Origin of the sequence: Saccharothrix sabaoui, assembly GCF_051756985.1 — a bacterium.
GTDB lineage: Bacteria > Actinomycetota > Actinomycetes > Mycobacteriales > Pseudonocardiaceae > Actinosynnema.
The window spans coordinates 1-49,334 of the sequence record NZ_JBPKJK010000060.1 but is presented as its reverse complement, the minus strand read 5'-3'; the positions used below and the strand labels follow the sequence as shown (position 1 = coordinate 49,334).

The 49,334-nt window shown below is 73.7% G+C and carries 41 protein-coding genes; 28 read left to right on the top strand and 13 right to left on the bottom strand.

Going from position 1 to position 49,334, the window contains the following annotated elements:
* Both ACR807_RS20220 and ACR807_RS20215 read right to left on the bottom strand, forming a co-directional pair.
* Positions 1–304 (bottom strand): ferredoxin family protein (locus tag ACR807_RS20220; RefSeq protein ID WP_438922913.1); only part of this gene is annotated, 304 nt, incomplete at its 3' end.
* Positions 305–321: 17 nt separating this feature from the next.
* Entirely contained in the window at positions 322–1,308 is a 987-nt protein-coding gene (locus ACR807_RS20215; RefSeq protein ID WP_438922912.1) for an NAD(P)/FAD-dependent oxidoreductase, read from the bottom strand.
* Positions 1,309–1,532: 224 nt separating this feature from the next.
* Between ACR807_RS20215 and ACR807_RS20210 the strand changes: the two genes are divergently transcribed.
* The 8 genes from ACR807_RS20210 (at position 1,533) to ACR807_RS20175 (ending at position 10,316) form a co-directional block, all read left to right on the top strand.
* Positions 1,533–2,756 (top strand): aromatic ring-hydroxylating oxygenase subunit alpha, encoded by a 1,224-nt coding sequence (locus ACR807_RS20210; protein ID WP_438922911.1) that lies wholly within the window; start codon positions 1,533–1,535, stop codon positions 2,754–2,756.
* Positions 2,756–3,688: a DODA-type extradiol aromatic ring-opening family dioxygenase gene (locus ACR807_RS20205; RefSeq protein ID WP_438922910.1), complete on the top strand. Its 933-nt coding sequence runs from the start codon at positions 2,756–2,758 to the stop codon at positions 3,686–3,688. The genes ACR807_RS20210 and ACR807_RS20205 overlap by 1 nt, the downstream gene beginning before the upstream one ends.
* Entirely contained in the window at positions 3,685–4,956 is a 1,272-nt protein-coding gene (locus ACR807_RS20200; RefSeq protein WP_438922909.1) for a M20 family metallopeptidase, read from the top strand. The genes ACR807_RS20205 and ACR807_RS20200 overlap by 4 nt, the downstream gene beginning before the upstream one ends.
* The gene (locus ACR807_RS20195; RefSeq protein ID WP_438922908.1) at positions 4,953–5,819 is read left to right on the top strand and encodes an alpha/beta fold hydrolase; all 867 of its coding nucleotides are present in this window, start codon (positions 4,953–4,955) and stop codon (positions 5,817–5,819) included. Before ACR807_RS20200 ends, ACR807_RS20195 begins: the two co-directional genes overlap by 4 nt.
* 106 nt (positions 5,820–5,925) lie before the next feature.
* Entirely contained in the window at positions 5,926–6,783 is an 858-nt protein-coding gene (locus ACR807_RS20190; protein WP_438922907.1) for an alpha/beta fold hydrolase, read from the top strand.
* A complete protein-coding gene (locus tag ACR807_RS20185) occupies positions 6,780–7,733 on the top strand; it encodes a quinone oxidoreductase family protein (RefSeq protein ID WP_438922906.1) in 954 nt (317 codons plus the stop codon). Before ACR807_RS20190 ends, ACR807_RS20185 begins: the two co-directional genes overlap by 4 nt.
* An 86-nt stretch (positions 7,734–7,819) precedes the next feature.
* Complete coding sequence (locus ACR807_RS20180; RefSeq protein WP_438922905.1) at positions 7,820–8,578, top strand: IclR family transcriptional regulator; 759 nt, start codon at positions 7,820–7,822, stop codon at positions 8,576–8,578.
* Between the two features lie 151 nt (positions 8,579–8,729).
* On the top strand, positions 8,730–10,316 hold the full coding sequence (locus ACR807_RS20175; RefSeq protein WP_438922904.1) for a carboxylesterase/lipase family protein: 1,587 nt from the start codon (positions 8,730–8,732) through the stop codon (positions 10,314–10,316).
* A gap of 135 nt (positions 10,317–10,451) precedes the next feature.
* Here the strand turns inward: ACR807_RS20175 and ACR807_RS20170 are convergent, their stop codons facing one another.
* The 3 genes from ACR807_RS20170 to ACR807_RS20160 are packed head-to-tail and all read right to left on the bottom strand — an operon-like array spanning position 10,452 to position 11,912.
* Positions 10,452–11,021, bottom strand: coding sequence for an IS3 family transposase (locus tag ACR807_RS20170; RefSeq protein ID WP_438922903.1), 570 nt, complete (start codon positions 11,019–11,021; stop codon positions 10,452–10,454).
* 4 nt (positions 11,022–11,025) lie between these two features.
* Positions 11,026–11,448 carry a MaoC/PaaZ C-terminal domain-containing protein gene (locus ACR807_RS20165; protein WP_438922902.1) on the bottom strand — a complete coding sequence of 141 codons (423 nt, stop codon included), beginning with the start codon at positions 11,446–11,448 and terminating at the stop codon, positions 11,026–11,028.
* Entirely contained in the window at positions 11,445–11,912 is a 468-nt protein-coding gene (locus ACR807_RS20160) for a MaoC family dehydratase N-terminal domain-containing protein (protein ID WP_438922901.1), read from the bottom strand. Before ACR807_RS20160 ends, ACR807_RS20165 begins: the two co-directional genes overlap by 4 nt.
* A 451-nt stretch (positions 11,913–12,363) precedes the next feature.
* On the opposite strand from ACR807_RS20160, the gene fabI reads away from it, so the two are divergent.
* The 12 genes from fabI (at position 12,364) to ACR807_RS20100 (ending at position 22,216) form a co-directional block, all read left to right on the top strand.
* Entirely contained in the window at positions 12,364–13,146 is a 783-nt protein-coding gene (fabI, locus tag ACR807_RS20155) for an enoyl-ACP reductase FabI (protein ID WP_438922900.1), read from the top strand.
* A gap of 41 nt (positions 13,147–13,187) precedes the next feature.
* Positions 13,188–13,472 (top strand): phosphopantetheine-binding protein, encoded by a 285-nt coding sequence (locus ACR807_RS20150; RefSeq protein ID WP_438922899.1) that lies wholly within the window; start codon positions 13,188–13,190, stop codon positions 13,470–13,472.
* 4 nt (positions 13,473–13,476) lie between these two features.
* On the top strand, positions 13,477–13,722 hold the full coding sequence (locus ACR807_RS20145; RefSeq protein WP_438922898.1) for a hypothetical protein: 246 nt from the start codon (positions 13,477–13,479) through the stop codon (positions 13,720–13,722).
* Between the two features lie 9 nt (positions 13,723–13,731).
* Positions 13,732–14,928 (top strand): beta-ketoacyl-[acyl-carrier-protein] synthase family protein, encoded by a 1,197-nt coding sequence (locus tag ACR807_RS20140; protein ID WP_438922897.1) that lies wholly within the window; start codon positions 13,732–13,734, stop codon positions 14,926–14,928.
* Complete coding sequence (locus tag ACR807_RS20135; protein ID WP_438922896.1) at positions 14,925–15,713, top strand: ketosynthase; 789 nt, start codon at positions 14,925–14,927, stop codon at positions 15,711–15,713. Before ACR807_RS20140 ends, ACR807_RS20135 begins: the two co-directional genes overlap by 4 nt.
* 61 nt (positions 15,714–15,774) lie before the next feature.
* Positions 15,775–17,334: an amino acid adenylation domain-containing protein gene (locus ACR807_RS20130; protein WP_438922895.1), complete on the top strand. Its 1,560-nt coding sequence runs from the start codon at positions 15,775–15,777 to the stop codon at positions 17,332–17,334.
* Positions 17,321–18,508: an acyl-CoA dehydrogenase family protein gene (locus tag ACR807_RS20125; protein WP_438922894.1), complete on the top strand. Its 1,188-nt coding sequence runs from the start codon at positions 17,321–17,323 to the stop codon at positions 18,506–18,508. Before ACR807_RS20130 ends, ACR807_RS20125 begins: the two co-directional genes overlap by 14 nt.
* Before the next feature lie 22 nt (positions 18,509–18,530).
* The gene (locus tag ACR807_RS20120; RefSeq protein ID WP_438922893.1) at positions 18,531–18,971 is read left to right on the top strand and encodes an acyl-CoA thioesterase; all 441 of its coding nucleotides are present in this window, start codon (positions 18,531–18,533) and stop codon (positions 18,969–18,971) included.
* Positions 18,972–19,022: 51 nt separating this feature from the next.
* Entirely contained in the window at positions 19,023–19,265 is a 243-nt protein-coding gene (locus ACR807_RS20115; RefSeq protein ID WP_438922892.1) for an acyl carrier protein, read from the top strand.
* Positions 19,262–20,485 carry a beta-ketoacyl-[acyl-carrier-protein] synthase family protein gene (locus ACR807_RS20110; protein WP_438922891.1) on the top strand — a complete coding sequence of 408 codons (1,224 nt, stop codon included), beginning with the start codon at positions 19,262–19,264 and terminating at the stop codon, positions 20,483–20,485. Before ACR807_RS20115 ends, ACR807_RS20110 begins: the two co-directional genes overlap by 4 nt.
* Entirely contained in the window at positions 20,482–21,468 is a 987-nt protein-coding gene (locus tag ACR807_RS20105; protein ID WP_438922890.1) for a beta-ketoacyl synthase N-terminal-like domain-containing protein, read from the top strand. Before ACR807_RS20110 ends, ACR807_RS20105 begins: the two co-directional genes overlap by 4 nt.
* 7 nt (positions 21,469–21,475) lie before the next feature.
* Positions 21,476–22,216, top strand: coding sequence for an alpha/beta fold hydrolase (locus tag ACR807_RS20100; protein WP_438922889.1), 741 nt, complete (start codon positions 21,476–21,478; stop codon positions 22,214–22,216).
* Positions 22,217–22,244: 28 nt separating this feature from the next.
* Here ACR807_RS20100 and ACR807_RS20095 read toward each other — a convergent pair whose 3' ends face one another.
* The 4 genes from ACR807_RS20095 to ACR807_RS20080 are packed head-to-tail and all read right to left on the bottom strand — an operon-like array spanning position 22,245 to position 25,467.
* Positions 22,245–23,087, bottom strand: coding sequence for a 3-hydroxyacyl-CoA dehydrogenase family protein (locus tag ACR807_RS20095; protein WP_438922888.1), 843 nt, complete (start codon positions 23,085–23,087; stop codon positions 22,245–22,247).
* Entirely contained in the window at positions 23,084–24,115 is a 1,032-nt protein-coding gene (locus tag ACR807_RS20090; RefSeq protein ID WP_438922887.1) for an HAD-IIIC family phosphatase, read from the bottom strand. The genes ACR807_RS20095 and ACR807_RS20090 overlap by 4 nt, the downstream gene beginning before the upstream one ends.
* Positions 24,112–25,188: an acyl-CoA dehydrogenase family protein gene (locus ACR807_RS20085; RefSeq protein ID WP_438922886.1), complete on the bottom strand. Its 1,077-nt coding sequence runs from the start codon at positions 25,186–25,188 to the stop codon at positions 24,112–24,114. The genes ACR807_RS20090 and ACR807_RS20085 overlap by 4 nt, the downstream gene beginning before the upstream one ends.
* A 3-nt stretch (positions 25,189–25,191) precedes the next feature.
* Positions 25,192–25,467, bottom strand: a complete 276-nt coding sequence (locus ACR807_RS20080; protein WP_366203051.1) for an acyl carrier protein — start codon at positions 25,465–25,467, stop codon at positions 25,192–25,194.
* Between the two features lie 222 nt (positions 25,468–25,689).
* Here ACR807_RS20080 and ACR807_RS20075 point away from each other — a divergent pair, with 222 nt between their 5' ends.
* From ACR807_RS20075 to ACR807_RS20065, 3 genes are read left to right on the top strand one after another with little or no spacing between them, the layout of a single operon-like run.
* The gene (locus tag ACR807_RS20075) at positions 25,690–33,333 is read left to right on the top strand and encodes a non-ribosomal peptide synthetase (protein WP_438922885.1); all 7,644 of its coding nucleotides are present in this window, start codon (positions 25,690–25,692) and stop codon (positions 33,331–33,333) included.
* Complete coding sequence (locus ACR807_RS20070) at positions 33,330–38,705, top strand: condensation domain-containing protein (protein ID WP_438922884.1); 5,376 nt, start codon at positions 33,330–33,332, stop codon at positions 38,703–38,705. Before ACR807_RS20075 ends, ACR807_RS20070 begins: the two co-directional genes overlap by 4 nt.
* Positions 38,702–39,682 (top strand): 3-oxoacyl-ACP synthase, encoded by a 981-nt coding sequence (locus ACR807_RS20065; protein ID WP_438922883.1) that lies wholly within the window; start codon positions 38,702–38,704, stop codon positions 39,680–39,682. Before ACR807_RS20070 ends, ACR807_RS20065 begins: the two co-directional genes overlap by 4 nt.
* Positions 39,683–39,857: 175 nt before the next feature.
* On the opposite strand, the gene ACR807_RS20060 is transcribed toward ACR807_RS20065, so the two are convergent.
* Positions 39,858–40,220, bottom strand: a complete 363-nt coding sequence (locus tag ACR807_RS20060; RefSeq protein ID WP_438922882.1) for a hypothetical protein — start codon at positions 40,218–40,220, stop codon at positions 39,858–39,860.
* 126 nt (positions 40,221–40,346) lie between these two features.
* Here ACR807_RS20060 and ACR807_RS20055 point away from each other — a divergent pair, with 126 nt between their 5' ends.
* Complete coding sequence (locus tag ACR807_RS20055; RefSeq protein ID WP_438922881.1) at positions 40,347–41,120, top strand: hypothetical protein; 774 nt, start codon at positions 40,347–40,349, stop codon at positions 41,118–41,120.
* Between the two features lie 626 nt (positions 41,121–41,746).
* Here the strand turns inward: ACR807_RS20055 and ACR807_RS20050 are convergent.
* Positions 41,747–42,385, bottom strand: a complete 639-nt coding sequence (locus ACR807_RS20050; RefSeq protein ID WP_438922880.1) for a TetR/AcrR family transcriptional regulator — start codon at positions 42,383–42,385, stop codon at positions 41,747–41,749.
* A gap of 57 nt (positions 42,386–42,442) precedes the next feature.
* Here ACR807_RS20050 and ACR807_RS20045 point away from each other — a divergent pair, with 57 nt between their 5' ends.
* The 4 genes from ACR807_RS20045 to ACR807_RS20030 all read left to right on the top strand — a co-directional run bounded on the left by ACR807_RS20045 (position 42,443) and on the right by ACR807_RS20030 (position 45,789).
* Complete coding sequence (locus ACR807_RS20045; RefSeq protein ID WP_438922914.1) at positions 42,443–43,321, top strand: SDR family oxidoreductase; 879 nt, start codon at positions 42,443–42,445, stop codon at positions 43,319–43,321.
* Between the two features lie 389 nt (positions 43,322–43,710).
* Positions 43,711–44,244: a CgnE/CgnB domain-containing protein gene (locus ACR807_RS20040; RefSeq protein WP_438922879.1), complete on the top strand. Its 534-nt coding sequence runs from the start codon at positions 43,711–43,713 to the stop codon at positions 44,242–44,244.
* A 58-nt stretch (positions 44,245–44,302) separates the two neighbouring features.
* Positions 44,303–44,533, top strand: a complete 231-nt coding sequence (locus ACR807_RS20035; protein ID WP_438922878.1) for a hypothetical protein — start codon at positions 44,303–44,305, stop codon at positions 44,531–44,533.
* Positions 44,512–45,789: an MFS transporter gene (locus ACR807_RS20030; protein WP_438922877.1), complete on the top strand. Its 1,278-nt coding sequence runs from the start codon at positions 44,512–44,514 to the stop codon at positions 45,787–45,789. Before ACR807_RS20035 ends, ACR807_RS20030 begins: the two co-directional genes overlap by 22 nt.
* A gap of 111 nt (positions 45,790–45,900) precedes the next feature.
* Here ACR807_RS20030 and ACR807_RS20025 read toward each other — a convergent pair whose 3' ends face one another.
* A complete protein-coding gene (locus ACR807_RS20025) occupies positions 45,901–46,530 on the bottom strand; it encodes a hypothetical protein (RefSeq protein ID WP_438922876.1) in 630 nt (209 codons plus the stop codon).
* A 7-nt stretch (positions 46,531–46,537) separates the two neighbouring features.
* Positions 46,538–49,334: ALF repeat-containing protein (locus ACR807_RS20020; protein WP_438922875.1), on the bottom strand; the 2,797-nt coding region annotated here is incomplete at its 5' end.

Sequence of the window (49,334 nt, the reverse complement as noted above, 5' to 3'; positions counted from 1 at the left end):
CGATGTCGCCGACCTTGCCCGCGCCGCCGGGGTCGCCCAGCGGCGCGTCCCGGCCGGGCAGGGTCTGGGTGAAGAAGGCGATCGAGTCGGTCACGAACACCGCCTTGCCCTCGTCACCACGTGCCTTGCGGTCCACGAAGATGGCGTCCACCGGGCACTCCGGTTCACAGGCGCCGCACTCGATGCACTCGGTGGTGTTGATGTAGCTCTTGCGCTCGCCGACGTAGATGCAGTCGACGGGGCAGACGTCCAGGCAGGCGCGGTCGGTGACGTCGATGCAGTTCGCGCCGATGACGTAGGCCATGGTTTTCCCTCCGGGGGTCAGGAGTTCTCGGTCGAGTGGCCGGGGAACAGGGACAGCTCCGGGTCCAGGGCGACCGCGGCGTTGTTCACCGCCGTCGCGACCTCGCCGAAGCCGACGGACATCAGGCGCACCTTGCCGTCGTGCTCCGCCACGTCCCCGGCGGCGTAGACGCGGTCCAGGCTGGTGCGCATCCGCGAGTCGACCAGGATCGAACGGCCCCGCAGCCGCATACCCCAGTCGGCGAGGGGGCCGAGGTCGCTGATGAACCCGAGGGCCGCGACGACGCTGTCCACCTCGAACACCCGCGGCGCGTCCTCGCCGCGGACGCGGACGTGCGCCAGCCGCACGGTGTCCTCGCCGACGAGCGCTTCCACCTCGGCGTCGGTGACGACCCGCGTCCCGCCCTCGGTGACGGCCGTGACGTTGGCGGCGTGCGCGCGGAAGGTCGAACGGCGGTGCACGAGGGTGACCGACTTCGCGATCGGTCCCAGTGCCAGCGCCCAGTCCACCGCGCTGTCGCCCCCGCCCACGACGAGCACGTCCTGACCGCTGTGCGCGGCGGGGTCGGTGACGAAGTAGCTCAGGCCCCGGCCGAGGTACTCCTCCCCGGCGGGCAGCTTGCGCGGCGTGAAGGTGCCGATGCCGGCCGTGACGATCACCGCGCCGGCGCGGACGAGCCGGCCGTCGGACAGCGTCACCTCGGGCCGGCCCTCGTCGTCGCGGCCCAGTGCCACGGCCTGGCGGCCCAGCAGGTACTCCGGGCCGTACCGGTCGGCCTGGTCGAGCAGTGCGGCCACGAGGTCGCGGCCCCGCACGCGCGGCAGTCCGGCGACGTCGAGGACCTCCTTCTCCGGGTACAGGGCGGAGATCTGCCCACCGGCCTGGGGTAGCCCGTCGACCACGACGGTGCGCAGCCCGCGGAACCCCGCGCAGTAGGCGCCGTAGAGCCCGGTCGGTCCGGCGCCGACCAGGAGGATGTCGGTGTCGAGCGGTGCAGGGGGCATGGGCCGGCCTCCGTCGGTGCGGTGGTGTCGGGAGTGGACGGACGACGTCCGCGGATCACCGGACCCTAGGGCGGTGTCGCGGTACGAGCGCGGGTCGCGGACCGCTGAGCGGACCGCGGCCCGGATTTCGGATCCGGTCCGGTGAGCGGACCGGAGGCGTTGGCCTGCGGGCACCCGGGTGGTGGACTCGCCGTCAGCTTCGGCACAACGAACTTGGAGCGGCCATGAGCACGCAGAACGGGGAGAAGACCGGCACCCCGCCTCGGCGGACCCGGCGACCGGCGATCCTCCCGGGCCGGCAGGACTGGTCGAGCTGGCCGCACTACCAGGCCGCGGCGGCGGGCTTCCGCGGCTACTGGTACCCGGTCGGCTATTCGTCGCGGTTCACCGGCACGCCGCGGCAGGTCACCCTGCTGGGCCAGAAGATCGTGCTCGTCCGCGACGGCGGCGAGGTCTACGCGCTCAAGGACCGGTGCCCGCACCGCGGCGTGCCGCTGTCCGAGGGCAACCAGCAGTTCCCCGGCACCATTTCCTGCCCGTACCACGGCTGGACGTTCGACCTGAAGACCGGCGACCTCAAGGCCGCGATCACCGACGGCCCCGCCTCACCGATCTGCGGCAAGGTCACCCAGCCCACGTACGCGGTCGAGGAGCGCCTGGGCATGGTGTGGGTCTTCGTCGGCGACGGCGAGCAGGCCCCGCCGATCGACGAGCAGCTGCCCGAGGAACTGGTGGGCAACGCCGCGGTCGTCGGGTCGCGGATCCAGCCGCGCGAGGGCAACTGGCGCTTCGCCTGCGAGAACGGCTACGACGAGGGCCACGCGAAGTACCTGCACCGCACCGCCCTGTGGCGGTTGTTCAAGGCCATGCCGGTGTGGAACGAGACCCGGATCGTCCAGCGCGGCCGGTGGATCTACCGCGTCCAGGACGAGCAGTACTGGACGGCGGACTTCCCCGGCCTGGGCAAGTGGGACAACCAGGCGTGGTTCAAGCTGAGGCCGCCGAAGAAGGTCGGCAACATCGGCAACACCGGCTCGCACCGGCAGGTCAACCCGGTGATCGCGGCGCAGGAGTTCCCCGGCTTCGCCTCGGTGAGCATGCCCGGTGTGCTGCGCATCGTCTACCCGACGTTCATCCACTACGAGTTCTACGTGCCGGTCGACGCCGACAACCACCTCTACGTCGGCGTGATGGCCGATTTCCGGCGCGGGTGGAAGGCGTTGCCCTTCTACGCCAAGTACCTCGGTTTCGTGCGGTGGCTGTTCCACGGCCAGTTCTCCGCGCAGGACAAGTGGATGGTGGAGGTGACCGACGCGCCGCCGGAGAAGCTCTACCGGCCCGACGACTCGCTGCTCAAGTGGCGCAAGCTCGCCGAGGACACCTGCGAGGAACGCGTCGAGCGGCTGGGCGCGCAGGGCGTCGCCGTCCCGGTTCCCGAGGCGGACTGATGGCGCGCGTGGTGCTCGGCGTCGGCGCGTCCCACTCGACGCTGATGAACACCCACTGGGACCAGGTCGTGCACACCGACCGCGCGGAGCGGTTCCGCGACGCGCTGCGCGAAGCGCGGAACGAGATCGCCGCGGCGAAGCCCGACGTCGCGATCATCGTGGGGTCCAACCACTTCCGCGGGTTCTGGCTGGACATGATCCCGTCGTTCACCCTCGGCGTCGGCGAGGTGATCGGCTCGGGTGAGGCGAAGACGCCGTCCGGGCCGCAGAAGACCGCGCCGGGGTTCGCGCAGCGGCTCGCGGAGGAGCTGGTCGAACGGGGCACCGAGGTGGCGATCTCGGCCCGCCTGCAGATCGACCACGGCCAGACCCACGCGATCCAGTACCTCCTCGACGGCGTCGACGTGCCGGTGGTGCCGCTGGTCGTGAACGTCTTCGCCGCCCCGCTCCCCCGCACCGACCGCTGCGCCGAGCTGGGGCGCAACCTGACCGCCGCGGTCGAAGCGCTGCCCGAGGACCTGAAGGTGGTCGTGATCGCCTCCGGCGGCCTGTCGCACCAGCTGCCCTGGCCCGACGACTGGCGCGCCCCCGACGGCGAGGACGAGGAGTTCCTGGTGGAGGCGTGGCTCAACGGCCGCGGCGACTGGGAGCGCTACGACGGCCGCCGCCGCGAGATCATCACCGGTGCCCGGCCGGTGCTGTTCCCCGACTTCGACGAAGCGTTCCTGGCCGACCTCGAACGCGGCGAGCTGGAGAAGTACACCGCACTGACGACCCGGGAGATCGGCGAGGTCGCCGGCAACGGCGGTCAGGAGCTGCGCACCTGGCTCGTCATGGCCGCCGCGCTGGGCTTCGCGCCCGGCCGCGCGCTGGCGTACTCCCCCATGCCGGAGTGGCTGACCGGGATGGGCGTCGCGGTGATCAGGCCGTGACCGCCCTCGACGCGGTGCTGGGGCACATCACCGAGGACCGGCTCCGCGCGGCGGCACGCGCGGTCACGGCCATCCCGAGCCCCACCGGCCGCGAGGCGCCGTTGGCGCGGATGCTCGCCGCCCGGCTGTCGGCCGCGGGTTTCGCCGCGCAGGCGCAGCACCTGGACGAGTTCCAGGCCAACGCCGTGGGCCGGCTGCGCGGGACGGGCGGCGGCGAGGACCTCATGCTCTACGCACCGATCGACACCCTCACCACCGGGCAGCCCGAGCTGGACGTCCCGTGGATCGGGCCGGAGCTGCGCCCGGACATGCTCGCGCAGGCGCGTGACGAGGGGCCGTTCGTCTTCGGTCTGGGCGCGAGCAACCCCAAGGGCCACGCCGCCTGCGTCCTCGTGCTGGCCGAAGCGCTGGGCGCGGCCCGGCCCGACCTGGCCGGTGACGTGGTCGTCGCCTTCGGCGCGGGCGGGATGCCCACCAACGCCGTCGAGGCGCCGGGCTACCCCGCCCGCGCCAACACCGGTCACGGCGTCGGCTGCTCGTTCCTGCTGGAGCGCGGCTGGCACGCCGACCACGCGGTGATCGCCAAGCCGGGTGACTTCATCGCCCACGACGAGGTCGGGCTGTGCTGGTTCGAGATCACCGTGCCCGGCACCCACACCTACGTGGGCAGCCGTCACCGGCTCCCCTACCGCAACCCGATCGTCACCGCCGCCGAGGTGGTGACGCGCCTGGAGCGGTGGCTGGCCGACTACCCGGCCAGGCACCGCACCGCCACCGCCGCACCGCAGGGGGTGATCGGGTCGATCGCCGGCGGCTGGGAGCGGGTGCTCGCGGTCACCCCGGCGGTCTGCCGGATCCGCCTGGACCTGCGGATCGCGCCGGGGGTGACGCCGATGGCCGTCAAACGGGAGCTGGCCGCGTTCCTGGCCGGGTTCGACGACGACCTCGGGCTGGAGATGGTGCTGTCGATCCCCGGCACCCGCACCCCGCCGGACGCGCCGATCGTGCGCACCGCGATCGAGGCGTGGGAAAGCACCCGCGGTCGGCCGCACGAACCCGTGCCGGACAACAGCGGCGCCACGGACGCGAACATCCTGCGCGCCCGCGGCATCCCGACCGTCCGGACCGGCATGCCCAAGGTCACCTCGACCGACTTCGACGTCGACTTCAGCCGCGGCATGAACACCGTCGACGTGCGCGCGATGCGCCGCCTGTGCGAAGTGCTGGCGCGCACCACCCTGTCCATCACCCAGAAGGAAGCAGCATGAGCCCACCACCCGAGAGCCACTACGCCGACGGCGGCGGCGTCACCTACCACTACCACGACCTCGGCTCGGGCCCGGACACCGTGTTCCTGCACGGCGGCGGTCCCGGCTGCACCGGGTGGAGCGACTTCGGTCCGGTGGCGCCGCTGTTCGCCACCGACCGGCGGTGCCTGCTGGTGGACATCCACCAGTACGGCCGCTCCTCGAAGACCCAGATCACCGGGCCGATGTGGGACCACCACGCGGCCAAGACCGTCGCCCTGCTCGACACCCTGGGCGTCGAGCGCGCCGACTTCGTCTGCAACTCCTGGGGCGGCACCATCGCGCTCAACCTCGCCGCCAAGTACCCGGACCGGGTGCGGTCGCTGGTCGTCACGGGCAGCATGCCGGTGTTCCACGGCCCGCTCGCCCCGCTACCCGAAGGTGGCCGCCGCGGTCGCAACGCCCGCGACGCCTACTACGGCGGCGAAGGCCCGACGCGCGAGAAGATGCGCCGCCTGATCACCACCCTGGAGTGGTACGACGGGGACCGGCTGCCCGAGGAGACGCTCGACCTGCGCTACGAGCAGAGCCTCGACCCCGGCGAGCGGGAACTGGCCGCGATGTCGGACTCGCCACGGGGGGAATGGCAGGACCTCACCGCCGAGCTCGGCCTCATCCAGGCCCCGGTGCTGTTCATCTGGGGCATGCAGGACGCGTTCCTCACGCCCGACTACCCGCTGATGCTGGCCCGCATGGTGCCCCGAGGCAACCTGCACGTCATGGACCACGTCTCCCACCACCTGCAGGAAGAGCGCCCCCACGCCTACCACGCGGTGGTCGACGGGTTCTTCCGCTCCTTCGTCCCGGAAGGGGTCGCCGCGTGAAGGCCCTGTTCGCCCTGGCCGCCGCGGCGGCGGCCATCGCCGCCCTGCGCAAGCTCGCGGCCCACAGCAACACCCAAGTGCACCGCATCAACACCGAGGAATCCTCATGAGCATCTGGACCGACCTGAGCCCGATCGCCCACCGCGTCGAGTACGTCGACGCGGCCGGTGTGCCCACCCGAGCGCTGCGCGCGGGCAACCCCGATGCCGACGCCGTGGTCTTCCTGCACGGCACCAGCGGGCACCTGGAGGCGTTCAGCCGCAACATCGCGGCGCACGGCGAGTTCGACGTGCACGCCATCGACATGCTGGGCCACGGCTACACCGGCAAGCCCGCCCGGCCCTACGAGATCGCCGACTACGTCCAGCACCTGCTGGACTACTTCGACGCCGTGGGCATCCGCGCCGCGCACATCGTCGGCGAGTCCCTGGGCGGCTGGGTCGGGGCGCGCGCCGCGATCGACAGCCCGGAGCGGGTGCTGAGCCTGCAACTGCTGTGCGCCGGCGGGACCGTGGCCAACCTCCAGGTCATGGACCGCATCCGCACCAGCACGAAGGCCGCCGTCACCACCGACGACGTCGAGCTGACCCGCAAGCGCCTGCGGCTGCTCATGGCCAGCGCCGAGAACGCCACCGAGGAGCTGGTGGAGGTCCGGCACGCGATCTACCACACGCCGGAATTCGTGGCCAACGTGGACAACCTGCTGTCCTTGCAGGACATGGAGCGGCGCCAGCGCAACCTGCTGCGCCCGGAGCACCTGGCGCGCATCACCCAACCGACGCTGATCGTGTGGGGACGCCAGAACCCGTTCGGCGAGGTCCCGGAAGCCGCCAAGATGCACGAGAACATCCCCGGGTCGCAGCTGGAGCTGTTCGAGGAGTGCGGGCACTGGCCGCAGCACGAGCAGGCCGCCCGCTACAACCCGCTCAGCGTGGAGTTCCTGCGCAAGGCCGCCGCGGCATGAGGGCGGTGCGGTTCCACGCGTGGGGCTCGGCTCCCGTCGTGGACGACGTGCCGGAGCCGGTGCGCGGCGAGGGCGAGGTGCTCGTCGACGTCCAGGCGGCGGCGGTGGCGCACCTGGACACCACCGTCGCGAGCGGGACGTTCGACCTGAAGCCGCCCCTGCCCTACACCGGCGGGGTCGAGGGCGCGGGGGTCGTGGCCGAGTGCGACGCGGACTCCGGCCTCGAACCGGGCTGCCGGGTGATGCTGCGCGGCGCGGGTCTGGGCCTGCTGCGCGGAGGCACCTGGACCGAGCGGGTGAGCGTCCCGGCCAAGGCCGTGACCCGGCTGGACGCCCCGCTGGCCCCGGCGATCGCGGCGACCTTCTTCGTCCCGGCGACGACCGCGTTCGCGGCCCTGCACGACGTGGCCCGGCTCGGCGAGGACGAAGAGGTGATCGTGGTCGGCGCCGCCGGCGCGGTCGGCTCGATGGTCGCGCAGCAGGCACGGCTCGCCGGCGCGAAGGTGACCGGCGTCGTCGGACGCGCGGACCAACTGGCCGACGTGCCCGACGGGGTCACCGGCGTGTGCCTGGACTCGGCCGAGGACGTCGAGCGGCTCGCCGCGGACCGCCCGGCGTCCCTGCTGGTCGACACGCTCGGCGGCGACGGGCTGGTGGCCCGCACCCGTTGGGTCCGACCGGGCGGGCGCGCGGTGGTCATCGGCTACGTGACCGGCGCGGAGGTCCGCGTCGACCTGCCGTCCTGGCTGCTCGACGACGTCGCGCTGCTGCCGGTCAACATGATCCGCCGGGAACGCCGGGCCCGCGAGGTCGCCGGCGACCTGGTGAAGCGGCTGGCCGCGGGTGAACTCCGGGTGGGCGTGCAGGAGTACGCGTTCGCCGACGCGGCGTCGGCCGTCGAGGACCTGAAGGCCGGCCGGGTGCGCGGCCGAGCGGTCCTGATCCCGTAGTCCAGGTCCGGTCGGCGGACCGGTCGCGCCGTGCGAACCGGTTCCGCTGACCGAACCGGCCCGATGTCCGGACTGGCGGTGCTTCCATGACGGCGAACAGCGTCCTCGGCAAGGTCCAGCTCATCCTGGAGGCGTTCGGCCCCGACGACGAGCACCTGAGCCTCACCGAGCTGTCCCGGCGGTCCGGGGTGGCGAAGGCGTCGGTCCACCGCCTGGCGCAGGAACTGCTGGCCTGGGGCGTCCTGGAACGGCGCGGCAGCGACTACTGGCTCGGCATCCGCCTGTTCGAGATCGGCCAGCGGGTACCTCGCCAGCGCATCCTCCGCAACGCCGCCCGCCCGTACATGGAGGACCTCTACCACGCCACGAACGAGACCGTCCACCTCGCCGTCCCCGACGGTCGCGAAGTCCTCTACCTGGAGAAGGTGTCGGGCCACGGCCAGGTGACCAGGCCGTCGCGGGTGGCGGGCCGCATGCCCATGCACTGCACCGCGACCGGCAAGGTCCTGCTCGCCTTCGGTCCCCGGGCACTGGTCGACGAGGTGATCGCCGATCCGCTCGAACGCCTCACACCCCACACGGTGAGCGCGCCGGGACTCCTGTTGAACGAGCTGGCCCAGGCGCGGGCGAACGGCTACGCGGTCGAGTACGAGCAGACCCGCGTCGGGTACGTCAGCGTGGCCATCCCCCTGACCGGCCCGACCGGCCTGACCACCGGCGCGCTGTCCATCACCGCGCCGTTGTTCCGGGCCGACGTCGCCAAGTACACGGGATTGCTGACGATGGTCGGCCACCGGATCACCAGGACGATCAGCGCCCTGCAGTCGCAGTCCTCCGAGCCGTGAGCCGCGGGGGTGATTCCCGATCCGCGGGTCCGGTGACCGAACCGCCTCGTTGTCCCGTGCCCAGCGCCACAACAAGCTGACCGAAAGCAGCTCGCCCTCGGGAGGAACGTTGCGGAGAAAACTCAGATGGCTCGGTGTCGCGGTCACAGCGGTGGTGGCCGTGACGTCCATCGCCACCGGTGGCACGGCCACCGCGGACAGCTCGCGCCTGGACACGCGCTCGCTCCAGGTCCGCACGGAATCCGGTGAGCTCATCGGGAAGACCGACGGCGTGGTGGACTCCTTCCTCGGAATCCCCTACGCCGCTCCCCCCGTGGGAGGTCTCCGGTGGCAACCACCGCAACCGCCGCGGGGGTGGGCGGGAGTACGGCCCGCGACCAACCACGGGCCCACCTGTCCCCAGGCGTACCAACCGCTGGTGACCGAGGACTGCCTCTACGTGAACGTGCACCGCCCGTCGAGGCCGGCCGGCGAACGCCTCCCGGTGCTGTTCTGGATCCACGGTGGCGGGTTCTCGGCCGGCTCCGGCAACGTGGACGCCTCCCTGGTGGCCCGGACCAACAACATCATCGTCGTGTCGATCAACTACCGGCTGGGCGCCTTCGGCTTCCTGAGCCTGCCGGGCCTGAGCCAGGGCGGCGCCGGGAACTACGGCCTCCTCGACCAGGCCGCCGCGCTCCGCTGGGCCAACCGGAACATCGACCGGTTCGGCGGCGACAGCAGGCGCGTGACGATCGCCGGCCACTCCGCCGGCGGCCACTCCGTGTGCTCCCTGCTCGCTTCACCCCTGATCCACGGCTTGATCAACGGGGCGGTCATCGAGAGCGGGGGGTGCCCGAGCCGCACCGTCACCGAGTCCCAGGCGGCCGGCCGGCGCTTCTCCACCGACGCCGGGTGCGGCACGACGAACAACCCCGTGGCCTGCCTGCGCGGGAAGTCCGCGGCCGAGATCCTCAACTCCAGTGCGGGCTTCCGAGGCGGTGTCCTCTCCGGAGCGCTCCCCACGGCGGGCGTCGCCGAACTGCCGGTCGCACCGCTGACCGCCTTGCAGACCGGCAGGTTCGAACGGGTCCCGCTGCTGATCGGCAGCACCCGTGACGAAGTGCGGCCCTGGGCCCTGCCGTTCGCCTACGCGACTCCCGCGCAGTACGAGAAGAGCCTCCAGTACCTGTTCGGCGACCGGGCGGCCGACGTCCTGGAGCAGTACCCGTTGAGCGACTTCCCCTCCCACGAGACGGCGACCTACGCCCTGGGCTCGGTGTGGCTGGACTCCAGTGCCTTCTACGGGCTCGGCGGGTGCGGATACGCACAACTCGCGAAGCAGGTCTCGAAGTACCAACCGAAGACGTACCTGTACAGGTTCGACGCACGGAGCCCCGGTTCCGGGCCGGAGAACCCGAACGCCTTCGACCCCGGTTCCTACCACGGGGTGGACCAGCCCTACCTCTGGCCGACGCCCGACAGCCTCCACGACCGCGACGAGCTCCGCCTCTCGTCCGAGATGGTCCGGTACTGGGGCGCCTTCGTCCGGCGGGGTACGCCGGACACGACGGGCCAGGCCCCGTGGCCGGGCATCTCGAACGACCGCGTGATGATCCTGAAGACCGGTGGCAGCGCGACCGTGTCCTCGGCGGAGTTCTCCGCCACCCACCACTGCGACCTCTGGAACAGCACCAACCACAAGTGGCTCGACCTGGCTCCCGACAAGCTCGCCCGACAGGTCGGGGTTGGGCGGTAGTCACTTCCCGACGGCGCCGGCCGACGAAGTCCCAGGACGCGTCGGCCGGCGATCCGCCGGAGCCACCGACTTCGGTGACCGCACCTCCCGCGGAGAGCGGGAACCTGAGGTTCCCCCGACAACCCGAGGCGGTTGTTACCCGGATCGGATCGGTGATGCCGGGATGGCAGTCGGTTCGGTCTGGGCGGCGTGCCAGGCGGCTTCGTACTCGTCGGGACTGAGCCGGCCGAGGTCCTTCTGGATGCGTTCGGTGTTGTGGAACCCGTCGATACAACGGAACAGTTCGTTCTCGGCCTCGTCGCGGGTGCGCCAGGAGCGGCGGTAGACCAGCTCGATCTTGAGCGTGGAGAAGAAGTTCTCCATCAGGGCGTTGTCGCAGGAGTCGCAGACCGACCCCATCGAGGGCAGGATTCCGTTGTCCACCAACCGTTCCGCGGAGCGGAAGGCCGTGTAGGTCGAGCCGCGGTCGCTGTGGTGGATCAACTGCCCGTCGCGCACGTCGCGGGACCAGATCGCGTACTCCAGGGCGCCGAGCACGAGGTCGGTGTCGCAGCGGTCGCTGGTCTTCCGGCCCACGATCCGGTTGGAGAACGCGTCGCGCACGGCCGCGAGCCAGAAGGCACCCTCGCCGGTGCGGATCCGGGTCGCGTCGCCCCCCACACACAACAACCGGTCCGGCGCGGAGGCGCTGAAGTCCCGGTTCACCCGGTCAGGCCAGTCGCACGACGGCGTGGACCTTGCAGACGGCGGCGTGGGCGACCGTGGCGACGACGGCCACGCGCACGGTGCTGTCGTCGTACTTGTCGCGCACCTTGCCGGACAGCTCGACGGCCGCTCCCGCGTCGTCGTCCGGAACGGCGACCGGGCGGATGAAGCGGCTGGTGAACTCGACGATCGCGCCCGCGTCGCCCGCCCAGTCGGTGATCGCGGTGCCGGTCAGGGCCATGGCGAGCATGCCGTGCGCGATGACGTCGGGCAGGCCGGCCCCGACTGCCACGCGCTCGTTCCAGTGGATCGGGTTGAAGTCCAGCGAGGCCCCGGCGTAGCGGACCAGGTCGGCGCGCCGCAGCCGCACCTGGCGGGCAGGCAGCGCGTCCCCGACCGAGACCGACTCGTGGGTCCTGGCGCTCATGCCCCTCCTCCTGTCGATCCGCCCCCCGGCCGCACGACGAGCAGCGCGGTCGCGGTCAGCACGGGCTCGCCCTCGGTGGTGGTGATCTCGTGGCGCAGGGTCAGGAACCCGCTGCCGAGCCGGGTGGTGATGTCGGTGACCGAGACGGTGTCGTTGACCAGGTCGCCGGCGACCAGGGGCCTGCGGTAGTGGAAGGTCTGCTCACCGTGCACCATGCGGGCGTGGTCGAAGCCGAGGGCGGGGTCGGCGACGAGCGACTCGAAGGCGCCCCGGGTGATGGCGGCCGCGAAGGTGGGCGGCGCGATCACGTCCGCGTACCCCGCGGCCCGGGCGGCGTGCGGGTCCCGGTACACGGGATTCGGGTCGCCGATCGCCCCGGCGAACTCCCGGATCTTCTCCCGGCTGACCAGATAGGGCCGGGTCCGCGGGTAGCTGCGCCCGATGAACGAAGGGTCCAGAGCCATGGCGCCACCCTAGTACGGAGACCCGGCGCGGACGATAATTGAAAAACCAACTTCCCGTTTACCGGTCGCCCGTCCGGGCAGGCGTTTCCCGATTCGGTACGAAAAAGTTTCGAATCGAGCGGCGAGACTATCCCGCAACGGGCGCCCGCGGTCAATCCGAAGGTTCGGACAAGGGACACGAAGGCACTGTGACGATGATCACACTTTTATGAAAAACCGACCGTAATCGCTTGGGCAGTGGCAGGTTCGGCGCCCTGGGGCTATCGGCACGTGCACCGGCGACCCACGTGCACCGGTGATCATTGACGGAAACGGCTGGCGCGCATTAATCACGCGAAGCGCGCCGGAGTTTCCGTGCCGAACTCCCGGGGAGCCGGTCGTACCGGCTTCGAAGCTGGGCAACGGGAGCCGGTGACGGCTCCGAACAGGCTCGGAGATCTGGGGACTCGTCATGGGAATTCTTGACGGAAAACGCGTCCTGGTGACGGGGGTGTTGACCGACACGTCCATCGCCTTCCACATCGCGAAGATCGCGCAGCAGGAGGGCGCGCAGGTCCTGCTGACCGCGTACCCGCGGCCCGGGCTGACCGCGCGCATCGCCAGGCGGCTGCCGTCCGGACCGGACAACGTCCCGCCGGTGCTGGAGCTGGACGTCACCGACGCCGCGCAGCTCCAGTCGCTGGAGGGCCGGCTCCGCGAGCACGTGGACGGCCTGGACGGCGTGGTGCACGCGATCGGGTCCGCGCCACCGGGGGCGCTGGGCGGCAATTTCCTGAGCACTCCCTGGGAGGACGTCGCCGCGGCCGTGCACGCCTCGACGTACTCCCTGAAGTCGCTGACCACGGCGTGTCTGCCACTGCTCGGACCAGGCGGTTCGGTGGTGGGACTGGACTTCGACGCGTCCCGCGCGTGGCCGGCCTACGACTGGATGGGGGTGGCCAAGGCAGGGTTGGAGTCGTGCGCGCGGTACCTGTGCCACTACCTGGGCCCCAAGGCCATCCGGGTCAACCTGGTCGCGGCCGGGCCGCTGGAGACCGTCGCGGCCACCAGCATCCCGGGCTTCCACGAGATCTCCGCCCCGTGGGCCGAGCACGCGCCGCTCGGGTGGGACATCACCGACCCGGTGCCGGCGGCGCGGGCCTGCGTGGCGCTGCTGTCCGACTGGTTCCCGAGCACCACCGGGGAGATCGTCCACGTGGACGGCGGCGTGCACGCCGTGGGCGGCGGGCACTGACCGGACCGGGCACGCGCACACCGAACTGGGAAGAAGAAGACATGCCCCCAAGCAGGGAAGAAATCGCCGACTTCGTCACGTCCGTTCTCGCGAACTTCCTCGAAGGGGAGTTCGACGAGGGGATCGACTGGGCCGCGCCGATCGGCGCAGACGGACTGGGGGTCGAATCCATCGGCATCCTGGAGGTCGTGGTCAACGTCGAACAGGAATACGACTTGAGCATTCCCGACGAGGTCATCGAGAGAATGGCTTCCGGCACGTTCGGCGCGTTGGTGGACGAGGTGGCCGCACTGCACCCGGCGACCGCGGAAGCGAAAGGAGCGTGACCCGGTGATCACCACGGCTGACATCCGCACGATTCTCGTCGAGGGAAGAACGCTGGCCGGCGTCGACGAGCTGGAGGACGACACCGAACTGGTGGTCGACTCCTTCTCACTGGCCTGGTTGCAGCACAGCCTGCGCACCGAGCACGACATCGAACTGGATCTTCGCGAGGTCCGCGCGGAGCACTTCTCGTCGCTCACCCGGATACGGGACTACGTCAACGAACTGGCCGCTTCGACCAGGCAGGGCTGAGGAATCGCGATGACAGCCGACACCGACGTCGTCATCACCGGGATCGGGGTGTTCACCGCGTTCGGCTTCGGCGAGCAGGCGCTCCTCGACGGTGTCTTCACCGGGACGCACGCGTTCGGCCCGGTGCGCCGCTTCGACACCGGGCGGTTCCGCTGCGGTGCGGCGGCCACCTACACCGGCAGCGGTCCCGGCTACCCCGGCATGCCCGACGACGCCACCGCGCCGCTGCGGCAGCGCGACGTCCTGGTGGCCTGCTCGTCGGCCGCGATCGGGATGTCCGGGCTCGCCCCCTCGGCGATCGCCGGCACTCTCGTCGGGAGCCAGGGCGACTACACGCCCATCACCTCCTTCTGGCGCTCCGGCGACGACGGCGACGCGCCGGTCCCCGTCGCGGACAGCCTGCCGAGCCACCTGTCGCACGCCCTGGCGGACGAACTGGGGCTCGGCGGGCTCCGGTCGACGTTCATCAACGCGTGCGTGGCCTCGGCGGACGCCGTCATCCACGCCGCCAGGCTGATCCGCGCCGGGCGGGTGGACGCGCTGCTGTGCGCGGGTGCCTACCTGGTCGAGGAGGAGCTGTTCGCGAAGTTCGACTCGGCCCGCGCGTTCGCCAAGGACGGGCACGTCCGCCCGTTCTCCAAGGACCGCACCGGGCTGCTGCTGGGCGACGGCGTGGCCGCGCTCGTCCTGGAGTCGGGGCGCGGCGCGCGGGCGCGCGGGGCCGAGGTGCTGGCCCGCGTGACGGGGTGGGGCATCACCTCCGACGCCTTCCACGTGAGCCGCCCGCACCCCAGGGGACGGGGCACCGCGGACGCCGTGCGGGCGGCGCTGCGCACCGCACGCCTCGACGCGGACCGCGTCGACTACGTCAACGTCCACGGCACCGGCACGGCGTCGAACGACACCGCGGAGACCGCCGCGCTGCACGACGTGCTGGGCGCCAGGGCGCCGGAGGTCGCGGTCAGCTCCACCAAGAGCACGACGGGGCACCCGCTGGAGGGCGCCGGCGCGGTCGAGGCCGTGATCACGCTGTTGGCGCTGCGGCACGGCATCGTCCCGCCCACGGCGAACTTCACGACGCCGGACCCCCGGTGCGACCTGGACTACGTCACCGACACCCCGCGAGAGGTGCGCATGGACCACGCCGTCTCCCTGAACTCCGCCTTCGGCGGGGTCAACACCGCACTCCTGCTGAGCCGCCCGTGACCACTGCGACGACGATCGGCCACCACCTGGTGGCCGAGGCGTTCCTGTCCCCGTCCGGGCGCGCCCCGGACGGGTCCGCGCACGAGCCGGTGGCGCTGCCCAGGGTGTCCGGCTTCGTGGAGTCGACCTTCAGCCCCCTGGTCCGGGCCGTGGTCGAGCGGTGCGTGGCCGGGGTCACCGGTGGCGAGCCCTTCGGCGACGAAGGGGCCAGGACGGCTCTCGTGCTCGCCACGACCTTCGGCGACGCGGTGACCGCGGACCTGGGCAGCAGGCTGCTGGCGTCCGGCCAGATGCAGAACCCGCTGCTGTTCTACCAATCGGTGCCCACCACGATCCTCGGGGTGGTCGCGCGCGACTTCGGCATCACCGGGCCGACGATGTGCTTCTCCGCGCAGCGGGACCTGCGCGACGAGGCCCTGGACCTGGTGGACGTGCTGCTGAACGACGACGAGGTCGACCAGGTGCTGCTGGTCGCCGTCGACCTCGAAGCCGACGTCCGGGCCCGGCGGGTCGCCGAGGAGCTGGTCGAGCGGGGCACGCGGCTCCCCCTGGCGCGATCCGACACGGCGGTGGCCTTCCTGTTCCGCGGAGCCGCGCCGCCACACGACCGGACACGGTCCGGCGCGGTGGTCGAGGGCGACCCCGGATCGGGGTTCGGCGCGCTGTCCGGCCTGGTGGAGCTCTACCTCGCCGCGCTGACCGCCCGGCGGTCGCCGGAGCGCGGCGCCCTGACCGTCCCGCTGACGACGGCCTGGGGGCCGCGTCGGCTGACGGTGCTGCTGTGAGTCGAGGACCCGGGGAGCTGGAGATCGTGACAGGGCACATCAGGCGCGTCGGAGGTGGCTCGTGGTCGGACCGGTGACGCTCGACGGCTTGCTCGCCGCCAGCGCCGCGCGGCACCCCGGCCGACCGGCGCTGGTCGCCGACGGCCGGACCTGGACCTACGCCGAACTGGACGCCGCCGTCGACGACCTGGCGGAGCGGATCGGGCGGGCGGGCGTGCGGGCCGGGGACCGGATCGGCGTCTTCGCGCCCAAGTCGGCCGAGGCGGTGCTCGGCATCTACGCGGGGCTGCGCGCGGGGGCCGTCGTGGCGCCGCTCGACGTCCGGGGCCCGGTCGGCCGCACCCGCCGGATGCGGGACCAGGCGGGGTTCTCCCTGCTGCTCACCACTCCGGCGACGCGCGCGGCGGCCCGGGTGGTGGCCCAGGCGGACGAGGACCACCCACCCGCCGAGGGCGACCTGGGGCACGGGATCGGCTGGACGAGGTGCGATCCCCCGCCGACCACCGCGCCCACCACCGAGGGCGGGTACGTGCTGTTCACCTCGGGCAGCACCGGCCGGCCCAAGGGCGTCCTGCTGTCGCACGGGAACGTCGCGCACTTCGCGCTGTGGGCGGCCCGCGAGGTGGGCCTGGCGGAGACGGACGTGGTCGGTTCGCAGGCGGCCCTGACCTTCGACCTGTCCACCTTCGACCTGTTCGGCACCGCCGCGGTGGGGGCGTGCGCCGTCCTGATGCCCGAGCGCATCCGTGCGTTCCCCCGCGACGTGGCCGCGTGGCTCGCCGAGCGGGCGGTGACCGTGCTGTACGCGGTGCCGTCGCTGTACCAGGAGCTGCTGGAGCGCGGCGGTTTCCGGGACGACTTCCCGCCCGCGTTGCGCGTCGCGCTCTACGCGGGCGAGCCGTTCCCGCCGCGCGCACTGGAGACCTACGTCGAACTCCTGGACGGGCGGCCCCTCTACAACCTGTACGGCCCGACCGAGACGAACGTGTGCACGTTCACCAGGGTCCCGCCCGACTGGACCGCGGACCGCGGGATGACCGTCGGGCGGGCCGTCCCCGGCGACGTCGTCGACGTGTTCGACGAGTCCGGCCGGCCCACGGACGGGGAGGGCGAGATCTTCGTCGCCGGCGCCACGGTGTTCCGGGGCTACCTGGAGGCGGGCGAGCTGCACGACCCGACCCGCCCCCTGCGGTTCGGCGACGGGGTCGTGCGCCGCGCCTACGCCACCGGCGACATCGGCCGCCGCACGCCCGACGGGCGGATCGTGCTGCGCGGACGGCGCGACGTCCAGGTCAAGCGCCGCGGCTACCGCATCGACCTGGGCGAGATCGAGAGCGTCGCCGGCGAGGTAGCCGGGGTGGACGCGGCCGTCGCCGTCCAGAAGCCCGGCGACCACGAGGGCGGGATATGGCTGTACGCCTCGGGCGCCGCCACCGAGGGGGAGATCACGGGCCACCTGCGCGGTCACCTCCCGGTGTACATGGTGCCCGACCGCGTCGTCCGCCTCGACGCGGTGCCGGTCAACGACCGCGGCAAGATCGACCGCCTGGCGCTCGCGTCGGCGACGTACCGGCCCTCGGTCGACGGACACGGAACAGGAGAACACGGTGACTCTTCCTGACGACTTCCAGGGCATCCTCGAAGCCGCCCACGGAATCGGTCCGGAGCTGGCCGCGTCGGCCCGCGACGTCGACGCCCGCACCGGTGACAGCCGCGAGGCGTACCGCGTCCTGCGCGACGCCGGGTTCCTGCGGCTCATCGTCCCGCGGCGACACGGCGGAGCCGGTCTGGGGTTCGAGCAGTACTGGCGCGTCCTGGCGGTCCTCGCTTCCTACAACGGCGCCGCCGCGCTGGGCTTCAACATGCACAACGCCGTCATCGGACCCATGTGCGAATCGGCGGACACGCCACTGCCGCCCATGGCCGAGGAGTTCCGCACCTGGTTCTTCGACGAGATCGTGCGCGGCGGCCGGATGTTCGCCTCCGCGACCTCGGAACCGGGCAGCGGCGCGAAGCTGCTGGGCCTGCGCACCACCTACCGGCCGACCCCCGACCGCTCCGGGTTCGTCATCACCGGCAGGAAGTCGTTCGTCTCACTGGCGGGCGTGGCCGACTACTACGCGGTGCCGGCACGCCCCGAAGGCAACACCGATCCGGGCAAGATCTCGCACTTCCTGGTTTCCCCCGACGACGTCGGCGTCACCTTCGGGGAGGTGTACGACCTGAGCGCGATGTACGGCACCAGCACCGCCGGCATGACGCTCGACGACGTCGAGGTGCCCGCCTCGCGGCTCTTCCTCGGCATCGAGGGCATGTCCCTGCCCCGGATCATCCGCGAGCCGCACTGGATGGTCGCCGGGTACACCGGGGCGTACCTCGGGATCGCCGAGGCCATCCACCGGCACGTGGTGGAGGCGGTGGCCACGACGCCCTCGCGCGCGGAATCGCCCGTGGTCCAGCGCAACCTCGGTTACCTGTCGGCCCGCCTGGCCGCGGCGAGCGCCCTCGTGCACGAGGCCGCCCGGTCGATCGACGCGGACCGCGGCAGCACCGAGACCAACGCCAGGGTGCACGCCGCCAAGTACGTCGTGGGCGAGCTGGGCGCCGACCTCGTCCGGGAGGCCGTGGCCACGTGCGGGTCCGCGGCGGTCAGCCGGTCGAAGCCGCTGGAGCGGTTGATCAGGGAGATCCAGTACTGCGCCGTGATGCCCGCCAAGCCGGACGAGTGCCTGGAGTACCTGGGCAAGGCTGCTCTCGGGGTAAAACTGCACGAGGAAGGCGCGTTCACCTGGTGAACGCCGACGCGGAGGAGCGGTCATGACAGCCCGAGAGCAGGACCACGACGGAGTGAAGCCGGGGTACTCGTTCACGCCCCGCTTCTACGAGATCGACGGCCAAGGCGTCATGTTCAACATGTGGTACCTGGGCTACGTCGACGAGGCCATCGACGTCTTCTTCACCGAGCGGGGGCTGCCGTACCCGCAGTGGCGGCACCTGGGCTTCGACGTGCACGTCGTGCACTTCGACTTCGACTTCAGCGCCGGCGTCCGGGCCCGGGACCAGGTGGAGGTCCTGGTCAGCACGTCCCGGATCGGCGGGAAGAGCTTCACCCTCGACTTCGCCTTCCGCCGCGACGGGCGGACCGCCTGCACCGGCGGCATCGTCTACGCCACCGTCTCCACCGAGGGGCACGGCACCATCGCGCTGCCCGACCGCCTGGTCGAGGCCCTCGGCCCGGTCCGCCCGCTCCGCGGCTGACCCGGCGGCGCACCCACCAAGAACCACGAGCACAGAAGGGCCACCGCCGACATGGCAGAGCTGACGCTCGACGAGCGCGACCGCGTCAAAGGAATCGTCTGCGAGGCGCTGGACCTCCAGCCCGAGCAGCTCGCCGACACCGCCGACTTCAAGGAGTACGGGGTCGAGTCGGTGCAGGTGATCGAGATCATCACCATCATCGAGGACGAGCTGGACGTCACCATCGACCTGTCCGAGGCGGGCCGGATGACGAACCTCGCCGGGGCCTACGAGGTCGTGGCAGAGGCGCGATGAGCACGGCGGAGCGGGTGGTCGTCACCGGGCTCGGCGTCGTCTCGAACATCGGTACCGGCGCGGCCGGGTTCACCGAGGGCCTGCGGGCGGGGCGCAGCGAGGTCGGCCCCGTCACGGCGTTCGACACCACCGGCTTCGACCACGTCAACGCCTGCGAGGTGCCGGACTTCCGACCCGAGCGGTGGATCAGCCGGGTGCCCGCGGCGGAACTGGGCAGGGCGAGCGGGTTCGCCGTCGCGGCGGCCCGGATGGCGGTGTCGGACGCCGGCCTGGCCGACGCGGACCTGCGGGACCGCCGCGGCCAGGTCGCCATCGGCACGACCAACGGCGAGGGCGCGGACCTCGACCGGCTCGGCGCCCAGTTCGTCGCCGGCGGGCCGGAGGCGATGGACCCGGTCCTGGCCGGGCGGGTGGGGGTGGACCGGCTGGCCGCGTCCGTCGCCGGCGAACTGGGGCTGTGGGACGTGGAGGCGGTGGTGTTCACGACCGCCTGCGCGGCGGGCAACTACGCCATCGGGTCCGGGTTCGACGCCATCCGGTCCGGTGACGCGGACTACGCGCTCGTCGGCGGCGCGGACGCGGTCTGCCTCCAGTCCTTCGCGTCGTTCTACCGGCTCGGCATCATCGCCCCCGACAGGTGCCGGCCGTTCGACGCCGATCGCCAGGGCATCCTCAACGGCGAGGGCGCGGGGGTGCTGCTGCTGGAGAGCCTCACCGCCGCCCGCGCGCGGGGGGCGCGCATCCACGCCGAGGTCCTCGGCTACGGGCTGAACTGCGACGCCGCCCACCCGACGCTGCCGGACCAGGGCGGCGTCGAGGTCTGCATCGCGCTCGCGCTGGCCGACGCCGGGGTGCGGCCCGAGGAGGTGGACCTCGTCTCCGCGCACGGCACCGGGACGAAGTTCAACGACGTCACCGAGGCACGGGCGATCCGCGCCGCCTTCGGCGACCACCCGCCGCGGACGATCGGCCTCAAGTCGATGCTCGGCCACGCGATGGGTGCCGCGGCGGCCCTCGGCGCGGTCGCCGGGACGATCGCGATCACCGGGGGCTTCATTCCCCCGACCGCCAACCACCGCCGCACCGACCCGGAGTGCCGGATCGACTGCGTCCCCAACGAGTCGGTCCCGGCGGAGGTGCGCGTGGTGCAGAACAACAGCTTCGCGTTCAACGGGAACAACGCGATCGTCGTCCTCACCCGGTACGAGGAGCACACGTGATCGTCGTCGACTGGGCGGCCGTCTCCCCGTTCGGGGTGGACACCGCGGACTTCGCCGCCGGCATCCGCGCCGGGGGGCCCGGCGGCGACGGACCCCGGGCGGTCCCGGGCTTCGACCCCCGCGAGGTCGTCGGCAGGCAGGCGGTGCTGGGCATGAGCCGCGCCGCGGCCCTCGCCGTCGTGACCTGCGCCCGCCTGGTCGCCGACGACGACGTGCCGGCCCGCACCGGGCTGGTGCTGGCGACCACCGGGAGCGTGCAGAGCAGCCTCGACGTCGTCCGCATCTCGTTGACCGGCAAGAAGCCCTACCGCATCCCGCCGTCGACCATCCTCGCGGCGACCATGAACAGCGCCGCCGGCCAGTGCTCCATCCACCACTCCCTCAAGGGGCCCAACACGACCCTGGCCGCCGGTCGGCCCTCCGGGCTCGTCGCCCTCGGCTACGCCCGGCGCCTCCTCGGCGCGGGCCGCGCGGACACCGTCGTCGCGGGTGCCGTCGAGGAGCACTCCGAGGCCAGGCAGCAGGTCGACCGGTTGTCCGGCGGTACCGCGCCCCTGGTCGAGGGGTGCGCGATGTTCCGGCTGGAGCGCGCGGGGCGGGGGCTCGCCGAAGTCCTCGCCGTCACCTCGCTGGTCGCCCCGGACGGCGAGACCGGCGCCGCCGTGACCCGCGCGGTGCGGCGGGTCCTCGACGCCGCGCCCGCCGAACCCGTGTGGATCGCCACCACCTCGGGCGTCACCGACGACGACGAGCACACCGCCGTCGTCGAAGAGGGTCGTCCGGAGGTCGTGCTCGCCCCGCTGACGGGATCGCTGGGCGAGGCCCACTCCACGTCCGCCGCCTTCCAGTTGGCCGCCGTCCTGAGCCACGCCGCGGCCGACCCGGGTTCCGCCGGCCGGCTCGCGCTGGTGACGTCCGCCGACCCCCGGGGAGCCGTGGCCGCCGCCCTCCTGCGCCTGGGCCGCCCGCGTGCCGGCGGGTGAGCGGGAGGTGGCGACCGCCGAGTGGCACGAGTTGTCCGCGAACGGTCCGACGGCGGTGCTCGTGCACGGCATCGAGGACGGCTGGCGCAGCTGGGCGGAGCTGGCGGAACTGCTCGCGCCGCGCCACCGACTGATCGCGCTCGACCTGCCGTGGCGCGCGGGCAACGACTACTCCTGGCACGCGAGCGGCACACCGGGGCAGTGGCTGCGCCGCGCGCTGGCAACCGTGCCGCACCCGGTCCACGCCGTGGTAGGCCACTCCTTCGGGGCGAACGCGACGCTGGAGCTGCTCAGCGCGGGACTCGCGTTCGAACGCGTCGCCCTGCTCGCCCCGGTGTACCAACCGGGCGGCGCCGAGGTGGACGACGGCTTGAGGTCCGCGGCGCGCGTCGCGCTGGAGTCGGCCGTCCGCGACGGGCTCCGGTTGAAGGTGCGCGCCAGGACGATCGCACCGCGCGTCCTGGCGGGCATGGAGCGCAAGCTGGTCCAGCACGTGGTGCCGCGGGCCTTCGGGCCGTTCCTCGACTGCACGGTCGCCACCTGGGAGCTGGACCTCAGCGGGGTGGGCAGCCGGACGCTGGTCCTCGCCGGCACCACCGACGTCTCCCTGCCCCCGGCGGGCGCCCGCGCGCTCACCGAGGCGATGCCGGCCGCGCAGGTCCGCCGGCACGCCCACTACACGCACTTCTGCCACCTGGAGCAGGCCGGCGACGTGGCGGCGGAGCTGGAGGACTTCCTCGGCACGTGACGGACGCCCGAAGGGACCCCCGCCCCGCTCAGGGCCGCCAGGTGTGGAAACCCCGGCCCGACTTCTTGCCCAGCCGACCGGACTCGACCATGTCCGTCAGCAGGGGGCACGGGGTGTAGAACGGGTCGTCCAACAGCTCGCGCAGCACCAGCAGGGTGTCCCGGACGGTGTCCAGGCCGATGAGGTCGGCGGTGCGCAGGGGACCCGTCTGGTGGGCGAAGCAGGACACGAAGACCTCGTCCACGGTGGCCGCGGGGGCGGTGCCCTCCGCCACCACCTTCACCGCCTCGTTGATGGCCAGCATCAGCACCCGGTTGGTCACGAACCCCGGCGCGTCCGCCACCACGATCGCCTTCTTGCCCAGCGACGACAGCACCTCGGCCGTGCGCGCCATCGTCGCGTCCGAGGTCCTCGGGCCGCGCACGACCTCGACGGCCTCCTTCAGCGGCGCCGGGTTCATGAAGTGGGTGGCCAGCACGCGGTCCGGTCGGGTGGTGACGGCCGCCAGCACGTCGACCGGGATCGCCGACGTGCACGACGCCAGCACGGTGTCCGGCCCGCACAGGCGGTCCAGCGCCGCGAACAGCTCCTCCTTCACCGCGATCCGCTCCGGGCCGCACTCCACGACGAACCCGCTCCCGGCGAGCGCGTCGAGGTCGGCGGTCCAGCCCACCCTGCCCGGCACCCCGGCCGGATCGGCCGGCGCCGGTCCGAACAGCACCTGGAGCCGCAGGCCGTCGCGCACCCGGTCCGGCCCGGTGGCCAGTGCCGCCGGGTCCGGGTCGACCACGACCACCTCGTGCCCGGCCGCGGCGAAGCACTGCGCCACGCCGGTGCCCATCACCCCGGCGCCGACCACACCGACCTTCACCGCCGCCTCCCGTCGACCAGCCGCACGTGCGCGGGAACGGGCAGTGGCTCGGGCGAGGTCCGCGCCAGCAGCATCCGGTCGCCGTCCCGCTGCACCACCTCGAACCCGGCGAACCGCAGCGTCACCAGCATCACCTGGTTGACCGGCGTGCGCAGGAAGCGCGCCACCGGCCGCCGTCGCCGCTCCACGGCGTCGCGCACGATGTCGCCCAGCAGCGCCGAGCCCACACCGCGCGACATCACCCGGCACGACATGAGCAGCAGTTCCAGCACCGCGTCGCCGCCGAGGTGCGCCACGACCGCGAGCCCGATCGTGCCGTAGTCGCCGAACCGGTCCCGCAGCCGTGCCACGAGCACGTCGTGCTCCGGCGACGCGCACAACGCCCGCAGTTCGTCGAGGTCGTAGGTGATCCCCGTGGTGTTGAGCTGGTGGGTGCGCACGGTCAGTTCCCGCGCGCGGTCCAGGTCGGCCTCGGTGGCGGGCACGACGGTCAGCTCCAGGTCGAGCGAGGCCAGGAACCGCGCCGCCGACCCGTCGAACCGCTGCTCGGCCTCCGCGCGCTCCCGCTCGGTCAGGTAGGACTCGCGCCGCCGACGCGACTCCGCCGTCACCGGCCCGGTCCGGAACTCCGGCAGCGACGCCAGTGACCCCACCTGCTCGGCCGGGTAGCAGCGCACCTGCGGCAGTGCCGCGGCGACCTCCGCCCGTTCCACCACGTCGTTGTCGGTGAACGCGATGGTGTCCAGCCCGATGCCGAGTCCTCGCGCGATCCGCCGCACCGCCTCGGACTTCGGACCCCAGCCGACCTCCAGGGCGCAGAACATCCGGTCCAGGCCGTGCTCGGCCAGGTGGGCCAACGCCACCTCGTGGTCGCCGCGACTGGCCACCGCGTGCAGGATTCCCCGCTCGTCCAACGCCTTGAGCGCCGCCACCGCCTCCGGTCGCGGCACGGGGCGGTCGCCTTCGAGCACCACGCCGTCCCACAACGTGTCGTCCAAGTCCCAGACCAGGCACTTCACCGCCGTCACGACCCACCCCGCAACGCGTAGCCGCCCAGGTGCTGCTCGGCCACCTCGTCGGCGCCTTCGATGATCCGCATGACCGCGGCGTCCCGGTGGAACCGGCCCACCGCGCTGTCCGGCGCGATCCCCGCCGCGCCGTGCAGCCGCACGGCGTGCTCGGCGACCACCGAAGCGGCCCGCGCCGCGCCGTACTTGGCCAGCACGGTTTCCGCCAACGCCTCCGGGTCGCCGCACTCGCGCAGGGCCGTGGCGTGCGCGCAGAGCTGCCGGGCGGCCCGCGTCTCCACCAGGCACCGGCCGAGCACCGCGCGCACGGACTGGTGCGCCGACAGCGCCGTGCCGCCCTGCGTCCGGGCCGCGACGTGGGCGACCGCGAGGTCCAGGCACGCCCGGGCGAGGCCCGCGCACCCCCAGGCCACGGTGAAGCGCCCGTGGTCCAGTGCCGTGCCGACCACGTGCGACAGGCCGAAGCCGGGCGGCGCCAGCACCTCGGCCACCGGCACGTCGTCGAAGCGCACGTGCGCGATCCGCGCCGCGCGCATCCCCAGCTGCCCGGTGACCGGTTCCACCGAGACCCCGGGCTGCCGGGCGTCCACCAGCACGGTCACCGGCCGCCCGTGCTGCGTGGCCAGCACCAGGAACACGTCGGCCACCGCCCCGAACGTCACCCACAGCTTGCGCCCGCGCACCCGGCCGGCGTCGAGCGCGGTGCTCACCGAGGCCAGGTCGCTGCCCGCGCCCGCCTCGGTCGCCGCGAACCCGGCCAGCACCTCGCCAGAGGTCAACGCGGGCAACCAGCGGTCGCGCTGGCCGGCGTCACCCCAGCGCAGCACCGCGGCGGCCACCATGCCCTGCACGGTGACCAGGCCGCGCAGCGCGCCGCAGACGCCACCGAAGTCCGCGCACAGCCGCCCCACCTCGGTCGGTGACCAATCCCGGCCCCCGTAGCGGGCGGGCACGTCGGCGGCCAGGAACCCGGCCCCCGCCACCGCCCGCACGACCTCGGCAGGCACGCCGCCCGCCCGGTCCCACTCGGCCGCGTCCGCGCGCACCGACTCCGCGAAGGTGACGTGGTCCACCGCTCACCGGGCCGCGGCGAGTTTGCCGCGGACGAACGCGGCTATTCGGTTCATGGTCCGGAAGTTGTCCAGGTCGAGATCCTCGACGTCCACCCGGATGGTGAAGCTCTTTTCCACGTAGGTCACCAGTTCGAGGGCGAGCAGCGAGTTCACCAGGCCGAGCGCGAAATAGTCCTGGTCCGGTTCCAACGGGCTTTCCGGCAGTGCCGAGGCGAAGAACGCGCGTATGCGCTCGACGATCGGGCCGAGGTCGTCGTCCACGCCGAAGTCGCTGGCCACATGACCTCCTCCGGTGAAGTCCACGGCAACGTAACACGGTCGGGCAACTGTGGCGACCAGTGGTTCAACATTCAACGTCCGGCCGCGACCGGAGCGCCGGTTCGGTCCTCCGAATGACATGCCACCAATTGGCGGTTGCCCCCGTCGGCGGGCGCTGGAAACGTCGGCGCTCCGGTTGTTGCGTTCGAGGACGATATCCGGAGTCGACTGGCGGAATTGCGCATGGATGTCGAGCACTTGTCGGTGGGAAGCGTGCACGACCTCCTCGCGGCCCGGGTCGCCGCCGAGCCGGACCGGACCTCGGTGGTGTGCGGGGAGCGGCGGCTGACCTTCCGGGAACTGGCCGCCGGGGTGGACGCGGTGGCAGGTGGACTGCTCGCGCGCGGCGTGCGGCCGGAGGACCCGGTCGGCCTGCTCGTCGAACGCGGCGTGGACGCCGTGGTGGCGCTGCTCGCGATCCTGCGGGCGGGCGGTGCGGTCGTGCCGCTGGCCGTGGACCTGCCCGACGCGCGCCTGGCCGAGCTGGTCACCGACGCCCGCCCGGCGCTCGTGCTCACCCGGCGGCGGTTCGCGCACCGGCTGCCCGACGTCCCCACCGTCTTCCTCGAAGGCGACCACCCGCCGAGCGGCGCGCCCCCGCCCCGGCTCACGCCCGACCACCTCGCCTACGTCCTGCACACCTCCGGCTCCACCGGCCGCCCGAACGGCGTGCTGGCCACCCACCGCGGCCTGCTCGCCCTGCACGCCCACCACAGCCGCGGCCTGTTCGCCTCGGCGTCGCCGCTCAAGGTCGCCCACACCGCCGGGCTCGGCTTCGACGCGATGTGGCTGCCGCTGATGTGGATGCTGGCCGGGCACGAGCTGCACGTGATCGACGACGACACGCTCGCCGACCCGAGGGCGCTGGTCGACCACGTGGCGGCCGCCGGCATCGACGTGCTGGACGAGACGCCGTCACGGCTGCGCGAGCTCCTGCGCGCCGGGCTGCTCGAAGGCGGGCACCGACCGCGGGTCGTGGTCACGGGCGGGGAGCCGGTCGACCCGGACCTGTGCGCGAGCCTGGTCGCGGCCGGTGTCGCCGCGCACAACGCCTACGGCACCACCGAGGTCGCGGTGGAGAGCCTCCTGTGCCCGGTGACCGAGGTCGACCAGGCGGTGCTGGGACACCCGATCGCGGGCGCCCGCGCGCACGTGCTGGACGCCGACCTGCGACTGGCCGACGAGGGCGAGCTGTACCTGGCCGGTCCCGGCGTGGCCCGCGGCTACCTCGGCCGGCCGGGCCTGACCGCCGCGTCGTTCGTCGCCGACCCGCACGGCCCGCCCGGCGGCCGGATGTACCGCACCGGCGACCTCGTGCGCCGCCGCCCGGACGGCCTGCTGGCCCACCTGGGCCGCGCCGGCGGGCACGTGAAGGTGCGCGGCGCCCGGGTCGACCCGGGCGAGGTCGAGGCGACGCTGCTGCGGCACCCCGACGTGTCCGCCGCGGCCGTGGTCCTGCGGGACGACCGGCTCGTCGCCTACGTCGTGACCGACGGGACCCCGGACGCGCTGCGGTCCCACCTCGCCGACCTCCTGCCCGCCCAGGCGGTGCCGTCGCTGGTGGTGCCGCTGGCCGCGCTCCCGCTGACCGCCAACGGCAAGCTCGACCGGCGCACCCTGCCGCGGCCGCGGCCCACCGGCCCCGTGACGCCACCGCGGACCCCCGCCGAGGAACGGGTCGCCGCCGTGTGGCGCGACGTGCTCGGCGTCGAGCGGGTCGGCGCGGACGACGACTTCGTGGCGCTGGGCGGTGACTCGATCCTGGCCATGCGGGTCGTCGCCGCGCTGGACCGGGACCTGCCCGCGCGGCAGGTGTTCGCGCTGCGCACGGTCGAGGCGCTGGCCGCGGCGCTGTCGTCCGACGAGCGCCCCCGACCCGGCGCGGACACCACGCCGCCGGGGACCGCGGCACCCCTGTCCTACGCCCAGGAACGCCTGTGGTTCCTCGACGAGTTCGCGCCCGGCGGCACCGAGTACACGACCACGGCCGGGTTCCGGCTGCGCGGCGAGCCGGACCCGGGCGCGTTGGGCGTGGCCCTGACCCGGCTCGTCGCCCGGCACGAGCAGTTGCGCACCACCTTCCACACCGTCGACGGCCGCGGCACGCAGGTGGTGGCACCGCCCCACGAGGTGCGGGTGGAGTCGGGGACGCAGGCCGGGTTGGCCGACTTCACGGCCCGGCCGTTCGACCTGCGCACCGGGCCGCTGCTGCGCGCGGCGCTGCTGGCGGCGGACGAGGACGGCGAGCACCTGCTCGTGCTGTGCCTGCACCACATCGTGACCGACGGCTGGTCGATGGGCGTGCTCGCGCAGGAGCTGGGCCTGTGCTACTCCGCCGCCGTGCGCGGGCGGGAGGCCGACCTCGCGCCGCTGCCCCTGCGCTACACCGACTTCGCGCGCCGCCAACGCGCCCGCCTCACCGGTGCGGCGCTGGACGCGCACCTCGTGCACTGGGAACGGCGGCTGGCCGGCATGGCGGTGCTGGACCTGCCCGTGGACCGGCCGCGTCCCGCGGTGCGCACCGCGGCCGGCTCGACCCACCGCCGCACCGTGCCGCCCGAGGTCGCCGAGGGCCTGGTGGAGCTGGGCCGCGGCCACGGCGCGACGCTGTTCACCACGCTCATGGCGGCCACGCAGGCGTTCCTGGCGCGGGTGAGCGGTCAACGCGACATCGCCGTCGGCACGGTGACCTCCGGCCGCGACCACCCCGACCTGGCCGGCCTGGTCGGGTTCTTCGTCAACACCGTGGTGATCCGGTCGCAGGTCGACCCCCGACTGCCCTTCGTGGACTTCCTGCGCCGCGTCGAGGACACCGTCCGCGACGCGCTCGACCACGACGAGGTCCCGTTCCACCGCCTGGTCGAACTGCTGCAACCCGAACGCGACGCCGGCCGCTCGCCGCTGGTGAACGTGGTGGTGGCGCTGCAGAACGCGCCGGCCGCGCCACCCGAACTGGCCGGCCTGGAGGTGGTGGAGTTCGACCCGCCGCGCCAAGCCGCCGCGTTCGACCTGACCCTGGAGTTCACCCGCGACGACAGCGGCCTGCACCTGGTCGTCGAGCACAGCACCGACCTGTTCGACGACACCACCGTCACCCGGCTGGTGGACCGCTTCCTGGTGCTGCTCGGCGACATCACCGCCGACCCGCACCGGCCGCTGTCCCGGCTGCGCCTGCTCACGCCCGGCGAGCGGCGCCGGGTCCTGCACGACTGGACCTCGGGGGCGTCGAGACCGGACCGCACGATCACCGGCCGGTTCGCCGACCACGTCGCCGAACGCCCGGACGCGGTCGCGGTGACCTGCGACGGGGCGTCGCTGACCTACCGGGGGTTGGACGCGGCGGCCAACCGGCTCGCCCACGGGCTGCTGGCCCGGGGCGTGCGGCCGGAAGACCGCGTCGGCCTGTGCGCGCCGCGCGGCCTGCCCGCCGTCGTCGCGCTGCTGGGCATCCTCAAGGCCGGCGCCGCGTTCGTGCCGCTGGACCCCGGCTACCCGGCCGGCCGGCTCGCCGACATGATCACCGACTCCGGCGCGCGCCTGGTGCTCGCACCCGCCGGCGCACGGGAACGGCTGCCCGCCGGGATCGACGTCGCGGACCCGACGCCGGACGACCGGCTGCCCGACCACGCACCGCCGGTCGTGGTCCGGCCGCGCAACGCCGCGTACGTGATGTTCACCTCCGGCTCCACCGGACGTCCGAAGGGCGTGCTGGTCGAGCACCGGTCGGTGGCCCGGCTCGCCGAGGGCGACCCGTTCCCCATCGGCCCGCACGACGTGGTGGCGCAGTGCTCCACGCTGTCGTTCGACGCCTCGACGTTCGAGATCTGGGCGGCGCTGCTGTCCGGAGCCCGGCTGGCGGTGTCCTCGGGGACGCTGCTGTCGCCCGACGACCTGCGCGCGTTCACCGCCGCGCACGGCGTGACCGTCCAGTGGCTGACCGCGGGACTGTTCCACGAGGTCGCCGCGGCCGACCCGACCGCGTTCGCCGGGCTGCGCCACCTGGGCAGCGGCGGTGACGTGATCTCGCCGGGCCACTGCGCCGCGGTGCTGCGGCACGTGCCGGACCTGCGGGTCGTGGACGGTTACGGCCCCACCGAAGGCACCACCTTCGCCTCGGCGCACGTCGTGCGGCCGGTCGACCTCGGCGCCGCGTCCGTGCCGATCGGGCGGCCGGTCACCGGCACGCGGTGCTACGTGCTGGACGAGGACCTGGACCCGGTGCCGGTCGGCGTGCCCGGTGAGCTGCACATCGGCGGCACCGGGCTGGCCCGCGGCTACCTCGGCCACCCCGGGCTGACCGCGTCCCGGTTCGTCGCGGACCCGTTCGGGCACGGTGACCGGCTCTACCGCACGGGCGACCTGGTGCGCTGGACCGCCGACGGGCTGCTGGAGTTCCTCGGCCGCACGGACGACCAGGTCAAGATCCGCGGGTTCCGGGTGGAGCCGGGCGAGGTGGAGGCGGCGCTGCGGCGCCACCCCGAGGTGACCGAGGTGGTCGTCGTGCCGCACGAGCACGTGCCCGGCCACAGGCAACTCGTCGCCTACGTGGTCGCGGGCGCCGGGGCCGACGAACTGCGCCGCTTCCTGGCCGACCGGGTGCCCGCCCACCTGGTGCCCGCCGTGGTCGTGCCGCTGCCCGCGCTGCCGCTCATGGTCAACGGCAAGGTCGACCGCAGGGCCCTGCCGCCGCCCCGCGCCCGGTCCGACCGCGCCCTCGTGCCGCCGAGCGGGCCGCACGAGGAGGTGCTGGCCCGCGTCTGGGCGGAGGTGCTGGGCGTGGAACGGGTCGGCGCGGACGACAACTTCTTCGCCCTCGGCGGCGACTCCATCCTCAGCATCCAGGTGGTGTCGCGAGCCCGTGAACTGGGGGTGTCGGTGACGCCCCGGGACGTGTTCCTGCACCAGACGCTCAGCGGCGTCGCGGCGCACGCCACCACCGCCCGGCCCCCGTCCGCCGAACGCGAGCCCGCGACCGGCCCGGTGCCGTTGACCCCGGTCCAGCACTGGTTCCTGGCCACCTCGGCCGACCCGGCGCACTTCGCGCAGTGGCTGGAGGTGGAGCTGGACCCCGACGTGGACGTGGCCGCGCTGCGGGCCGCGGTCGAGGCGCTCCCCGTCCGGCACGACCTGCTGCGCGCCCGGTTCGAACGGGTCGACGGGCAGTGGCGGCAGCACGTGCCGGAGGAGTCGGGCGAGGTCCTCACCACCGGGCCGCTCGTGCCGGACGAGTGGCGTGCCCCGCTGGCCACGGGCCCGCTGTTCCGGGCCGTCCTGTCGACCGACGCCTCGCGGTTGGTGCTGCTCGCGCACCACCTCGTCGTGGACGGCGTGTCGTGGCGGATCCTGCTGGAGGACCTGGCCACCGGCTACGACCAGGCCGCCGCCGGCCGGCCCGTCGACCTCGGACCGCGGACCACGTCGTTCCGGGAGTGGGCGCGGCGGTTGCACGCCGGGGCCGGGCGGTTCGCCGAGCACCTGGAGTACTGGGAACGCGCCGTCACCGCCGCGGCGGGGCGGGATGTGGCCGGGCCGGCGGATCGACCGGAACCCGCGGACCGCGCTGTGGCGGCGGAGCCGGACGAGGCCGAGTCGCCCGGGCACGCCGTCACCGTGGGGCTGTCCGCCGAGGAGACGGCCGCGTTGCTGCGCGGCGCGTCCACCGCCTACCGCGCCGGCGCGGAGGACGTGCTGGTCGCCGCGGTCGGCCGGGCGCTGGGCCGGTGGAGCGGGCAGGCGCGCGTGCCGCTGGAGCTGGAGGGCCACGGGCGGGAGGAGGTGTTCGCCGGGGTCGACCTGTCCCGCACGGTCGGCTGGTTCACCACGCTGTTCCCGTTCACCGCCGAGCTGCCCGACGCCGACTGGGGCACGGCGGTCAAGACCGTGAAGGAGCAACTGCGCACCGCGCACCGGCACGCGCTCAGCCACGGTGTGCTGCGGTGGCTGACGACCAGCCACCCGGCCGGGCACCGGCCGTTGGCGCGGGTGAACTACCTCGGGCGCTACGACGCCGTGTTCGCCCGCGTGCCGGGCGGCATCCGGTTGGCCGAGCCGCCGACGACCGCGCCGCGCCTGGACGTCACGGCCGCTGTCACGGCCGGTGGCGAGCTGGAGGTCGAGTGGGTGTACGCGCCGGGGGCCCACCCGACGCCGGTGGTCGAGCGGATCGCCGAGGACGTGCTGGCCGCGTTGCGGGAGATCACCGCGCACTGCGCCGGACCGGGCGCGGGCGGCGTCACGCCGTCGGACTTCCCGTTGGCCCGGCTGGCGCAGGACGAGCTGGACGTGATCGCGGGTGACGGCCGGTCGGTCGAGGACGTCTACCCGCTCACGCCCGCGCAGGGCGGGATGCTGTTCCACAGCCTCTCCCGGCCCGACGCCTACGTGGAGCAACTGCACCTGACCCTCACCGACGCCGACCCGGACGGCCTGGCCCGGGCGTGGCGGCGGGTGGTCGACGCGAACCCCGCCCTGCGCACGTCCGTGGTGTGGACGGGGGTGCGCGAGCCGGTGCAGGTGGTGCGGCGGTCGGTCGACCTGCCGATCACCCACCACGACTGGCGCGGCGCGGCGGACGACGAGCGGTGGCGGCGGTTGCTGGCCGAGGACCGGGCGGCCGGGTTCGACCTGTCGGCGGACGCGTTGACCCGCCTGGCGTTCGTCCGCACCGGCGACCGCGAGATCCGTCTGCTGTGGACGTTCCACCACCTGCTGCTGGACGGCTGGAGCGCGTTCCAGGTGCTGTCGGAGGTGCTGGGCGGGCCGCGGTCGCGACGGCCGTTCCGCGACCACGTGGCGCGGGTGCTGCGCCAGGACCCGGGTGAGGAGCGCTGGCGGGCGCTGTTCGACGGGTTCCGCGGGCCGCCCGCGCTGCCCTGCGACCGGCCGCCGGACCGCGCGCACCTGTCGTGCTCCTCGGCCGTCCACGTGACCGGGCTGCCCGCCGGCGTGCGGGGGTTCGCCCGGCGCAACCGGCTCACGCTCGGCACGGTGGTGCAGGGCGCGTGGGCGCTGCTGCTGGCCCGGCACGGCGGCACGCGTGACGTGTGCTTCGGCCTGGTGGTGTCCGGGCGGACCCCGGACCTGCCCGGCGCGGACACCGTGGTCGGCATGCTGGTCAACACCGTGCCGGTGCGGGTGCGGGTGGAGACCGACGACGTGCCGGGCTGGCTGGCCCGGCTGCAGGCCGAGGGCCGGCCGGCCGACCACGCCGCGCTGACCGACATCCGGCGGTGGGCCGGGCTGCCAGCCGGGACACCGCTGTTCGACACCGTGGTGGTGGTCGAGAACTACCCGCTGGACCACGACGTCGCGGCGGTCGACGTCCAGGCGGTGGAGAACACGAACTACCCGCTGCACCTCGTCGTCCACGACACCGAGCCGCTGACGGCCCGGCTCGGCTACGACCCGGACCTGTTCGACGCGGCCACGGCCGCCACCCTGCTCGACGAGTTCGCGGCCCTGCTGGCGGACCTGGGCAACGCGGCTCCCGCTGTTCCGCCGGACCGCGCCGGCCGGCCGGTCGACCGCGACGACCCGCCCGCCACCGGGCCGGCGCGGTACGTGCCGCCGGCCACGCCCGGGGAGCGGGCGGTCGCCCGAGCCTGGGCCGACGTGCTCGGCGTGGACCGCGTCGGCCGCGGTGACGACTTCTTCGCCCTCGGCGGCGACTCGCTGCTCGCCGTCCGGGTCGCCGCCCGGCTCCGACCGGTCTTCGGGCGGACGGTGGTGCCCCGGACGCTGTTCGACCACCCCACGGTCGGCGCGTTGGCCGCGGTGCTCGGCAGCACCGCGGCCGAGGACGCCCACGCCCGGGACTACCAGCTGTGACGACGGAGGCAGCCGTGCGGGACGAGGACATCGCCATCATCGGGGTCGCCGCGCTGGTGCCCGGCCTCGACGGCCCCACCGGTCCGGACGACCTGCACCGGCTGCTGGCCGAGGGCACCGACCTGATCGGGCAACCGTCGCCGACCCGCGTGCGGCACACCGGCGGCACCACCGGCACCCGGTACCTGCCGATGGCCTACCTGGACCGGATCGACCTGTTCGACCACCGGTTCTTCGGGATCTCCCGCCGCGAGGCCGAGATGATGGACCCCCACCAGCGGCTGCTGCTCCAACTCGCGCACGAGGCGATCGAGAACGCCTGCCTGGCACCGGGTTCGCTGCGCGGGTCGCGCACCGCCGTCGTGCTCGGGCACTCGCAGTCCGACTACGAAACCCTCTACCAGGGCGAGGACCCGCACCAGACGCTCGGCGCGCTGTCGGCGTCCTCCGCCGCCCGCGTCTCCTACCACCTGGCCCTCACCGGACCGGCGTACGTCGTGGACACGGCGTGCAGCAGCAGCCTGACCGCGCTGGCCGGCGCGGTGGACGCGTTGCGCCACGGCACCGCCGACCTGGCGTTGGCGGGCGGTGTCAGCGTGCGGCCCGTGCTGCTCACCGAGCAGACCCACAGCCCGGTCCGGGGCGTGGAGTCCACCGACGGCCGGTGCCGTCCGTTCGACGAGCGGTCCACCGGCGCCCTGGCGGGCGAGGGCGGCGCGGTCGTGCTGCTGCGCCGGCTGCGGGACGCGGTGGCGGCGGGCGACCCGGTCCGGGCCGTGGTGAAGGGCATCGCGGTCAACCACAACGGCCACCGCATGGTCGGGCTCAGCGCGCCCAGCCGCATCGCGCAGACCGAGGTGCTGCACCAGGCCTGGCGCGACGCCGACGTCGACCCGGCCACGATCGCCTACGTGGAGTGCCACGGCTCGGCCACGCCCCTGGGCGACGTGATCGAGGTGGACGCCCTGCGCGAGGCGTTCACCGCGGCCGGTGTGCCCGCGCCGGGCGCCGCGATCGGCTCGGTCAAGGGCAACGTCGGCCACCTCGACGGCGCCGCGGGCATGGCCGGGCTGCTCAAGGCGCTGCTGTCGGTGGGGCGCGGCGAGCTGTACCCGACCGCCAACTTCACCTCGCCCAACCCGATGCTCGACCTGTCCGGGCCGGTGCACGTCAACCCCGGGCACCGGCCGTGGCCCGAACGCGACGGCGTGCCGCGGCGGGCCGGCGTGACCGCGCTGGGCATGACCGGCACGAACGTGCACGCGGTGCTGGAGCAGCCGCCCGCGCGGGTGGCGCCGGAGCCGCAGTCCGGCGTGGAGCCGGGGTCCGGCGTGGAGCTGGTGACCGTGTCGGCGAAGTCCGCGGCGGCGTTCCGGGCCTACTGCGACCGGCTCGCCGACTTCGTCGAACGCACCGGGCACGGCCTGCGGACCGTGGCGCACGCGATGAACCGGGGCCGCGACGACCACGCGTTCCGCGGCGCGTTCGCGGTGGAGAGCGGGGAGGAGCTGGTCAAGGCGCTGCGATCGGCCGTGCCGCCGGACGCCGCGGTGCCCGACGACCGGCCGGTCGTGGTGTTGTTGCCGGGCGACGCCGCGCCCGACGACGCCACGTGGGCGGAGCTGGCCTCGTCGTTCCCCGCGCTGGCCGCCGTGACGCTGCCCGAGGCGTCCGCGGCCCGGCTGGTCGTGGCGCAGACCGCGTTGCTCGACCTGGCACGGGGACTCGGCGTGCGGGACGCGCACCTGGTCGGCTCGGGCGCCGGCAACCTCGCGGTGCGGGTGGCCCGCGGTGAGCTGTCCCTGCCGGACGCCGTCACCGCCGCCGCGGAGCTGGGGCTGACCTCCGAGCTGGACCGCACCCGCCTCGGACGGGTGGTCGAGCGGTTCGCCGCCGACCAGGCGGTGCTGGTGGACCTGGGCGGCAACGGCGTGCTCGTCCGCGAGATCCGCCGCCTCCGACCGGACCTGCCGTGCGTGGAGCTGTTCTCCGTGCCGGGGCGGCGGGGCGTGCTGCGCCAGCTCGGCGCCCTGTACCGGCTCGGCGCGCGGATCGACTGGGACGCGCACTACGCCGACACCGCCATCCCCCGCGTCGAGGCGCCGACCTACCCGTTCGAGCCGGTGCGCTGCTGGTGCCGCCCCCTCGGCCCGGTCCAGGTCACCCGCCCGGCGCCGGAGGTCGCCCGACCGAGGACCGGCGCCGCTCCCGAGGACCGGGTGGCCGAGGTGTGGCAGGAGGTGCTGGGCGCGGAGGGGCTCACCCCGGACTCGGACTACTTCGCCCTCGGCGGCACGTCCATCGCCGGGATCAGCGTGCTGCGCGCGTTGGAGCGGGACTTCTCCGTGCGCCTCACCTTCGCCGACCTCTACGCCCACCCGACCGTGCGCGGGCTCGCCGGCCGCGTGGCCGAACTGCGCGACGAGGGCGGGACGAGCGGGCCCGCGCCGATGGTGCTGGTGCCGCGCGGCGGTGCGCTGCCGGTGTCGTTCGGCCAGGAGCAGCTGTGGTACCTCGACCACCTCGACCCCGGCACCCCCCTCTACAACATCCCGCACGACCTGCGGCTGACCGGCCCGCTCGACCGGACCGCGCTCGTCGCCGCCGTGCGCGGCATCCTCGCCAGGCACGAAGTGCTGCGCACCCGCATCGCGGCCGACGACGACGGCGTTCCGCGGGCGTACGTGCGCGAGGAAGAACCCGAGGTCACCGTGATCGACCTCAGCGGGCTGCCGGAAGCCGAACGCCACCGCCGGGCGCGGCGGGTGGTGGACGAGGAGGCCCAGCGGCCGTTCGACCTCGCCGCGGGACCGCTGGTGCGGACCACGCTGGTGCGCCTGGCCGAAGAGGACCACGTGCTGATGTGGAGCTACCACCACATCGTCTTCGACGGCTGGTCGCCCACGGTGTTCTTCCGCGACTTCACCGAGCTGTACCTGGCCGCGTCGGCCGGCCGCGAGCCCGACCTGCCCGTGCCGGCCGCGCAGTACGCCGACTTCGCCGAACGGCAACGCCGCCGGTTCGCCGACGGCGCGCTGGAGGCCGACCTCCGGTTCTGGCGGACGCAACTGGCCGGGCTGCGGTCGCCGGAACTGCCGCTGGACCGGCCGCGGCCCGCCACGCGCTCGTTCGCGGGCGCGATGGTGGAGTTCGAGGTGGGTGCGCGGGAGGCCGAAGCGGTCCGGGCGCTGAGCAGGCGCCTGGGCGTCACCACGTTCGTCACCATGCTCGCCGCGGTCGACGCCCTGCTGCACCGCTGGGGGCGGCTCACCGACGTGGTGGTGGGCGTGGCCACGTCCGGCCGGGTCGACCCGGCCTCCCACGACCTGATCGGCTACTTCAACAACGTGCTGCCGTTCCGCACTCCCGTGCGCGGTGAAGCGCGGTTCCGCGACCTCGTCCAGCGTTGCGCGCGCACCGTGGCCGGCGTGCTCGACCACGAGGAGGTGCCGCTGGAGAAGATCGTCGCCGACGTGCTGGGCCGACGCGACCCGGCGCGGCACCCGCTGTTCGACGTCGTCTACACCTACCAGAACGTGCCGCAGGCGACCGCCGAACTGGCCGGCCTGCCGTGCTCGCGCTACCTGGACGGCGCCATCGCCGGCATCGCGCCCGGCACCGCGAAGTTCGACCTGACCTTCGGCGTCGTGGACCAGGGCACGGGCGCCATGAGCGGCTACGTCGAGTTCGCCACCGCGCTGTACGACCGGGGGACCGCCGACCGGCTGGCGTCGTGGCTGGCCGCGATCGTCGCGCGGGTGGCGGCGGACCCGGACGTGCGGCTGGACGACCTGACCGGCGATGAGGAGGTACGCGTGACGAGCACTGCTCCGACCAAGGCCGTGGAGGTGCTGGGCGCGATCTGCGCCGACCTGCTCGGCGTGGACGCCGTGTCCGCGGACGACAACTTCTTCGCCCTGGGCGGCGACTCCGTCCTCGGCGTGCGGGTGGCGGCGCGGGCGGCCAAGGCGGGCGTGCACATCACGCCGCAGCAGTTGTTGCAGCACCAGACCTTGGGCGGCTTGGCGGCGGCGGCCGTGGTCGACGGCGCTCCCGCCGCGGCGCCCGCCGTCGTCGCCGACCGAGCCGGCGCCCCGGTGATCGCGCCCGGGGCCGAGCCGGTGGACGAGCGGCCTATCCCGCTGACGCCGATCATGCGCAGCTTCCTGGAGCACCTGCCCGAACGGCGCGGTGACCTGGTCGAGGTGCACGTGCTGGAGCTGACGTCCGCCGACATCACCGCCGACCACGTCCGCACCGCCCTGCGCCACCTCGTCGCGCGGCACGAACCGCTGCGCTACCGCTTCCGGCGCAACGCCGTCGGCACGCGGGCGGAGTGCCGGCCGGACGCGGAGGTGCCGTTCGACGTCGTGTTCCTCCCACCGGGCGACGAGCGCGAGGTGGTGGAGGCCGACTGCCGGGCGTTGAAGGACGACCTCGACCTGGACCGCGGACCGGTCGCCCGCGCCCGCTACTACGAGCGCGGCCACCGGCGCGGCGGGCTGCTGGTGCTCCTGGTGCACCACTTCGTGTTCGACAACATGTCCACCGTCGTGCTGATGGACGACCTCGACGCGCTGCTCGCCGACGCGGCGGCGGGCCGTGCCGCGACGCCCCGCCCGGCGGCGGCCGGGTGGCGGGAGTGGGCGTGGCGGCTGCACGACATGGCGTCCTCCGACGAGGTCGCGGGGGAAATGGGCTACTGGACCGCGGTCCTGCGCGAGGGCGCGTCGTTCGGCACCCTGACCGGACCGGGCGGGACCGGCCTGGTGCACCGCTCGCTGCCGCCGGTGTCGACCCCGGACGCGTCGGCGCGGGAGGTCGCGTTGTGCGCGGTCGCCACCGGCCTGGCCCGCTGGCGCGGTGAGGAGGGCGCTCACCTGGTGGTGGAGGGCGAGGCGACGCCCAACGTCTACCGGCACGCCGGGCGGGGACCGTCGATCGGGTGGTTCACCAGCCTGCACCCCGTGGCACTGCCCGTGACCGCAGGCGCGCGGGACACGTTGGCCACGGCGGTCGACCGCGCCCGGTCCGTGCCGAACGACGGCGTGGGCTACGGCGTGCTGCGGCACCTGTCGCCCCACGGGCCGGAGGTCGGCCGGCTGCGCGCCCTGCCCGAGCCGCGGGTGCTGCTGGTGCACGTGCCGGGGGACCTGGCGGCGTTCGACTCGGGCATCGGCCTGCTGCGGACGCGGTGGGACCTGTCGGTGAACCTCAAGCGGGGCATGACCTCGTGGTTCCCGTTGATCATCGCGGTGTCGGGGCGCGACGGCGAGCAGCGCCTGGAGGTCAACAGCCTGGTCGACTTCGGGCAGTCCGAAGTGGAGGAACTGGCCGAAGCGATCACCTCCGCCTACGGCGAGCTGGCGTGATCGCGCTCGCGGGCTCGGGCTGGTGCCTGGGCGACCCCGTGCCGATCGGGGAGTTGCCCGAGTGGGCGGACCTGGCCGACGCCGAACGGGCGGTGTGGCCGGCGCTGGGCATCGGGAGCGTCGCGGTGGCCGAGTCGGCCGGTGCCACCGACCTGGCCGTCGTGGCCGCCCGACGCGCGTTGGCGGCGGCGTCGGTCTCCGAGGCCGAGGTCGACGTGGTGATCACCGTGGAGGCACGCGCGCCCGAAACGCTGATCAGCTCCGACGCCACCCGGCTGCAAGCCGCCCTCGGCGCGCGCCGGGCGATGGCGTTCTCCGTCGGCGGGCTCGGCTGCACGTCGCTCACCCCGGCCCTGCTCACCGCCGCGGGCCTGCTGCGCGACCCCGACGTGCGGACCGTGCTCGTGGCGCACGGCAGCAAACCCGCCACCTCGCGCCGCTACCGCCACCCCGTGACGATCAACGGCGACAGCGGCGGGGCGCTGGTGCTGATCAGGTCCGGCGACACCCGCATCCGCGACGTGCTGCTGGAGACCAACGGCGACTACGCCGACCTCTTCCGCGTGCCGTACCGCGACCGCCCGTTCCGCGAGTGGCGGGAGGAGTGCGCCGACCCGACCACCTACTCGTTCCGCCTCGCGGTGGAGACCCGCAACCGCCTGCGCGACCTCACCGCCCGCCTCCTGGACCGCAACGCCCTGAGCCCCGCCGACGTGACGTGCTACGTGGCGCAGAACCTGTCCGCGCCCTCGCACCGCAACTACGTCGACGTCCTCGGCCACCCGCTGGCGCCGTCGTGCGGCGACAACCTCGCCCGCTACGGCCACCTGGGGCCGAACGACACGTTCCACAACCTGCACACCGCCGACGTGCCACCCGGCAGCCGGGTGGTGCTGCTGGACACCAGCCCGACGGCGGCGTGGAGCGCGGTCCTGGTGGAGGTCGGCGGCACGGACAGCGACACCCACCTGTTGTGACGACCGGTGATCGTGCCGGTCAGCGACCGGCCCCCACCGCGGACGGTCGGGAACCGCGGGACGTCAGTCCCACCGGAACGTCCACGAGTGGTCGTTCACGAGGCGGTCGGCGCAGGCGGCGGCGAGGGTGGGCGGCCGGGGTGGCGGGCGCTTCTGCCTGCCAGGTGTCGTCCGGTCAGTCCTCCCAGTCGCGCAGCAGCGGCGAGCAGGGCACGCGAGGTGACGAAGGTCGACCTGCAGGCGTTCCGGGAGCGTGCCGTAGCCGAAATCCGGCCTGGCCGGCGCGATGCGCGAGCGCCGGGTCGCGGTGCACGAAGAGTCGGTCCTGGCACTGCTGCTCGACGACGTGAACCGGTGACACTTTCTTCCGCTGAACGAAAGCAGGGATGGGCAATTTTCCACATCTGCGGGTTCGAGCAAACCTCTCGAACCCGTTCGGCTCGAACACCACGGTCCACGTGCCGAGCGACAGCGCAGCCGCCGGGTCGGGACAGCCCGCGTAGGCGTCCGCACACAACAGCTCATCGACATCACGCACGTGAACCCCCGGATGAGCGAGGCGCGACCAACCGGAAGGTGGAACGCGGGGTGTCCGGCGGACATCGTAACGGCGGCTCGCCCCGGGACGACTACCTGACACACCGCCGACGCCAAGCGAGGACATGTGAAACTCTCGGAATTACTCGGGCTGCCGAAGATCACCGCGGACGACATCAAGAAGACGGAGGAGTACGCGCAGGTCCGGAACCACGCCGGGGAGGAGGCTTCGGTCCTGGCGTGCCGGATGCAGCTGCGCGGCAGCGTGAAGAGGGCGGTGGACTCGGCTGACCTGGCCGGCCGGCAGCTCACCGCGTTCGGCGCCATGAGGAAGCTCGCGGAAAGCGCGCCGAAGCTTTCGTGGGTCCCGTCCGGACCGGGCGGCGGCAACGCCTTCGTCCGGCTGATCGACGGTGATTCCGACACGTTCCCGTTCGGCGACCCCTCGACCACGGTGAACTGCTGGGAGGTGATCCTGCTCGCGGTCATGCTGGACGGCCAGATCACCAGTACGCACAAACTGCGGGTGGCCTACGGCGAACGGCCCCACAACTTCGAGGCGGAGTTGACCACGCGGCTGATGGGCGGCGTGCTGCTCCCCTACACCGGCAGGACCGTCGGCACCCCGGTCGCGGGCGACATCGTCCTGTTCGACGGCTTGGCGCACGTGGCGATGGCGACCGGCGTCCACACCGAGGGCCCGATGATCAGCCCTCAACACCCGACCGGGGCGCAGGTCATCAGCTTCTGGCCCGCCCCGCTGCAGAAGTCGTTCGGGCCGGGTGCCCGGACGACGGTCGGCTACACGACCATCGAGGCACTCCTGGCCTGGCACGACGACAACAACAGAGCCCGGCCGACGGTGACGTTCGGCTCGCCGGACTGGTCGATCCTCAACTGAACGGCCCCGGGCCGTGGGTCCTGCCGCACAACGCGACCCACGGCCCGGAGTTCGCACGGGTGCCGGTCAGCAGAACCACCTGACGCGGCACAACGTGCCGTGGGCGCCGTGCGGCGGGCGCGGACGTGGACGGGTGCGAGCCGCCGACCGCTGGACCTGGCGATCCTGGCCGCCCACACCCGACTGCGCCCGGCCCGCCCACTGGTGGCCGACCTGCGCCGCCCCTGGGAACGCCCGCCGAACCCGTCAAGCTCGCCGGGCCGCACCTCGTGGATCACGGCGCGGTGTTTTTCCGGCTCGCGTGGGACAGGTACCTCCGCGGGGTGGAGGTGTGCCCGGAGGCCGTCTTATCGGCGCAGGAGTGCTCCTTGTTCAGGTACGCAGCACCCGGTGTGGTCCACAGGTGGTGCTTCACCTGCGCCACCTCACGACCGAGGACGTTGACCGGTGAACCGATGTGATCGTCGTGGAAGTGGCCGGCCGACAGGATGAGGTGCGGACACCAGGACGCCCCGGCACGCACGACCCCCATTCCTCCACCACCTCGTGCACGCCGTCGCGGAACATCGCGTCACCACCGTCGATCGGCAGCGCCTTGGCCGCGGTCCCGTGCAGCGGCACGTCGTTCAGCGGGCGTCCGCGACCATGCGGACGAGGGTGTCGACGAGCTCGTCGGCGGTGGTGCGCCACTTGTCCGGGCCGAGGTGGCCGCTGAGCTCCATGCCCGCGATGCCGTGGGCGCTGCTGAGCAGCAGGGCGCCGTAGTGCGGTGCGTTCCGCTCCCCCACGAGGGTGGCGACGATGGCCAGGAACTCGTCCTGGAAGCGTCCGGCCGCGCGGACGGCCGCGGCCGGGTCGCCCTCCGGTCCGCACAGGTGGAGCCGGACGCGTTCGAGTCCGTCACCGCGTTCCCCGGGACGGTCCCCGCGCTGCCTGAACAACACCTGGTAGAGGTGCGGCTGGTCCCGGCCGACGCCGATGAGGGCGCGGAGAGCGCCGCGCAGCTTCTCGGGGGCCGACAGGGCCGGGTCGGCACGCAGGGCGTGCACCCGGTCGCCGATCCGTTCCCAGCTCTCGGCCGCGACGGCGGTCAGCAGGCTGTCCTTGCCCGCGAAGTGCCGGTACGGCGCTCCCCGCGTCACGCCCGCCCGCGCGCCGACCTCGCGCAGGGTGACCGCTTCGGGGCCGCCGAGGTCGAGGAGTTCGGCGGCGGCGTCGAGCAGGGCGCGGCGGGTGGCGGCGGCGGACTCCGCACGGGTGGCCATGACGCCCATCATACAGTTGACGTTGTCATCTGAACTGGTAGCGTCGTCAAGGTGACAATGTCATCTGAAAATCAAGGGCTGGTCGTCGTGACCGGGGCCTCCACGGGCATGGGCGCGTCGACCGCCCGCGAACTGGCCCGCCGGGGGTTCCACGTCCTGGCCGGCGTGCGGCGCGACCGCGACGCGGACGCCATCCGATCGGCCGGCGTCGAGCCGATCATCCTCGACATCACCGAGCCCGAGCAGGTGGAAGCGCTCGCCGCGCGGGTCGCCGACGACCCGCGCGCACTGCACGCGCTCGTCAACAACGCCGGCATCCAGGTGAACGCCCCGGTCGAAGCCCTGCCCATGGCGCAGTGGCGGTGGGTGTTCGAGGTCAACCTGTTCGGCCACGTCGCCCTCACCCGGGCGCTCCTGCCCGCGCTGCTGCGCAGCAAGGGTCGCGTGGTCAACATCAGCTCGGTCGGCGGCAAGGTCGCCATGGCCACGTACGGCGCGTACGCCGGCGCGAAGTTCGCCCTGGAGGCGGTCAGCGACTCGCTCCGCCGGGAGGTCGCGCCGCTGGGCGTGCAGGTGGTCGTGGTCGAGCCCGGCGGCGTCCGCACGGAGATGGCCACCCGCGGGATCGCGACGGCGAACGACCTGGCCGCGCAGATGACGCCGGAGCAGCAGGAGCGCTACGGCGACCTGGTCCAGGCGACCAACGCGCTGATGGCCTCGGGCACCGCGTCGGGCCTGACCGCCGACGCCGCCGCCCGCGTCATCGCGAAGGTCGTGACGACCCGCAGACCGCGCACCCGCTACACCATCGGCCGGGACGCCGCCCTGATCACCCGCCTGACCCGGGTGCTGTCCGACCGCACGCTCGACCGCGTCCTCGCCGCCAACCTGCGCCGCCACCACCCGAAGGGAACCACCCACGCCCAGAGCGGCTGACGAACGACAGGGCGCCGCCCGCCTTCACGGCGGGTGGCCACCACTCCCCAGGCACTTCGGACCCACGGGCTCCCATGCCCTCGACCTGCGTGGACGAGGCTCCCGGCGGGTGCGCGTCGACGCCGCTGCCGCCCCTCGGTGCGGGTGTTCCCGGCGTCCCGGACCCCGACATCCCGCCCTTGTCCTCCGTCACGCGGAATTGCGGAAATCATCACCGCACAATTCCTTGATCCACGCTCCTGCGCCGGTTCCGCACCGCGGGCTCGGCCCGCATCACCACGCCCAGCGGTTCGGACCTGAGCGTCGAGTTCGACCACGACCGCTACCAGTGGACCAGCAACCGCGGCGTCAAGGGCGGCAGCGGTTTCCCCATCCTGCCGCCCGGAGAGGTGGCGACCTTCCCGACGCGCGTCAACGGCACCCTCGTCGCGGACGCCGCGTTCAACGTCAACGTCTTCACGCGCCTCGACGCCCGCCTGCGCGACCACCCGGTGACCGTCGACGTCGTGGACAGCACCGCTGTCGACTTCACCTGCGCCAGCCCGGACGTGTCCCGCCTGCTGGAGCTGTGCCGGGACCTGCCGCACGCCCGGCGCGTCGGCGAACTCGGGTTCGGCACCAATTCCGGCGTCACCTCGCTGATCCCGATGAACTCGCACATCAACGAACGGGTTCCCGGGGTGCACATCGGTTTCGGGCAGCACAACCAGGACATCAAGATCGTCGACTACTTCTGCGAGATCCACCTCGACCTGATCGCGTTCGGCGGACTCGTCACGACCGACGTCGACGACGAACCGGTCGACCTCGCCGAACCCCGCGACGACGGCTCGCCGCACCCCGACGGCGTGAACGACGAGGACATCGACGGCGACTGCTGCGCCCTCACCGTCGAGCAGTGCCTGGTGCTCCGCGAGAACTGACGACCGATCGGGAACACCGGCGCTCGCCGCCGGGGAACGGGGCACCGCGGTGGAAGAGATGCCGACCGAGCACGTGTTCGGTTTGACCATGCCCAGCCTGCCCGACGACTGGCGGGCGGTGAAGGCCGTGGTGGTCCTGGAGTGCCTGACCCCCACCGGCGCGGACCTCCGGATGATCGTGTCCGGCGCCGCCCGCTGGGAGGTGCTGGGCCTGCTGGAGGCCGCCCGCGTCGAAGCCGCCTCGATGAACGGCGGCAAGGACGGGCAGTGGCACACCCAGCGGGAGTGAGCCGGGAGCGGCACGCCGCCGTCTTCCACCGCTACCCCGCCGTCAGGGGGCAGTCCGCCCTGGGCACCGCGGTGAGCGACGCGGTCGTGCCGCTCATCGCGGCCGTGGTGCTCGGTGCCACGACCGGCCAGGTGGGCGTCCCGCCGGCCGTCACCTACGGCGTCCGACCCGTCGCCCGGCTGCTCGCGGCCGTCGCGGCGGAGCGGTCCACCCGGCGCACCACCGCGCTCCGGCTGCTGGAGCTGGGCCGCTTCGCCTCCGTCGGCCTCGTGCCGGTGACGTGGTGGACGGGCCACCTCACCGTCTGGTCGCTGATCGCGCTGACCGCCGTGACATCCGCGTTCACCGGCTGGTTCACCGCGTACGCCGTGCCCGTGGTGGTCGACCTGGTCGACCGCGGGTCCCTTGCCCGGGCCAACGGCCTGATCGGCACCGTCACCAGCTTCGCCCAGGTCGCCGGCCCCGGCTTGGCCGGGGTGGCGCTGCGCTTCCTGGCGGCGCCCGTGGTGCTGCTGCTCGACGCGGTGACCTACCTGGCGTCCGCCCTGCTGCTGCGCGGCCCGGTCCAGGCCCCCCCACGAACGCGGACCGACGAGGACCCCGGGCTCGCCGGCGTGGTGCGGGGATTCCTGGTGGTGCTGCGCAGACCCCTGGCCCCGATCGCCTGCGGCGCACTCCTGATGACCGCGTTGAACGGTGTGGTGAGCACGGTCCTGCCGATCTTCGCCACGCGCGAACTGGGTCTCGCCCCGAGCACCTACGCATGGCTGCTGGCGGCCGGCGCGGTGGGCGGCATCGCGGGCGGCGCGTCGGTCGGGGCACTCGCGAGCCGGATGCCGACCACCCGCGTCGCACTGCTCGCCCTGCTGCTCATGGCCGCGTCCACGTGGGCGTTGCCGCTGGCCGGGCCGGGTTGGACGGCCGTGGTCGGCCTCGCCTGGTACGAGGGCGTCGGCAGCTTCGCGGGCGTCCTCTTCATCGCCTCCCTGATGACCGCGATCCCCGCCGCCGTGCCGATCCACACGATCGCCCGAGCCTCGGCCGCGGCCATCCTCATCCCCGAGGTGGGCATGGCCCTGGGCGCCGCCGTCAGCGGGACCGTCGGCGACCTGGTCGACCCCCGACGCCTGCTGGTGCCGGCCGCGGTCGCCTCGCTGTCGCTGCCGGTGTGCCTGGTGATCGGCGGGCGCCGGGCCGTCGCGCGACGTGGTGGTGCCACCGAGGAGGACCGTTCGCGATCGTCCGGCGGCCGTTGACGGTGCCGTCCCGGCACAGCGTGGACGGGCCACGACCAGCACGACGAGAGAGCGGTGCCCGCCTCCGATCGGCGGACACCGCTCTCCGTGGACCCTCAGTTCACCCCGGTCTCACCCCGGGCCGAGGATGCCGGTCGGGTCGAACGCGACGAACCGCCCGTACGGGCGACGTCCCCAGTCCGCCAGCTCGGGGTGCCGGTCGGCCACCTCCGGGCGCAGGACCAGCACGTCGGGCCGGGTGGTCACCGGCGTCGGGCCGCCCAGCACGACGTCGTCCAGGTCGATCTCCAGCGAGCCGCCCCAACGGTCGGCGAGCAGGCCGACGGCCGCTTGGCCCACCTCCCCCATCCAGCCCAGGACCAGGTGGATCACCTCGTCCTGGGTCATCTCGGGCACGACGCCCGAGTGGGTGAAGGGCTCGGGCTGCCTGAACCCGACCAGGTCGAACTGCTCCACCACGACGTCCGGCGACACGCGGCGCACCGTGTAGAACAGGTCGTTGGGCGCACCCAGCCAGAAGGTGACGGACCCGGTGTCCCGGTCGGCGAGCGCCAGCTCCCGGACGAGCCGGTCCCGGTCCGCCGGGATCGGCTCGTTCCGGTCGTCGAACTCGCCGGTGATGATCAGGCCGGTGTCCGGGTTCTCCAGCGTGCCACCGGCCGCCTCCACGGACGCGATGCGTTGCGTGACACGTTCGGGTGACCAATCGGTCCGGTAGAGGTGGACGTAACCGTCTGCCATTGACGCCTCACTTGAAGATGTGCACGTTCTCGACCCCGACGTGGCGGGCCGCCAGGTCGATGATGCTCTGCGGGGTGCCCTCCTCGAAGTACACCTTGGCGACCACGCCGTCCCGGTCCGCGCACCACTTCAGGATGCTCGTCGCCTTCCCGAACTTGGCGGGGTCCTTCGCCTTGCTCGGGCCGCCGACGGCGATGTACTCGCCGTTCTGCCCGAGCACGTCGACGTCCGTCTTGCCGACGCCCGGACGGATGATCTCGTAGTCCCCCTTGCCCGCGGACCCCGCCACCCGGCCGCCGGTCAGCTCGGCGACGCGGACCTCGCGCGCGGCGCCCGCCGCGTTCGCGGCCTGGCCGTCCCTGAGGTCCTGGGCGGCCTTGCCGAGGCCGTCCATCGCCATGGCGAGGCCGTCGAGCACCGCGGCCGCGCCACCGACGATGGCCCCGCCGCCGACGAAGACGCAGGCGATGAGCCCGCCGACGGACCCGATGGCGGCACCGGGCAGGGCCCCGACACCGCCGACCGGTGCGCCGACGGCGGCACCGGCCGCCGCGCCGCCGCCGACCGTGGCCGCGCACAGCTCGAGCCCGCCGGCGATCGCCGCCACGCCCGCAGCGGCGACCCCGAGTCCGGCGCCGATCTGGAGGACGTCCGTGAGCAGGGCCATCAGCTCACCCGCGTGCTCCTGGACGAACTCCAGGGTGCCCGCGGCCATCTGGTCGATCAGGCCGAGCAGGGCCACGACCCGGTCGCGGTACCGCTCCAGCTCCTGCCGCAGGTCGTCGGGCAGGTTGTCCTGCTCCAGCGCCTCGTTGACGGCGTCGCGGAGGGTGGCGACCGAGGCGCGGGTGCCCGTCGCCGCCTGCCTGGTCTGCTCCTGGGACTGCTTGGCGAGGACCGCGTTGTCCGCGTCCACCTGGGCCTGGAGGGCCGCGGCGAACGACTTGCCCGCGGCTTCGGCGTCGAGGCGGGCGTTCTCGGCCGCGGTGCGGGCCGCGGCGGCCGACAGGGCCGCCTGGCTCGCCGACGCCGACGCCTGGGCGGCCGACCGGGACGCGGCGTCGGCGTAGCGCTGCGCGGTGGCCGCGGCCTGGCGGGCGGTGTAGGCGGACGTGGCCGCGTCGTTCGCCGACCTCTCGGCCTTGTCGGCGGACACCCGGGCCTCGTCGGCGGCCTGCCGTGCCCGGTCGGCCGAGGCGACGGCCTTCGAAGCCCAGGCGGCGGCCTCGTCGGCGGCGTTGCGGGCGGTGGCGGCGGCCTCGGAGGCGGTGGCGGCGTGCTGCCACGCGGTGGCCGCCGCCTGGGAGGCCGCGGCCAGGTAACCGGTGACAATGGCGATGTGGTGGGTGGCCTCGAAGTCGCGGGTCGACGCCTGGTACTGGCCGACCCGCAGGAAGTCCTGCACGTAGGACCACGGGCCGGACAGGGCGGCGTTCGCCGCGGCGCGCAGCTCGGGGCCGCCCGCGTTGACGAGTTCCTGGACGGCGATGCGGTCGTCGTCCTCGGCGGCCTTGTACTGGCCGGTGGTCAGGAACTCGCGGACGTCCTCGGCGGTTCCGGAGAGGGCGGTGTTGGCCGCCGCCCTGGTGACGGGGCCGCCGCTGTTGAGGATGAGCTGGACGGCGATGCGGTCGTCGTCGGCGCGGCCCGGGTAGGCGCGCGTCGCCAGGTAGGTCTTGACCTGGTCGTGGGTGCCCTCGACGGCGGTCTTGGCGGCCTGGCGCTCGGCGGGGCGCAGCGAGGCGCCGCCGACGATGCGGGCACCGGCGCGGTCGTCCCGCTCGATGGCCGCGTCCACACCTGTCCGGACGAACGCGGTCACGGTGGTGGCGTCGCCGGACAGGGCCTGGGACGCGGCGGTGACCACGTTCGGGCCGGCCGAGCGCCACAGGCGCAGGGCGGCCTGGCGGCCCGCGGTGGCCGCGGTGTCGGCCGGGGTGTCCTGGGCACGGGCACGGTCGAGCAGCGCCCTGGTCTCCTGGTCGGGCTGGTAGGTCCTGCCCGCCTGCCAGCGCTGGGCGGCGTTGCGCTCCTGCTCGTTCTCGGCGGCGAGGGCGTCCTGCGCGTCCCGGGTGGCCTGGCTCTCCCGGGCGGCGAGCTGCTGGGCGTCCGCGGCGCGCGCGACCTCGAAGGTGCGGACGGCCTGGTCGGCGGCTTTCTGCGCCTCTTCCGCGGTGACGCGGGCCGCGTCCGCGGCGTTCTGGGCGCGGGTCGCGGCGCCGTCCGCCTCGCCCGCGTGCTTGATCGCCTCGTTGGCGGCGTTGGCCGCGTTCGTGGCGTGGGTGGCGGCCTGGGTGGCGGCGCGCTCGGCCTCCTCGGCCTGGTTGGCCGCCTCGGTGGCCAGCGATGCCGCTGCCGCGGCGGCGCGGCGGGCCTCGGCGGCGTTGCGCTGGGCCCGGGTCGCGGCGTTCTGGGCCCGTCCCGCGGCCGCGCCGGCCTCGACCGCGTAGCGGTCGGCGTCCAGCGCCGCCTGGGCCGCGGCGGCGGCGTCGGTGTTGACCTGGGCGAGCGCGTTGGCGGCGGCGGCGACCTGGCGGGCCACCTCTGCGGCGTGCCTGACGGCGGTGGCCGCGTCCTGCGCGGCCTTGGCCGCCTGGGAGGCGGTCACCGCGGCGCCCGACGCCTGCTCGACCGTGCCGCGTCCCAGGGCGACGGCGGTGGCGGCGCCCTGGGCCAGGGCCGCGGCGTCGCCGGCCTTCGAGGCGGCCCACGCGGCCTGGGCGGCGGCGTTGGCGGCTTCGCGGGCCGCGACCACGGCGGCGGCGATGGCGTTGATGGCGACCTGGGCGGCGTCGGCGGCGCGC

Bases quoted from the DNA above. Each gene is read 5' to 3' on its own strand.
- ACR807_RS20215 (WP_438922912.1), bottom strand. From the start codon at position 1,308: ATGCCCCCTGCACCGCTCGACACCGACATCCTCCTGGTCGGCGCCGGA.
- ACR807_RS20210 (WP_438922911.1), top strand. From the start codon at position 1,533: ATGAGCACGCAGAACGGGGAGAAGACCGGCACCCCGCCTCGGCGGACC.
- ACR807_RS20205 (WP_438922910.1), top strand. From the start codon at position 2,756: ATGGCGCGCGTGGTGCTCGGCGTCGGCGCGTCCCACTCGACGCTGATG.
- ACR807_RS20195 (WP_438922908.1), top strand. From the start codon at position 4,953: ATGAGCCCACCACCCGAGAGCCACTACGCCGACGGCGGCGGCGTCACC.
- ACR807_RS20190 (WP_438922907.1), top strand. From the start codon at position 5,926: ATGAGCATCTGGACCGACCTGAGCCCGATCGCCCACCGCGTCGAGTAC.
- ACR807_RS20185 (WP_438922906.1), top strand. From the start codon at position 6,780: ATGAGGGCGGTGCGGTTCCACGCGTGGGGCTCGGCTCCCGTCGTGGAC.
- ACR807_RS20180 (WP_438922905.1), top strand. From the start codon at position 7,820: ATGACGGCGAACAGCGTCCTCGGCAAGGTCCAGCTCATCCTGGAGGCG.
- ACR807_RS20165 (WP_438922902.1), bottom strand. From the start codon at position 11,448: ATGAGCGCCAGGACCCACGAGTCGGTCTCGGTCGGGGACGCGCTGCCT.
- ACR807_RS20160 (WP_438922901.1), bottom strand. From the start codon at position 11,912: ATGGCTCTGGACCCTTCGTTCATCGGGCGCAGCTACCCGCGGACCCGG.
- fabI (WP_438922900.1), top strand. From the start codon at position 12,364: ATGGGAATTCTTGACGGAAAACGCGTCCTGGTGACGGGGGTGTTGACC.
- ACR807_RS20150 (WP_438922899.1), top strand. From the start codon at position 13,188: ATGCCCCCAAGCAGGGAAGAAATCGCCGACTTCGTCACGTCCGTTCTC.
- ACR807_RS20140 (WP_438922897.1), top strand. From the start codon at position 13,732: ATGACAGCCGACACCGACGTCGTCATCACCGGGATCGGGGTGTTCACC.
- ACR807_RS20120 (WP_438922893.1), top strand. From the start codon at position 18,531: ATGACAGCCCGAGAGCAGGACCACGACGGAGTGAAGCCGGGGTACTCG.
- ACR807_RS20115 (WP_438922892.1), top strand. From the start codon at position 19,023: ATGGCAGAGCTGACGCTCGACGAGCGCGACCGCGTCAAAGGAATCGTC.
- ACR807_RS20110 (WP_438922891.1), top strand. From the start codon at position 19,262: ATGAGCACGGCGGAGCGGGTGGTCGTCACCGGGCTCGGCGTCGTCTCG.
- ACR807_RS20075 (WP_438922885.1), top strand. From the start codon at position 25,690: ATGGATGTCGAGCACTTGTCGGTGGGAAGCGTGCACGACCTCCTCGCG.
- ACR807_RS20050 (WP_438922880.1), bottom strand. From the start codon at position 42,385: ATGGCCACCCGTGCGGAGTCCGCCGCCGCCACCCGCCGCGCCCTGCTC.
- ACR807_RS20045 (WP_438922914.1), top strand. From the start codon at position 42,443: ATGTCATCTGAAAATCAAGGGCTGGTCGTCGTGACCGGGGCCTCCACG.
- ACR807_RS20035 (WP_438922878.1), top strand. From the start codon at position 44,303: ATGCCGACCGAGCACGTGTTCGGTTTGACCATGCCCAGCCTGCCCGAC.
- ACR807_RS20025 (WP_438922876.1), bottom strand. From the start codon at position 46,530: ATGGCAGACGGTTACGTCCACCTCTACCGGACCGATTGGTCACCCGAA.